This is a genomic window from Psychromonas sp. (genome assembly GCF_047632995.1).
In the GTDB taxonomy this organism is placed as follows: Bacteria; Pseudomonadota; Gammaproteobacteria; order Enterobacterales; family Psychromonadaceae; genus Psychromonas.
On the sequence record NZ_JBLIEK010000001.1, the window covers coordinates 1 to 57,671 of the forward strand.

Genomic DNA, 57,671 nt, shown 5'->3' on the forward strand with positions numbered 1-57,671 from the left:
CTGGCAAAGATTCTCATAAATAAGCGTTTGGCATATTGGGGAAAACACAGAAGTCAACTTAACATCAATGATCTTATTCATATTTCTCTTTTTAAATACAATACAGTGACTTTGAGACATAGGTCACATATTACAAGCAAAAAAAAAGAGATCAAGTAAGATCTCTTTTTTTTTTGCTTTATAAAAATATTTATTTAGGTTCGATCTTGACCAAATATTGTTTGACTGAAATATACGATGCAATAAAACCGAGTAACGTCGCAGCTGCAATTAAAATAGCGGCCTCTTCTATATTCAGCGCTGAAATTTGAAACTGTAGCTGATATAACCCCATTAAACTTACCACACCAGACTGCAACCATTGCACTAACACAAAAGTTAACAGCCAGGCTATAACACCACCTAATAAACCATACCAAGCGCCGGCATATAAAAATGGTCGTTGAATAAAGCTATTAGTTGCACCCACTAATTTAAATACTTCAATTTCCGCCCGTTGGTTTAATATATTTAAGCGGATGGTATTACTCACAATCAATAACACTGACAGCAATAATAAAATCGCAATAGCAATCACAACATCAACAGCAACAGATACAATAGCTTGGAGCTTTTCAATCCAATCAATATCCACTCTAACCAGATCAACCCCCTGCTCCCGCTTAAGTTTAGCAGCCAGTAATTTACTCCCAGCTGTATTCATCGCTTGCGCGACAGGCACAACAATTAACACGTCAGGCAATGGATTATCATCAAGATAATTGAGTGCCTTAGAGAAACCTGACATCTCCTTAAACTCTTCTAAAGCTTGGTGGGATGAGATATGCGTCACTGTTTCAATATCGCTATATAGCGCCAATTTATTGATTAAAACTTTTATGCGCTGCTCGGAAATATCTTTATTCAAAAACAAACTGATTTCCGATGCTTTATCCCACTGTCCGCTTACACGTTCAGTATTCTTATAGAGCACTTGAAAAACACTTGGTAATGATAAAGCGACACCTAAAACCATAATCGTCATAATAGTGGCAAAGGGAGTTTTCCATAATTCAGCGAAACTGCTAAAAATCTGCTGAAAATGTTGTTGGAAAACGGATGCCACGCGCCCAAAAAATGACACTTTAGTAATACGTGGAGAGCCTGATAATAGATTTTTGTCTGTATTTTGCTTAGCCATTGCGTTCTCTCATTAGTCCGTCATTGATCATTAGACCCTCTTTAAGGGTTAATGTGCGATAGCGCATTTTTGCAATCAAACCTAAATCATGCGTTGCAATTAACACTGACATGCCAAATTCATTAAGTGATTCAAATAAACTTAAAATCTCCAATGATAATTTAGGGTCAAGATTACCAGTAGGTTCATCAGCAAGCAGTAAAGGAGGTTGGTTGATAATCGCCCGTGCGATACCAACACGCTGTTGCTCACCACCAGAAAGGTGGATAGGCTCATAATTTTCTTTACCTGACAAACCAACTTTATCGAGCGCCACTAAACTGCGCCGCTTGATTTCATATTGATTATAACCTTCGATCAGCAGCGGCAGCCCAACATTTTCCAATACAGTTCGGTTCATTAATAGGCGGTGATCTTGAAAGATCATGCCAATATGACGACGCATATAAGGGATATCATTACCTTTAATATGGCTTATATCATTACCATTTAAGACAATTCGTCCTGTAGTCGGGCGTTCCATTAAGCTAATTAATCTTAATAACGTACTTTTACCGGATCCTGAATGGCCCGTTAAAAAAGCCATTTCACCTTGTTTTAAGTGAAAATCCACCTCTTTTAATGCGACAAAATCACCAGCATAAATTTTGCTGACCTCTTCAAATAAAATCATTATTCATTTTCACCTTGTTCTGAATCTTCCTCTTTCGAGAAAAGTGCATCAATAAATTCCTTGGCATTAAATTCTCGCAAATCATCAATACCTTCACCTGTCCCAATATAACGAATGGGTAATTTAAATTTATCAGCAATCGAGAAGATGATCCCCCCCTTTGCTGTTCCATCTAATTTGGTCAATGTGATCCCAGTTAAACCAACCGCTTGATCAAATAACTGCACTTGGCTAATGGCATTTTGCCCGGTACTGGCATCAATAGTAAGCATTATCTCGTGGGGTGCCGTAGCATCTTTTTTGCGCATAATGCGCACCACTTTACTTAACTCATTCATTAAATGATCTTTATTTTGCAAACGTCCGGCGGTATCTGCAATCAGAATATCAGCACCACGGGCTTTGGCAGCATCCATAGCATCAAACAACACAGATGCGCTGTCTGCCCCCATTTGCTGTGCAATAACGGGGATATTGTTACGCTCACCCCATACTTGTAATTGCTCGACAGCCGCAGCGCGGAAGGTATCACCCGCGGCCAACATTACAGACTTACCCTGCTGTTGGTACTTTTTAGCTAATTTCCCTATGGTGGTTGTTTTACCGACACCATTAACTCCGACCATTAAGATAATGTATGGAGATTTACTTTCATCAATAATTAAAGGTTGTTCCACCTCATGCAAAATATCAGAGAGATCCGCTTTTAATAAGCCATATAAGGCTTCAGCATCTTTAAGCTGCTTACGATCAGCCTGTTCAGTTAGTTTGTTAATTATTTTTAAGGTCGTATCGACACCGATATCGGCAACAATTAACTGCTCTTCTAACTCTTCAAAAAGCGCATCATCAATTTTTTTCCCTTTAAACAAAGAGAATAAACCACTGCCAATACTTAAACGGGTTTTAGTTAGACTTTGTTTAAAGCGCGCAAAAAAACCTAATGGCTTTACCTCTTTTTTAGATTGTAACTCTTCTGCTTGCTGCGTTTCTGCTGGTAACTTCTCAGATTGTAACTTTTCTGCTTTTAGCTTTGCTGTTTCTAGCTTTTCAGCTTCTAACTTTTCAGCTTCTAATTTTGCAGCTTCTAACTTTTCAGTTTCTAACTTTCCAGCTTCTAATTTTTCAGCTTCTAGCTTTTCCGACTGTAAATCGACATTTGCATCTTGATCATCAAACAGGGTGATTTCAACATCCTGATCTGTATTTTGCTCTGCTTCTTTTTTCAGCGCTTCTAGTAATGCGGCTTTTTCATCCTGCACTGTTTCCTGCGTTGATTTTTTTCCAAACCAGGAAAACTTACCTTTCTTCTTTTCCATTAATTAAAAACCTTACTCACAATCAAGTTGACCTGCTAAAATAGCAATCTCTTTTATAGCAGTATATTACCATCATATCGCCGGACTAAAAATTATATGGGTAGAAATCAGCAAGTTAAATCTCACGAAAAAAGCAGAAAATCGATCCCAAACGGGTTTATTCGCTTAATTTCTGGAAAATGGCGAGGTAAAAAATTGCCAGTTAAGGATAAAGAAGGTTTACGGCCAACAACAGATCGTACCAAAGAGACGTTATTTAATTGGTTAATGCACGATGTTCGTGATGCAAACTGCTTAGATTGCTTTAGCGGAAGTGGCAGTTTAGCCTTTGAAGCCTTATCGCGTTTTGCAAAAAATGCAACATTGTTAGAACGGAACAAACAAGTAGCCAAACAATTACGTGAAAATTTACAACTCTTAAAAGTGGACAATGCAAACGTTGTTGAAACAGATTCAATCAACTATTTACAACAAACGGCAGCACAGCAATTCGATATTGTTTTTATCGATCCGCCCTTTAATAAAGGTTTAGTGCAACCTTGCTGCATAGCGCTAGAGGAAAATAATTATTTGGCACCACAAGCATTAATTTATATCGAGATGGAAGCGCAATTATCCGATCTTCTCCTGCCCCAAAATTGGCAGCTGCTGAAAGAAAAAACTACAGGGCAAGTAGCTTACCAGCTCTATTTAAGAGGTTAATCATGAACTATTTTATAACATTTGCTAAGTTTTTAATGGTTATTATCTGGGCAGGATTACTCAGCAATCTTTTTTTTCCCTTCGTCGGGCAAGCCGCAATTGTATTTTATCTATTACTGGGATTTATCTGTTTTATCCATCTCATTCAGTTACTTGTTATTTATGGTGCATTTGCAGAGAAGCTTAAATTAACTAAATCGGAGGGGCTGCAAATTTTTATCTTTGGGGTGTTTAAACTTTGGCAGATAAGAGAACGTTTCGCATGAAGTTTACGTGGGTAAAGCCAGCCTCTAAAATTAATAACAGCTAAAAAACAACCTATAAATAAGATCTATTTTTAAAACTGCTTGAGTCTGAGTTGCACTTACTTTAAATGAAAAAGGGCGAATGCAATGATGCATTCGCCCTTTTATTAGTCTTAAAATTCATTCCCTTGAGAATTTTCACACCCTTGTGATTCCATGACAATCGCTAATCTAAGCTTTTCCCTTTTTTAATCCTTTAACCTGTCCTTGATCCCTGTTATCAAAAACTATTGAAACCGCTTCTATCCTGAAGGTATCCTTTAGCGCTCCGCGCATCTCCTTTCCAATCCTTTTGGAATTCCATAAGTCCATTTTAACAACCGGTTCTATTGTTCCCTTTCTTCCCAAAGGTTTCCTAATAACAGCTCCTAGCTTCATCCTTTTCCTAATCCTTTTGGAGTCCCTGATTCCTTGCTGCAACTAATTCTATTGCATGCACCTCATCCCGAGGGTATCCGTTTGTTGCGCTTACTTTATCTAAAGCGCATTCCCTGACTGTTTTCCGTAACAGCGCTTGCATCCTTTAACTTGTGAATAAGTATAAAGCCAGAATGCAAATTTGTTTCCTGCTCCCTTTGTTTTTTATTATCGTTATCTTACTTTTTGCGTGGAAATAAAAAACAAACAATAAAAATCAAACGGTTAAAACACACCTAATATTTCACAAGCGTTATCTCTAACAGATAAAACGCAAATTGCGCATCTGAAAATAGCAGATCTCTTACAGGTAATATTATGCTGCTGTATTACTTAACCGCTTTCATACGAGTCGCCATACTTCAGCTTGTAACTTGTAACTTGTAAGTTATTTTTACCTAGTTTAACCCTCATGACGTGGTTTGATGGATTCCCCCACTCGGCACTGCAGTTAAGATAATATACTTAATTGGAGAAATGGGATGACAACAGCAAAGAATTCAAGTTAGATGCAATATCGCTGATAGGCAAGGTTACAATAAAGCTAAAGCAACTCGGTAGCTCTGCATTCCCACGCAGAGCGTAAGCATATAAACCAGATGGGAGCCTGAACAGGAAAACCTTTATTATGTATGCCTTAACAAATTGTACAATCTACACAACACAATCGGTTCTCGCTGATCACTGCGTTGTTATAGAAAATGATAAAATAACGCAGATTAAACCAACCTCAGAATTGTCTACCAATATTAAGCAGATTGATCTCAATGGCGCAAATCTTTGCCCGGGTTTTACCGATCTACAACTAAATGGTTGTGGTGGCGTGATGTTTAATAACAGTATATCTGAGCAAACGCTTGCAATAATGCAAGCTGCCAATCTAAAGTCAGGCTGCACAAGTTACCTGCCGACGCTGATCACCTCATCAGATGAAGATATCAAAACGGCGCTGCAAGTAACTCGAAATTTCATTGATAAAACAGCGAATGAAGTATTAGGTCTGCATTTAGAAGGTCCCTTTTTAAGCTTAGAGAAAAAAGGGATCCACCGGCCTGAATTTATTCGTAAACCGGATCAGAAAATGATAGATCTTATCTGCGCCAATGCAGATATTGTTACCAAAGTGACCCTTGCGCCAGAAAATACGCCAGTCGAAATGATTAAACAACTTTGTGATGCAGCCATTGTCGTATCAATAGGCCATAGCAATGCAACTTATGCACAAGCAAAAATGGCCATTGATAACGGTGCAACTTTTGCGACGCATCTATTTAACGCAATGCGCCCTATTACAGGCAGAGAGCCTGGGATAATAGGTGCAATTTATGATAATGATATCTACGCAGGTATTATTGTTGATGGTTTCCATGTGGCTTATGAAAATGTGCGAATTTCTAAAAAAATCATGGGCGAAAAACTAATATTAGTCACGGATGCGACAGCGCCTGCCGGGGCAAAAATAGATCAATTTAATTTTGTTGGCACAACCGTTTATTACAAAAATGGCAAATGCTGCGACGCTGATGGCACACTGGGTGGCTCTGCAGTAACAATGATCGAGTCTATTAAGCAATGCGTTAAATTCGTCGGCATTGATCTGGCAGAAGCGATTCGTATGGCAACACTTTATCCCGCAAAAGCAATTTCAATGGATCATAAACTGGGCAGCATTGCAGCGGGAAAAATTGCAAACATCGCCATTTTCACAAATGATTATAAAGTAGCTGCAACCGTTGTTAATGGACACTACAAAATCAGCTAATAAATAACAGAAGATACGCGTTTAAATGGAACAAAAGTTCCATCTAAATGGCTTTAAGTTCAGTCTTAAACGAAAACTTAACCAATTACACTGCCTAACTGGAATATAGGTAGGTACATAGCGACGATCAAGCCACCAACCACAATCCCTAGAACCACCATAATCATAGGCTCGAGCAAGCTAGTTAAGGCATCAACAGCATCATCGACCTGCTGCTCGTAAATATCTGCAACCTTACTGAGCATTCCATCAAGATCGCCTGACTCTTCACCGATCATCACCATCTGTGAAACCATATCAGGGAAAACGGTTGTCGTTTTCATGGCCACGTTCATCTGCATCCCAGCCATCACCTCGGTACGGACATTTAAAATAGAGCTGCGGTAAACGTAATTTCCCGATGCCCCAGCTGCTGAGATAAGCGCGTCGACCAAAGGGATACCTGCAGCAAAAGTGGTGGAGAGAGTACGCGCAAAACGCGCTACAGCGGCTTTATCTAAAATAGTACTAATTACCGGGATTTTCAGAACAAATTTATCGGTATTATCGCGCACCTTCTGCGATTTCAAATGCGCCTTTTTAAACAATACAATAGCGGCGATCACCGCAGCAAGAATAATATACCAATAGGCCTGCACAGCATCGGAAATCGCTAATACAAACAGCGTAAATGCGGGGAGCTCGGCACCAAATCCGGCAAATATATCTTGGAACTGCGGGATAACAAACAGCAGTAACAGCATAGTAACCACCCCGGCAACGGCCAATACAGCGGCTGGATAAAACATCGCTTTTTTTATTTTTGATTTTAAGGCTTCCGATTTTTCTTTATAAATCGAGATGCGATCATAAATAGTTTCCAATGCGCCCGACTCTTCACCTGCATCCACCAAATCGCAATAGAGACCATCAAAATATTTAGGGTAACGGCGCAGGGTTTTTGAAAGCGGCGTACCAGTTGCCACTTCATTGGCAATGGCGGTCATAAGATTTCTTAACGGCGCTTTTTCATTACTTTTGGCAATAAGTTGTAAGCTTTGCACTAAGGGTACGCCTGCGCCAAGCATGGTTGCTATCTGCCGTGAAATAATAGCGATATCCATGGGCGAGATTTTATCGCCAAATGAGAACAGTGCTTTTGATTTTTTATTAATACGGGTAACATTAACGCCCTGCTTGCGCAATTCAACTTTTACTGCCGCAAGCGAGTCACCCTGTAACTCTCCAGAAACCTTGCCGCCCTTACGGTTAATACCTTTCCACTTAAAAGTATCAATAACGGTTGCTTTTGCTTTTTTCTTTGCAGCCATGCCTATTCCTTGATTATCCGGCGCGCGCGAGTGGCGGCACTGGGTATTATTTTAATTGTGCTACTTTACCCCCAGCCGGTCGTAAAGGTAACCGGGAGAACAAAAAACTTTGTACTGGCGCACAATGCTTATAAGTAAATGGCGCAGGCAAAATCTGTGCAGGGTGATAAGGCTAAGCGCTTGCATAAGGGAAAGCGAAGCTTACTTTGCAGTAAAAATCAAGTAACGCGCGTCACTTCTTTTAAACTGGTGATACCATCGATCGCTTTTTTAAATGCAGAATGGCGCAGCGTATCCATTCCCTCCGCTTCAGCCACATTGGCTATCTGCATCGCATTGCCCTCATTTAGTATAATATGGCCAATATTATCGGACATCACCATCACTTCATAAATACCGACACGCCCTTTATAGCCATCGGTACATTTATCGCAACCCACCGGCTTATACAAAGTTATTCCATCCGCTATCTGCTGATGATTAAAACCTATGGTATGCAGCTCCTGGTCGGTATAGGGATCAACTTCCTTACATTCATTGCACAGCCGGCGCGCCAGACGCTGCGCAATAATCAGCGACACAGAGGAGGCGATATTAAAGGCAGGCACTCCCATATTGAGCAGACGGGTTAAGGTTTCGGAGGCAGAATTGGTATGTAGAGTGGATAAAACCAAGTGCCCTGTTTGCGCCGCTTTAATGGCAATTTCTGCTGTTTCTAAATCACGAATCTCCCCTACCATCACGATATCGGGATCTTGACGTAAAAAAGAACGTAGTGCAGAAGCGAACGTCAGACCCGCCTTGGTATTGATCTGTACTTGGTTGATGCCGGTCAGATTGATCTCCACCGGATCTTCCGCAGTTGAGATATTGCGCTCAACCGTGTTTAAAATATTTAGCCCGGTATACAGCGAAACTGTTTTACCACTTCCCGTCGGGCCGGTGATTAAAATCATTCCCTGAGGTTTTTCAAGAGCATACAGATATTTTGCTTTCTGCTCTTCAGAATAGCCTAAGCGGTCGATATCCAGGCTGGCAGCTGAGGAGTCTAAAATACGCATCACCACTTTTTCGCCCCACATAGTCGGCAGGGTACTGACGCGCAGGTCAACACTACGTTTATTGGAAATGTTAAGTTTAATACGGCCATCTTGCGGCAAACGGCGCTCGGCAATATCCAGTTTGGACATTACTTTTAAGCGCGCTGAAAAACGGTTGGCTAAATTAACCGGCGGGGTAGCAACCTCATGGAGAATACCATCGACACGAAAACGCACACGGTATTTTTTTTCATAGGGTTCAAAATGGAGATCGGAAGCGCCCTTGCGCACTGCATCAATTAAGATGCTGTTAATATATTTAACAATCGGCGCATCATCATCTTTGCCGCCTTGTGCCTCATCAAGACGAGAATCGCCCTCATCGACCTCAATGTCATCGATATCGCCCATCTCACCTAGAGATGAAACATCATCTTCTAAGAGGGTTTCAATCGCTTTATTAAGGTACTTCTCCTCCACCAATAACGCTTCGGTGTGCATGGAAAAACTAAAACCAAAATCCTCCAGTGCGGAGACATTGGTGGGATCGGACATAGCGATATAGAGGGTTTTTTGCTGCGCATAAACGGGCAGCGCATGATGCTTCTCTATTAGTTTCGGATTGATAAATTTATCGGGAATATTATCCAGATGGAGGGTTTCAGAATCTAATAGAGGAATACCATATTCAGCTTCGCAAAACTGTGCCAGCGCTAAGCTTTCAATAAAATCATGCTCCACAAGGTAACTAACCAAGGACTTTTTTTCATTAGCCGCGGCTGTGGTTATATGTTGGAGTTTAGCTAGGGGAAGTAAACCGCGAGCGGCCAGGCTTGAAGCCAGGCCGCTAATATTATGGGTTGTCATTAGGTATTAACAAAGACCTGCAGCAGTACATGTGCCTGCAGATGAAGCGGCCCAAGTTACTTGTCCACTACTGTAGGTACCACGGAGAATATAAGTATAGTCCGTACTACTGATACCACGCGATTCTGCAGTTATTACCGCTTGAGATGAACTAGTAGAAATTTCAACAGATTTAACATATTGACCTGATTGACCTAGGTCATTAACACCATTATTTCCATCAGTCACACAATTAGTCAATCCTGAATTTATTTGAGCACAAATTTCAACAGCAGACTTCATTGGTGACGTAGCTAAAACTACTTCTGTATACTTCGCTTTTTCTGTATAAGTATTATAAGCAGGCAATGCCACTGCTGCTAGAATACCGATAATCGCGATAACGATTAACAGCTCGATTAATGTAAAACCATTTTGTACTTTTTTCATCTCTTTATTCCTTACTGTCTATTTTAAATTGGCTTAATTTAATACTCTTTCCTTAGAGGATGCGAGTGAAAATGATTAAGCAGTTTATATCATGTAACTTTGTAGTAACTTAAGTATTTTAAGTAATTTAACTTAATCTCACCTAAAGGAGCCCTCGCTCATTTAAGTAACATTAAGTCGAGTGTGAAAGGTCACAGCGCACCTTAAAAACTAACTCCTACTTAGTTTAGCCCATTACAGAACAAAATAATGATCTGCAATAAAGACGTAAACTAAACAAGTGTCTGCTCTTGCGGCGGGTGAAAGCAACCTTGCGTGTCAATATCATCTCAAAAACCCTGCAAGCAAACAAGGTGCTACTAGTAAGTATTTGAGCTGGATCTATATTAGTTATCTATTTATCATGGTTTCATAAAAAAACGGTTGATTATCAGTCGCTTTTTGTACAAACCATTCGCAACTGTAATTTTATTTTTCCACTAAACTGCAGGCGGCAAAAGAAAAATAGCCTATAAAATGGGGTGATCTGCTAGATAATGAGCTAAGTAGAAAAGGGGGGATTAAAAACAAGCGAGATTAAGAGGGGTAATATCCAACAATCACCTACACGAGAGAGAGAGATTATACGTTGTCAAATTGAGATCCCGCCCCCACGCATCGCGCAGGAACGGATAACCTTGTTCCCATAACCTCGTTCCCATGCCCGCGTGGGAATGCTTTTTAAAACAGGGCAGAATTAAGCCACAGATGGGTAAAGATACTAGCGACATAACCGAGCGCAATAACAGGCGTCCATCTGATATGCGCGGCAAAAGTATAAATACCACGCGCCTGGCCCATTAATGCGACCCCCGCTGCCGATCCGATAGACAACATACTGCCGCCGACACCGGCCGTTAATGTCACTAATAACCACTGACCCGTGCTCATATCCGGCTGCATGCTCAGCACTGCAAACATAACCGGAATATTATCGACAATAGCAGACAACAGCCCCACTGTGACATTGGCATAGGTCGGATCCCATTGCGTGTACATCGCTTCTGAAATCATACCAAGATAACCGATGAAACCTAAACCACCGACACAAAGCACCACGCCGTAGAAGAACAGTAATGTATCCCATTCCGCTTTGGCCACTTTAGTAAAGATATCAAACACCGCACCGTCACCTAAATAACGCAGACGTTCGTGCTCAACGGTATCATTGGTATTAGCAATCGCGCCGCTGTAGTAGCTTTTATGCGTTTTACGCAGGAAGAAGGCGAAGAACTGCAATATTCCCAGGCCGGTCATCATACCTAATACCGGAGGCATGCCTAAAACTGAATGACCTAACACAGCAAATGCGATGGTGATTAAAAACAGCATAACAATACGTTTTGCGCCACGCTTCATATGCACCACTTCACCGTCGCTTTGGGCGACCTCTTTGGAGACAAAGAAGCTCATAATAATCGCTGGCACTAAGAAGTTAACTACAGCGGGGATAAATAAGGAGAAGAAAGTGCCAAATTGGACCATCCCTTTTTGCCATACCATTAAGGTGGTGATATCTCCAAATGGGCTAAATGCGCCCCCGGCATTAGCGGCAACAACGATATTGATACAGGCAAGTGCGATAAATTTACTATTTTTGCCGCCCACTTTCATCACAATGGCGCACATCAAAAGCGCAGTTGTTAAGTTATCCGCGATTGGTGAGATAAAGAAAGCAAGGATACCGGTTAACCAGAAAATATAGCGTAGAGTAAACCCTTTATTTACCATCCATGCCCGCAGCGCATTAAATAGCTGACGCTCCTCCATCGCATTAATATAAGTCATTGCGACTAACAAGAAGAAAAATAGCTCAGAGTACTCGAGTAAATTATGACGAAACGCAGCCTCTGCATCGTGACTCATACCGTGCTGAGAATAATAGAAACCTATCATCGCCCAGATAATGCCCGCAGCAACTAAAACGGGTTTAGATTTGCGTAGATGGATAACATCTTCAAGCATTACCAGGCAATAAGCGACAGCGAAAAACATAAGCGCTGCATAACCTATACCATGTGAGGTCAGGTCCATTGTTTCAGCGCTACTTGCAAGCAAACTCGGCGAAAATAAAACGGCGATAAGTGTCAGCAAAACACCTAACGGTTTAGTTTTTTGTAACATCTCATTATTCCTTCAAGAAAATAAACGGGGGTAAATCCGCGCGATTTTAGCATAGAATATTGGTATAAAACAGAATAAAAGAGAGGTCAATCACAAAGCGTGAGAGTGATAACTGACTGTTTTATAGCGGCTCTAACAGCGGTTTGCTTAATATCTCCAGCACTTTGCTGAAATGATTTGCTCAGCAGTCATTTCGCGTAACTATCAGGCGCATTGCTGTGTACAAGTACCATTGATTGAATACCCACGCGAAAGAGCGCTCAAAATATAACAGCAGATAGCTTATACGGCTTTTGGGGATACAAAAAAGCTCCGACAAAATAGCCAGAGCTTTATTTTTTTACTTGTTTAGCTAAGCGTTAAACTTAAACGTTAGCAAAAAGTAAATAATTACAGGTAGATACGTCCGCCGAATGCCCAGACGTTATTGTCTGATGCGTAATCATTACCTAAATCAACCTGGTAAGCCGCGTAAGCAACCACATTTGGTAAGAAGTTATATTCAACTTGCAGCGCTGAAGTGCTAGATAGCGTGCCTTGACCATCATCATCATTTTCAACATTTTCATAGTTAACACTTACGTTTAAACTATTGGCAAAAGCGTAGGCTAATAATAGCTCTGTTGCAGTTGAGTCAGCAGCTGTAGGACCTGTTCCGAAGAAAGAGTTGATATTTTCATTTTCTGCATATACACCAGCTGCGTATAAACCACTGCCGTAACTGCCGTAGCTTAATGATACAAGGCTAGATGTAGTTTCAACATTAGCAACATCACCCGCGCTGTAAGCTGCATTTGCAGAGAAATCCATTACTTTATATGTCAGTGCAGCTTGTCCGCGAGTATCATACTCGTCATGCTCACCCTGCCAAGCTAGACCAAAGCTAAGTGCGCCTGCGTTACCAAGGTCAAAACCATTGCGGTAACTAACCATTTTTTCAGCACGTGCAGTACCTAGATTATAGTGATCTTCATATAAAAAATCATCGGCAAAAGCAAGAGGCATATCTGCAACGCCAGCTGCATCATAGAATGGCGCCCATTGCGTACCCACAACAGCACGACCCAAAGAGTCATGAGTCAGTCCAAGGTAACCCAGACGCGTTGATAATGTGTTTTCACCACCGTCTAAGAAATTTAAACCCCATTCAGCTTTTGCATCAGCAACAAAACCGTTACCAAGATCACGCGTTGCTACAATATTAATACGCGGAGATACAGAATTTACTTCAGTATTACCGTTATCTGATCCAGTTAAACCGGCTGATAGATGGCCACCTAAAGCAAATGTATTTCCTTCAACATTGTATAGTTCAACCGCTGAAGCTGCATTTGCAAGTAATAAAGCGGGAATTGCTGCTGCTAGTAATGTCTTTTTCATAATAATCTTCAATCCTTGTATTAATGATAAATTCAAAATTATTTTGAACTTTAATCGATTTATAATGCCAGTGATTTGACACTAGCAAAAAAAAATTCAGATAGGAATATAAAAAATCAAAATAGTCAGTAAAAATGACATTTTTTACAACAAACACTCTTTTTTATTAACAAAAAATACAAATTACTCACATTCAGTTTACATTTATATTGAGTTTTCACTACTTCAACAAAACAAGTCAAGCTACAAATAATATAAATGTTTAATCGATCTGCTTGACAGCCCAACTAATAAATTCTTTTTGGGTTTCTGCATCTGCTTGCTCCCACCAATGGTGCAGCATTTTCTGAGGGGTGGTTTCCTTGTCATCATCTCTCTTTATCGCTGTTTCCAATAATGCAATAGTTTGCAGGTTATCTTCTTTCTTTTTAATCATGTTTCCCAAAACGCCCCGCGAGTCTATTTTAGCCTGATGCATTGTATAGCTGGCGAGATCGCCCTGTTCATTTTTTACATTGATCTGCGGATCTTTTATAAACGCTTTTGCATCCGATAAACTCTTTATCTTATATCTGCTACTGATTTGGTAATTTTCCCCCTCTTCCGCTACTAAAGAGATAATAATCGGCTCTGATATCACCCGTGTTGAACCGTTACCGATATCATCCCTCACAGTGTTTTTATATAACAGCGCTATTTTATGCGCACCGGGTGCAACTGTTAAACGGGTCTTTTTACTAAACAGTGAGTTTTCAACCTCGTTACCGTTTAGTGCAATAAACTCAAACTCTTTAGGAATTGACAAGGTACCTGCACAAGCACTTATACTAATAAAGAGTGATAATATAACTGTAATACTTTTTTTCATTATTTTGACCTATAGGTATTAATAAATAAATATAAATCCAAGCCACCTCAAGATGCTGAAATCTACATTTTGCAGTAGCTTGGTATAGAAAAAGTGATAGAAAATCACAATAAGATTAAAGCTGCTTAGAAACTGATTGGTTTACGCGGTTTACTTGCTTTTAATCTGTTTTTTGCTTGAAAACCTGCTGCATCCTCTTTTTTTTCAGCCCTTTTCTCAGGTGAGGTTTTTTTAGGTGAAGGGTTTTCAGGCGTAGAATTAATTGCCTTGGCTTGATGGCTGTCAGCCTCTTCGACAAACTCATATTGCTCTGTTTCACCTTTTAAAGCGATTTGAAAGTGCTGCTCGTTAAAACTGACCAGATCGCCCGCATAGATTTTTTTACGCTTACGTGTTTCAATTTCGCCATTAAGGTACACATAACCCTCGCTAATAACCTGTTTCGCTTCGCCACCACCCGATACCAGATTTTCAATCTTTAATATTTTATATAGCTCAATAGGCTCTTGGTTAATCTCTACCAAAGTGGCATAAACAGCCTGCTCTTCTGCAAATTCACTCTCTGACATACACACTCTCACTTTGTATAAACTACTTGCAGGTTAAACTGTGATCCCAATCTTTCCAGACCACTTCATAACCTTGCGCTTTAACTAATTCGGCCATCTCGGCTGGCGAACGCTGATCAGAAATTTCAAACTGCTCCAACGCTTTTTCAGACTCTTGTGCATAACCACCGGGCTGCGTACTTGAACCTGCACTTAAGGAGGTGATCCCTAAGGGTAAAATATGATCTCTAAAATGCGCTGATTCGCGCGTTGAAAGTGACAACTCCACTTCCGGACTAAACAAACGGTAAGCACAGATCAGCTGTACGAGCTGTTTATCATCCATCACCGATTTGATCTCCATCCCTCCCGCACAAGGGCGCAAGCGTGGAAAAGAGATAGTATAACGGCTTTGCCAATATTTTTTCTCTAAATAATTGAGATGGGCGGCGACATAGAAACAATCGGTACGCCACTCTTCCAGGCCGATTAAACAGCCCAACCCCATTTTATGGATGCCCGCTTCACCCAGCCTATCATGGGTGTTTAAACGATAAACAAAGTCAGCCTTTTTGCCCTTAAGATGATGCTGCGCATAGGTAACCGGGTTATAGGTCTCTTGATATACCAATACCGCGTCCACACCATAATCGATAAGTATCTCATATTCACGCTGATCTAAAGGCTGTATCTCAATACTGATATGAGAGAAATGGGTTTTGATAACAGGCAGCGCCTGTTTGAAATATTCAACCCCGACTTTGCGCTCAGACTCGCCGGTCACTAATAAAATATGGTCAAACCCCATCTTTTTTATGGCCAAACATTCATTTTCGATCTGCTGCATATCCAAGGTAGTACGGCGAATCGCATTATGCATTGAAAAGCCGCAATAGGTGCAGATATTACTGCACATATTGGACAGGTACAGAGGGATATAAAACTGCTGGGTTTTACCAAATCGCTGCAGGGTGAGCTGTTGAGATTTCTGCGCCATCTGCTCTAAAAAAGGCTCCGCAGCGGGCGAGATTAACGCTTTAAAATCTTCTAAATCTAAACGTGATTTCGACAATGCGCGTTGTACATCAACGGCGTTTTTAGCATAAATCGAAAGACGAACATCATCCCATTGATAATTTTTTATCTGCTCACTAAAACTCATCTTTTTACTACCCCCCATTTAGGCACGCTCCTGCGTCATTCCGGCCTCTAAAAAGGCGGTCAGCGGACTTGATCCGACCGCGTAATTAGATTGCCCGGCCAGCCCGGCAAGATATGCCTGACGTCCCGCCTGAACAGCCAAGGCAAAAGCCGCGCTCATGGCAACGGGGTTGCCCGCAACCGCTATTGCCGTATTGACCAGCACCGCATCTGCCCCCATCTCCATCGCCAACGCGGCATGAGAAGGACTACCGATACCGGCATCAACAATTACAGGGATATTCGCCTGTTCGATAATAATTTCTAAAAATTGCGCAGTTACAATCCCTTTATTTGAGCCGATTGGCGCGCCCAATGGCATCACCGCAGCGCAACCTGCCGCTTCTAAATGTTTGCATAAAACCGGATCGGCATGCACATAAGGCAGCACCACAAACCCCTCTTTCGCTAAAAATTCAGCGGCTTTTAATGTTTCAATGGGATCCGGCAGCAGATATTTAGGATCGGGATGTATTTCTAATTTAATCCAATTAGTCTGCAGTGCCTCACGGGCGAGTTGCGCCGCAAATATCGCTTCTTTTGCATTGCGCGCACCGGATGTATTGGGCAATAGATTCATGCCATTTTTTATCAGCGGCGCCAGAATATCATCCTCTTTTTTTTGCATATCAATGCGTTTCAACGCCATGGTCACTAGCTGTGATTTAGAGGCCTGTAGTGCCTTGAGCATCGTGCGCTGATCGTTGAATTTCCCGGTTCCGGTAAACAAACGTGATGTGAATATTTTGTCGGCAATCAGCAACTGATCGTGACTTATTATTTCGTTACTTACTGTTTCATTGGATAACATATTTAGCCTCCCGCTATAGCTTGGAAAAGGGAGATTTTATCTCCGTCACAAAGTTTATATTCAGCCCATTGGCTGCGCCTGATAACATTCTGATTGACAGCCAGAGCTGTGCCGTTAAGCGGTTTATCTAAGCTTTTAAGCAAGGCTTCTACCGTACAATTTTGTGCAATTTCAAGCTCGCTATCATTTACTATTACATTCATATTTTTTATCCGCATACGCTGCATTGGGGATCTTTAGTTATCTTAAAGGTTTGCCAGTCAAGGCTTTTACCATCAAAGAGTTTCAATCTATTTTTTATACCAGAGGGCAAACCGACAATATATTTAATAGCTTCAAGTGCCTGCAGTGTGCCAATAGTGCCAACAACAGGACCAATTACACCTGAATTACTGCAGTTTAATGTTTGCTCTTTCTGATCAGGGAATAAACAATGATAACAAGCGGCATCTGGGTGTCCGTGTTCAAAAAACATCAATTGCCCTTCAAAACGGATAGCGGCCCCAACAATAAGGGGAACACGCGCTTGCACGCAGGCGGCGTTAATCATCTGCCGGCTGGCCATATTATCCGTGCAGTCGAGCACCAGATTAACCATCATCAACTCCATCTGCAGTTGCGATGCTTCCATCTCTACATTAATAGTGCGCACCCGAATCTCTGGATTAATCTGTGCTATCCTGTTTTTCATTAACTCAACTTTCGATGCGCCAATGTCGGCAGTTTGGTAACCTATTTGCCGTTGTAAATTGCTTTTTTCGAGAGTGTCAAAATCGGCAATAACTAGCGAGCCAACACCCGCTGCAGCTAAATAGAGAGCAGCAGGCGATCCCAAACCGCCCATGCCGATAATCAGCACTTTGCCATTTTTAAGTTTTTCCTGCCCCGCTTCGCCCACATCATCCAACAACAGATGCGGGCTATAACGTAATATTTCAGATTCAGTTAGCATGGTTCACCTTCATAAAAGTCACTTAATTCCCATTCTACACAGCATGAAAAACAGGTGAAATTATTGCATTATCTGCTTAAACGCCTCAATTACTGCCTCTGGATCATCGCTAAGCGTTATTGCCGTCACCACAGCAATACTGCCGACACCCGTTTGCCACACAGCAGGACCACGCTGCAGGCTAATTCCCCCGATAGCAACGGTGGGAATATCTGTTAGCAACTGCGCGTATTTTGCCAGACGCGTCAATCCCTGCGGATCCGATGGCATCTCTTTGGTTTGTGTTGCAAAAATATGCCCCAGCGCGATATAACTGGGCCTTAACTGCTTGGCGCGCAGCATCTCATAATAACCGTGCGTGCTCAGACCCAAACGCAACCCCGCATCGGCAATCATGGGCAGATCGGCAAGTTCCATATCTTCTTGGCCCAGATGCACGCCGTAGGCCTGATGTTTAATGGCCAGTTGCCAGTAATCATTGATAAATAAACGCGCCTGATATTTTTTACCCAGCGCAATCGCCGCAATAATCTGCGCTTCAACTTGCCCCGGCTGTTTATCTTTAATACGCAGCTGCAGGGTTTTGACGCCCAGCTTAAGCATTTTCTCAATTAACGAAACACTCTCTAAAACAGGGTAAAGCCCAAGCTGTAAGGTGCCGCAAGAGGTAAACCCTTCACCAGCTTCCAATCGGCCGGCAAGATCCAACTCATAGCCTATTTTTGATTCAGGTAAGACCACCTCTGGAAAATCTTCTTTATTGGTCGGCCAACCTAAATGGGCTATTGCCCCTTCCCCGCTGCCAAGCTGCCGCGCAGCTTTTAATCCCTGGTTAAGGTAGGCTTTGGCTATCACTAATGCATCTTCAATCACATAATCAAGCGCCATAGCCGCGCCAATAGCACTAGCTAAGGTGCAACCGCTGCCGTGGCTATGCACATTCACTAAGCGCTCACTGCTCAGTGCTATTTCACGCTGGCCATCAGTCCAGTAATCAAGCGATATTTTATCCACCAGCTCAAAATGCCCCCCTTTAATCAGCACACTTTTACAGCCCATGGCGATCAGTTTTTGCGCAGCGGGCTTTAATGACTCGCCGCTGATTAAAGCATGGCCCGACAACGCCAGTACTTCATTGGCATTGGGTGTTATCAGATCAATATGCGGCAGCAATTTTGCTTTAATAATATCAACAATGCCCACTTCGGCCATATTTTCCCCTGTTGATGCCAGCACAACCGGATCGTAAATAACAAATGGCGGGGTAGGCCAACGCTGTTCAAATTCAGCCAATTTTTCAGCCAGAATGAGCACATGGTCGACGCTGGCGATAAGACCAATTTTAATAACTTTTGCAGGCAGATCTTCCGCTAAACGGTCGATCTGCTCACTGAACATCTTGGCCGACACGCTCTCCACCAAACTCACGGTTAACGAATTTTGTGCTGTTATAGCGCTAATCACACTGCAACCATCTGCGCCTAGCGCTTGAAAGGTATGGAGATCCGCCTGGATCCCCGCACCCGCGCTGCTATCAGAGCCCGCAATTGTCCATATAATATGACTCATATTAAACCTTATCTGCTTTTAAAATGGGCTGGTAAATTTCAGCGCCCGAGGCATTAAATTCTTTGGCTTTAGCGACCATCCCCTGCTCTGCGGTCATCGTGATCGTCTCATCTAAAATCTTAATTGAGATCTCGCCTGAATCTAGTTTTGCAGTAAAATCACGCACATCCTGGGTGATCTTCATTGAACAGAATTTAGGCCCGCACATTGAACAGAAATGCGCAACTTTGCCTGAATCTTGTGGCAGTGTTTCATCGTGATATTCACGCGCAGTGACAGGATCTAACCCGAGATTAAACTGATCATCCCAGCGAAATTCAAAACGTGATTTAGACAGCGCATTATCACGGATTTGCGCGCCGGGATGCCCTTTTGCTAAATCGGCCGCATGCGCCGCAATCTTATAGGTAATTAAACCAACTTTTACATCATCCTTATTGGGCAGCCCTAAATGCTCTTTAGGCGTGACGTAACAAAGCATAGCGCAGCCGTACCAGCCGATTTGCGCTGCGCCAATTCCCGAAGTGATATGATCGTAACCTGGCGCAATATCTGTGGTCAGCGGCCCCAAGGTATAAAAAGGCGCTTCAAAACAGTCGCTAAGCTGCTTATCCATATTATCCTTGATCATCTGCATGGGGATATGACCGGGACCTTCAATAATCACCTGCACATCATATTCCCAGGCAACTTTTGTCAGCTCACCCAAAATCTCCAACTCAGAAAATTGCGCCTGATCGTTCGCATCCGCAATCGAGCCTGGACGCAGCCCGTCACCTAATGAGAGTGCGACATCGTACTGCTGGCAGATTTCACAGATTTCACGGAAGTACTGATAGGCGAAGTTTTCTTTATGGTAAGTCAGACACCATTTCGCCATGATTGATCCGCCGCGGGAAACGATACCCGTTACGCGTTTTGCCGTCATCGGCACAAAACGCAGTAATACGCCGGCATGAATAGTAAAGTAATCCACCCCCTGCTCCGCCTGCTCAATTAAGGTGTCACGGAACAGTTCCCAGGTTAAGTCTTCAACCACACCCTTTACTTTTTCTAATGCCTGGTAAATTGGCACAGTACCGATTGGCACTGGCGAATTACGCAGGATCCATTCACGCGTTTCATGAATATTTCGCCCCGTTGACAGATCCATAACCGTATCGCCGCCCCATAAAGTCGACCAGACCAGTTTTTCAACCTCTTCTTCGATTGACGAGCTCACCGATGAGTTACCAATATTGGAGTTAACTTTTACAAGAAAGTTACGCCCGATAATCATCGGCTCTAATTCAGGGTGGTTAATATTTGAGGGGATGATGGCGCGCCCTGCCGCTACTTCTTGACGGACAAACTCAGGGGTAATTTTCGCCTGCAGATTTGCGCCAAAACTGTTCCCTGCATGCTGGAAATGCAATGCTGCACATTTTACGCGATCCCGGCCCATATTTTCGCGAATCGCGATATATTCCATTTCCGGTGTGATAATACCCTGGCGTGCATAATGCATTTGCGTAACACATTTACCTTTTTTAGCCCGCAGTGGTTTCGGCAGATTAGCAAAGCGCAGTTCATCTAATGAATTATCGGCAAAACGCGCCTTGGCAAAATCAGAACTCAGATCGTCTAATGTTTCCACATCGTCACGTGCATCTATCCATGGCAAACGCAATTTGGCCAGACCCGCATGGACATCTATTTTACTTTTAGGATCGGTATAAGGGCCGGAGGTATCATAAACGGGAATCGGCTCATTTTTTTCAAATACCGGTTTTTCTTCTGTATCACCGATAAAAGTACCTGTTTGGTGAATTTGACGCATCGCAACTTTAATGGGGTGAATTTCACCATCAATAAATATTTTTGTCGAATTGGGGTATGACTCGTTATTCAAGTTTTGAATATAGTCTTGCGCTGCTTGGCGACATTCTTTACGCGATAAGCCGTTACGGCTGGTTGTTTTTAAATTTGAATTAACTTGATTAGACATAGCATTCTTTACCTTAATAGTTATAAGAGTGCTTGCCGAAAAGACTGTGGAAAGTATAAAGATCACTAGATAGAAGTGTCTTCACCTTGTTCCCTTCGCAGGCATTACCCCAATCAGGTTCCACGGATTCCACGTTATTGAGAGATCAATTTCTAAATAACGTAGTCTCAGCCCGAAGGCGCTCCGACAAGATTTAAGCAGTATAGAAGAAAAGAAGGGGAAGTTAAATAGAATATACCCGTTACACATTCAACCCTAGCGTGATATCACTTTTCTGGCTCTTGGATTTGGTAGAGCCTCTGATGTTCAGAGCAGACAGTTTCGCAGTCACAGCTTTTATCTATGCCCACACTTGCCAGCCCACCGCAACTTCCCTGCAGCCCTTTGCGGCCAAAAATAACGCCCACTGCCATCGCAATAATAACCACGACAAAGACAAAAAAGGTAATAATAAATTCCATATTGATTCCTTATAGCTAATCCACTAAATCGATGATCTATTTAGTGGATTTAGTATTATTAATGGCTTGAGCAACAACCCGAGTTTTTCTTTACGCCTTGATCCGGACTGGTTAAGGAGTGCTTTTGCAGGCGCGCTGCAGTTAATAACTCTTGAGAAGAATGGCGTGTATTTCCCTGCTCTACTTTAAATCCCGCATCCAGTAATCTGCCCAGTGTCTTCTCCCCTATTTTTCTAACAATAACCACATCACATGCCATTTTTTGTAATAGATCCACTAATAAGCGTTTAGCGGAGCAGCCAGAAACACCTAATATAGGGTTTTTATAAACAGCGATTACCTCTTGCTGCTCATTATAAAAAGTAAAGATCTCTGCTTTTGAAAAATGATGCGCGAGCTGTTGATCGGTTGTTGCAATTGCATAAATCATTTTTATTCCTTAAAGGTTACTTACCCTAATCGCAACGCATCACCATTGACTAATGCCGATGTTATTTTTTTGCGACCACTTTTTAATATATTGGCAAATGTCTGCCGTGAAACACGCATCTGCTGCGCACTATCTTGTTGAGAGAGTCCCTCAAGATCAGCTAAACGAACCGCTTCAAACTCATCCGATTCTATTTTTATCTGCACCAGCTCAGATGCGGGTACACCATTGGGTTTAAACAGACTGAATTTGGCGCAGTGATCGCTGCAAATATGACGCTTTATTTTAGGACGCATGTGATACTCAATTATAGGTAGGAAAATACTTTAGCTTAATTATTAGCATATGCCAATAACTATTTTGAAATTTAGAGTGATGAACAGTGCAGCGCACTGATCTGTTGCGCAATAAAAAAAGCCCCCACTACTTTCGTAGTGAAGGCTGATAAGCGCTCAAGAGCAGGTGGCTATTTACCTGCGCGGATAAATCCTCCCAGCCCTTTACCGTCTAAGTAGCCAGCAAAAATAGCGCGAATTTCAGCGCCATTATTGGCCCTTAATGCTTGCTCAATGCATTCTGCTAATTCATAACGGGGCAGCGCATTAATAAGGTATTTTATCTTACCCATATTCGTTGCATTCATACTTAAGCGGTTATAACCCATTCCCAATAAAATCAATGCACCAATCGGATCCCCGGCCAGCTCACCACAGATGCTGACTTCTAAATCGCAGCGTCGACAGTTATCCATAATCAGTTTTAAAGCGTGTAAAACGGCGGGGTGATAACTATCAAAAAGAGAAGCAACACGACTATTATTTCTATCCACAGCAAGCAGATATTGAATTAAGTCATTACTGCCAATTGAGATAAAATCAACGATTTCAGATAATTGCGGAATGATGAAAATGGATGCGGGTACCTCAACCATCACGCCAATATCAGGTAGTGGAAATGCTTCTGAGGTTAATCCAGATTCCTGTTTAACCTCTTCCCAAGCCTGAATAATCAGCCGCTTAGCTTCAATAACCTCTTCTATGGCACTAATCATAGGCAGCATAATACGCAGATTATGGTGTTCTAGATTGGCTGTTAACATCGATCTTATCTGTACTAAAAATATTTCCGGATGATCCAATGTTAAGCGAATGCCGCGCCAGCCAAGAAATGGGTTTTCTTCCACAATAGGGAAATAACTCAGTGGCTTGTCACCACCAATATCAAGCGTGCGCATAGTAACTGGAAGTGGCGCATACTGATTTAATAAGGCCTGATATGATTCTGTCTGCTCTTGCTCGGTAGGAAATGAATTGCTGAGCATAAAAGGTAATTCACTGCGGTATAAGCCAATACCCTCAAAATGGCCCGTCACAGCAGCATGTTGATTAGCATTTAAACCGGTGTTGAGCATAATTGATATTTTATGCCCATCAAGGGTAACAGCTTCTTTATACTCTCCCAACTCAACTAATTTTTTAAGTTCGTTCTCTTCATCTAATAACAGCTGATAATGAGTTAATAACCCTTGCTCAGGAAATAAAATAGCCGACCCCGCATAACCATCAATAATTAATGTTTTTTTATCTATATTGTCTAACGGCAGTGGTATCCCCATAACAGCGGGGATCCCGAGTGCACGCGCCAAAATAGCAACGTGAGAGTTTGCCGCGCCACGCACAGATACAATCCCCTGCAAATTATCGGTGGGGATACTTGCCAGCATTGATAGTGTGACTTCTGAGGCCACCAAAATCAGCTTCTCAGGTAACACAATATTTTCCTCTACCTGCTGAGTGAGGTGATATAGCAGACGCTGTGCAACATCTCTTATCTCTACGGCCCGCTCGCTTAAATAACTATCACTCATCGCTTCAAACTGCTTGATATAGGTCTCTGCAACCACTTTTATGGCACTTGAGGCGGTAACCTGGTGATCATTAATTTGTCCGCGAATCGCATTTAAAAATGTTTTATCTTTTAATACATGTGAATAAATATCAAACAGGGCAAACGCATCTTTTGATACTTGCCCTTTTAAGGTTAGTGCCAGATCTGAAAATTCATCACTGCACTTTTTAACAATCATCTCAAACAGTAAAATATCTTTGCAGGTTGAATGACTCTTTTCAATGTGCACTTCCGCTAAGGTTAAAACAGGACGGACAACATAAGCCGTTGCGATAGCAATACCAGAGCTGGCGGGACTGCCTTGCAGGTGAATTGAACGACTTGGCTGCGCTGACTGAGCAAGCTCTAGACGTAATCCTGAATTACCCAGCACGCTGGCTAAATGCATCGCCAATGTCACCAGAAAAGATTCTTCTACTTCACTAAATAAACGCGGTGTTTTTTGCTGAACAACTAATACGCCCAGCACTCGGCGCTTGTGGATAATGGGCGTACCCAAAAAAGAGTTAAAACGCTCTTCTTGAGCGCCATGCAGATATTGATAACGAGGATGCTGACTAATATTAGCAAGATTTAACGGCTCGCCTTTTTCATGAATAAGGCCAACAATACCTTCTCCAAATTTAAGGTGCGTTCTACCAACGGCTCGTTTAGCGAGACCTTTACTGGCGATTAAATTAAGCTGCGCACGAGCCTGATCGGTTATATAAATAGAGCAACAATCCACTTTCATAGTTGCTTGGGTTTGCTGCACCAGCACATTCATCGCAGCCGTTAAACTTTTTGCATCTCCAACCTGCTCTACAATATGACGTAACTGACTTAACATACACAATCCTTGAGTGAGAAAATGCGTTACCTATTTTTATAAAAGGAGGGCCTACGGTTGCGTTTGCTTTTTTTATTGTCTGACTCACTGCTCATTAAAGCAAAAACTATCGCAGAAAATTCTTTTAAAGCTTTACGATAAACCTCACGCTTAAATGACACAACTTGACGCACGGGATACCAATAAGTAACCCAGCGCCAGTCATCAAATTCAGGGTGGCCGCATGCATCAAATTCAATTTGCTTATCGTCAGAGGTTAATTGCAATAAAAACCAGCGTTGCTTCTGCCCAATACACACTGGTGCAGGAGAATCCCAGCGGACTAGTCGTTTAGGTAGTTTATAACGCAGCCAGCTACGGCTAGTGGCTAATATAGTTATATGCTCAGGTTTGAGGCCAACTTCTTCGTACAACTCTCGGAACATTGATTGCTCAGGCGTTTCGCCCTCTTTCATTCCCCCTTGAGGAAATTGCCAGGAATGTTGTCCAAATCGTTTTGCCCATAAAACCTGTCCATTTTTATTACAGATGATGATAGCTACATTTGCGCGGTAACCGTCAGTATCAATCACTAAGGCGCCTTTTAAAGGTTACGATTCATTACAGGGGGTATTTTCCCCTTTATTAAAGTGATGAATACAAATTAAGTCAATAATGCATTCTTTCATAGATTATCCCCGCCATCAAACTGATAACGCTAAAATTGCTGGCTGATTATCAGGATTATTTTTATGGCGGAATTAAGTTCTTCACATATCCACGAAAACTGTGCATAACTTTGTGTATAATAAATACTTTCAAATATAATAGATCTTTTTTATACTATGGGAGATCTTCTACCCGCTGCAGGAAATTTATATTATTACCTAAATAACAGTGGTTTACGATATTTTTATTTTAATACTTTATTTTCATCTGTAATTAGATCCAGTACTATTAATTCACAAATCAATGTGCATATCTCTTTAGTCTAAAAAACAATCATTTGCAATTTCAGCCCTGCATTTAGATTAAAAACTAGACACTGATCTTCTTTTTTAGGTGATTTATTGATAACAATTTCATTTAATAACCGTTGTTCTTTTAAAGATTAACTTATCCACTATAAAAGTGGATAACTCTGTGCAACTTTCTGGATTAAAGTATGCATAACCTTGAATAAGCAAAATAAGAGTAATATGAAAATGGTAAATAGATGAGCCCAAACTCAATAGAAGAACTACTAACCCTCTGTGAAAAGATTGCAGGCCACTCCCTTGCGGAGTTGGCCGCATCAGCCAATATTGCAATGGCCAAAGATCTGCGCAGCAATAAAGGCTGGGTTGGACAATTAATAGAGTGGCATCTAGGCGCAACAGCGGGCAGTAGACCCGAACAAGATTTTAAACATTTGGGAATTGAATTAAAAACCATCCCAATAGATCAGCATGGCAAAGTATTAGAAACGACCTTTGTTTGTTCCGCGCCCATTTTAAATACCAGCAAGTTAACTTGGGAAAATTCTAATGTGCGCAATAAACTCAGTAAAGTTTTATGGGTGCCCGTTCAGGGGGAACGTAATGTCCCGCTAAGTGAACGAGTGGTTGGCAATGGATTTTTATGGTCGGCCAATGCGCAACAAGATTTTTTATTAGCAGCTGATTGGAATGAGATAATGGAAAAAATTGCGCTCGGTAAAATTGAATCGATTAGTGCACGTGACGGTCAGGTTATGCAGCTCAGACCAAAAGCGGCCAACGGACGCTGTCTAACCGATGCATTTGGTGAGGCGGGGGCACTAATAAAAGTTCGTCCGCGCGGTTTTTATCTTAAAAAGCCCTTTACTCAATCAATTATTAATCAGAATTTTGATCTTTAATAAGCAATTAAACAATATTTGCCTAGAATTCAACCTTAATTTACAGTAAATTTATAAGCATTTATAAACATTTTTTAAAGGAGTTGATTATGTCGATAAAAAAGCAATATCTAAAATCTAAACCGCAAGTAAAAGTAACGTTTGAAATTGAAAAACAAGATGCGCAAGATGCACAGTGCATTGTGTTACTTTCCGAGCATAACAACTGGGTTCCCATTGAACTTCAAAAATTCAAAAATGGTAAATTTAAAGTCGTGGAAAATATATCATTAGAAGATCGTGATGGTTTCCAGTTTATCTATAAAGCAACAGCGACAGATGGACATGAATTTACTCTTATTCCTGACGATGCTGATAGTTATGTCGATAATGGTATAACGGATGGCGGTAAAAATGCAGTATTAGCGATTAAACCATAGGCTCTGATTTTAACCGCCAAATAAAAATGCCGTTCACCTTAAATGGACGGCATTACTCATTGACAACATTTTTTAATGATCAAAATAGTTAAATTTCAAGCCCCCTCTTTTACCCTAAACGATAGACATTAAATTATATTATAGACCGTTGAATATACTGTTTTAATTTACAGTTAATGTGGTATTCTTTCTTAAATGATAAAAGTTAACATCCAGAGGGAATAATGAATAATATTGAAATTCGTGGCGCAAGAACCCACAACCTTAAAAATATCGATCTCACTATTCCTCGAGATAAGTTAATTGTTATTACCGGTCTATCGGGATCAGGCAAATCATCTCTGGCTTTCGACACCTTATATGCAGAGGGTCAGCGCCGTTATGTGGAGTCTCTGTCGGCTTACGCGCGGCAATTTTTATCATTAATGGAGAAACCCGATGTTGATCATATCGAAGGGCTCTCTCCTGCCATCTCCATTGAACAAAAATCGACCTCACATAACCCGCGTTCAACGGTCGGTACGATCACCGAGATTTACGATTACTTGCGCCTACTGTTTGCACGTATCGGCGATCCGCGTTGCCCCACTCATAATGTCACTTTGAACGCACAAACCGTTAGCCAGATGGTTGATTCTATTTTAAGTAATCCCATTGGCAGTAAAATGATGCTGCTTGCCCCTATTATCAAAGAACGTAAAGGCGAGCATGTTAAAGCATTTGCAAGTTTAGCCGCGCAAGGTTTTCTGCGTGCCCGTATTGATGGGGAAATTTGTGATTTAAGCGATCCGCCGACATTGGAATTACATAAAAAGCATACGGTTGAAGTGATCGTTGATCGCTTTAAAGTGCGCGATGATCTCAAACAACGTTTAGCTGAATCGGTTGAAACCACACTGAATTTAAGTAATGGCTCTGCCCTACTGGCATTTATGGATGAAGACCAACCGGAACAGCTTTTCTCCGCCAATTTTGCCTGTCCGCATTGTGGTTACAGTATTAGTGAATTAGAGCCGAGAATTTTTTCCTTTAATAATCCGGCAGGTGCTTGTCCTACCTGCGATGGCCTAGGTGTTGAACAATATTTTGATGCTCAGTTAGTGGTAACTGACAAAGCACTGAGCCTAAGTGATGGCGCCATTGATGGATGGAGCAGTAAATCAAATTATTATTTCCAGATGTTGCAGGCGGTCAGTGACCATTGCCAATTTTCGCTTGAGACGCCCTTTCAAAATCTCAGTAAAAAACAGCAAGACGTTGTTCTGTATGGCAGCGGAAATGAGAAAATATCTTTTTCCTACAGTAATGATCGCGGTGATATAGTGTCACGTTTACACGCTTTTGAAGGTGTTATACCTAATCGCAGTCGCCGTTACCGGGAAACAGAATCGGGTGCAATGCGCGAACATCTGGCAAAATATATGAAGCGTCAATCCTGTTCAAGTTGTGGAGGATCACGTCTCAAAGAGGCCTCACGCCATGTTTATATCAATGATGTGAATTTACCCTATATTTCTCAGCTTTCCATTGCCGAAGCAGAAACCTTTTTTAACAACTTAACACTGCAGGGGCAAAAAGCTAAAATCGCCGATAAAATTCTTAAAGAGGTTTTACAGCGTCTAAGCTTTTTGGTTAATGTCGGACTTAATTATCTTAGTTTAGATCGCAGCGCCGACACCCTTTCCGGCGGCGAAGCACAACGCATCCGCTTAGCCAGTCAGATTGGCGCAGGTCTGATGGGGGTTATGTATGTATTAGATGAGCCTTCTATCGGCCTGCATCAGCGCGATAATGCACGCTTACTTAAAACCCTTACTCACCTGCGTGATTTGGGTAATACCGTGATTGTGGTCGAGCATGATGAGGATGCCATTCGCCAGGCCGATCATATTATCGATATTGGCCCGGGTGCCGGTATCCATGGAGGCGAGGTTATCTCACAAGGTGATTACCAAACTATTCTTAAAGCTAAGAATTCATTAACTGCGGATTATCTTAGCGGCCGAAAAAAAATAGCCATTCCCGAGCAACGTACAAAATTAAGCGATAAATGGATTAAATTAAGCGGTGCAAGCGGAAACAATTTAAAATCGGTCAACTTAGCAGTGCCAATTGGCGTATTAACCTGTATTACCGGCGTATCTGGCTCAGGTAAGTCAACCTTGATTAACGATACCCTTTATCCACTTGCACAAAACAAGCTAAATAAGGCCAGCGCCAGCGCCTCTCCCTATAATAAAATCAGCGGGTTAACGCATCTTGATAAAGTGGTCGATATCAATCAAAGCCCTATTGGCCGCACGCCACGTTCAAATCCCGCTACCTATACGGGCATCTTTACCCCTATTCGCGAACTGTTTGCAGCCACACCAGAATCGCGCGCGCGAGGCTATAAACCCGGCCGTTTTAGCTTTAATGTGAAAGGTGGACGCTGTGAGGCCTGCCAAGGTGACGGCGTTATTAAGGTTGAAATGCATTTTTTACCGGATGTTTATGTGCCCTGTGATGTCTGTAAAAGTAAACGTTATAACCGCGAAACGCTATCCGTAAAATACAAAGGGAAGAGTATCCATGAAACACTGGATATGACAGTTGAAGATGCCTTCCGCTTTTTTGAGCCCGTCCCTGTGATTGCGCGTAAATTAAAAACATTAATGGATGTCGGCCTTTCTTATATTCGTTTAGGGCAAGCTGCCACCACACTTTCCGGTGGTGAAGCGCAGCGTGTTAAATTAGCAAAAGAACTCTCAAAACGTGATACAGGTAAAACCCTGTATATTCTTGATGAGCCTACCACCGGTTTACACTTCCACGATATTGCTCAGCTGTTAAAAGTCATACATACTCTGCGCGATCACGGCAATACCATTATTATTATCGAGCATAATTTAGATGTCATTAAAACCGCCGACTGGATTGTTGATTTGGGCCCGGAAGGGGGTAATGGTGGCGGAGAAATTATCGCAGCGGGCACACCTGAAGAGGTGGTGAAGGTCACGGACAGTTATACCGGGCAGTTCCTAAAAGCCATTTTAGAAAAAAATTCTACAAACTAATTCTCATGGAAATTAAAATATCATGGATGTACAGCAAAAATTAACCCGCGCTTTCTTTATCACTTTCGCGCTTTTAATGGGGGTCGGTGCCCATTACTTTCAGCATAACCAAGGCGGCAGTGGTTTAGAATTAGCGCAAAATAATATGGTATGGATCTTTTTCTCCACGTTAATCGGCATAGGTTTGTGGAAAATAAGCGAAGCACAGAAAATATTCTATTCTCGATTGACCATCGTATTTTTAATCGCTTGTGTTCTGTTTTTTATACCCGTTTTTTACCCCAACAATGCCCTAGCAGAGCAAAGTTATACCCGCTTACTGGGACTGTTTGCCGGTCTTCTACTGTTTGTCAGCTTGCAGCAATTCCAGTTTACGCGCAGCCATATAGAAAGGCTGCTGGCACTGATTGTACTCGCGGGATTTTTACAAGCTTGTTACAGCTTAATGCAGGATTATCTGCTGCCCGCCGATAATATCTTTGGCTATGATGTGGGGTTCGGACGCCCTTATGGCATTTTTCAGCAACCCAATGTACTTGCCAGCTTTATGGCAACTACGCTGATTTTAGCGGGGTATTTATTACAGAAAATCAAAAATAAAAAATTACAAAGCTTTTTACTATTAACAGCTCTACTCAATATATGGGTAATCACTGTCACTGTATCCCGGACTGCTTATTTAGGACTCTTAATTGCGCTGTTATTATTTATTCCCTGGGCATGGCAAACTAATAAAAAGAAACTAGGCGTTTTCATTCTGGCCTTATCTCTGGGAGTTGGATTTGCTTTGCTAAAAGGTGATGCATTAGGAGCAAGGAATGTTGATAACCTTAAAGAGGGAGGAGTCCGTCTAGATTTCTATAAACACAGTCTGTTGATGATTAAAGAAAAGCCGTTAATGGGCTACGGTTATGGTGGTTTTTCTCGGAGTTATTTAATCAATACCGCAGAGCAGGTTAAAAATAACACTTCAAAACCTGAAATAGCCTACCTAACCCACCCCCATAATGACATTTTATTCTGGGCGGTTGAAGGTGGTATAGTGCCGATAGTGGCAATCTTGCTGCTGGTTATCTCTTTTCTGCGCTTATTGCGCGCCTTTAAATTAGCGCACGCATTGGCTTTAATGGCGCTGGTTGTCCCGATCGCCCTGCATACCCAAACCGAATACCCGCTCTACCATTCTGCTTTACATTGGCTGGTTTTATTAGTACTGGTGTTTTATGTCGATTATGAATCGCAAACAATGCAAAGTAAACGCTTTGCACCTACCTTTGCACTGCGTGTATTTGCCTTATTAATTCCTATTTTCTGTGCAGCGTTTATGGTCACGAATCTCTATACCATAGCTAAAATAACCCAATATGAGCGCAGTAAACAACCTGATATTAGGTTACTAATGGATATAGTTAATCCATTAGTATTTGCCGATAGGTTTGATTTCCATCTTAACTACTTTCGCTTAACCATGGCGCAACGACTTGATAACCCGGAAGAGATTCAGCAGGTTATAGATTGGACAGAAAAAACCATAGAGAGCACGCCTAGATCGTATTTTTATATTCTCCTCTATCTGGCGTACCGCGATAATAACCAAGCGAAAAAAGCCGAGCAGCTATTAGAGTATGCCCGTTATCTGTATCCGCTTGATAAGCAACTGGCGAATGTGGACAAGGCATTCAAACCGGCAAAATCGACAAGCACAACCGTTCCTACACTCAGCCAAACCTTACCTACAGGTGGTTAAATTGCCAATGAAAAAATGGACTTTTTATAAACTAGCGAGAATAATCCCCTCGCTATTACTGGTTTCACTGCTGAGTAATAGAGTGGCAGCGGATATTTATATGTATATAGATATAAATGGTGATCAGTTTTTTTCACAAACTAAAGTCAATGATGATTACCGTTTATTACTGCGCAGTAAAGGCAATAAAAGCAGTGGCTCATTTAAAAATTGGAAAGAAAAAAGTTACACCAATATAACCATACCCAATAGCAAAGAGCTGCAGAATAGATATCACCCGCTAATCGTTCGGGCAGCCAACAGATACCAATTAGAGCCGGCATTTATTCACGCAGTGATCACGGCAGAGTCGAGTTATCGGCGCACGGCGGTGTCATCTTCGGGCGCAAAAGGTTTAATGCAGTTGATGCCCGTTACCGCCAAACGTTTTGCTGTAAGCGATCCGTTCGATCCCCAGCAAAGCATCGATGCCGGCACAGAATATCTCTATAAATTATTAAAAGAGTTTAAAACTAAAAAACTGGCTTTAGCAGCTTATAACGCGGGAGAGGGCACGGTAAGGCGGTATAACAAACAGATCCCGCCCTATCCTGAAACCCAAGCCTATGTCTCTAAAGTAATGGGGTTTTATCAGTACTACAAAGGTAACTTATAATAATAGCCAAGCTGGGCTTCGTACTCTGATTTTCGGCCTAGCTAACACGGCAATTCCACTGAACATATAGAGGAAAAAATAATCTGCCACGAAAATTAACAGATTAAAATTTGAACAGACTTGCCAATATAGAGATTTGATACGTGAAATTAATCACAAACTGCAAGAAAACTGATTAAATATAGCAATAACATGGTACAAAGAAGCTCATACTACTTTTCCGTCTTCACAGGACGCAATATTTTCTAGTTGATGTTACATTTGAATTTGTGCACCCATTTTATATAATTTTATCGGGATCTTTTTATGAATGATGATGATCTTCTTTTTATAGAAGATGATACTACAAATGCTGAAGAGCCACTTTCTTTACACCTTTGCCCATGGAAGGTGATGATTGTTGATGATGATAAAGAAGTGCATGCAGTCACTAAATTGGTACTTTCCAGCTTTGAATGGGACGATACCCCTTTACATTTTTTAAGCGCGTACTCTGCATATGAAGCAGAGCAGCTGTTTTTAGAACATGATGATATTGCGGTTGCATTAATCGATGTGGTAATGGAAACCGATGACGCAGGATTACGGCTGATTAAAACCATTCGTAATGAACTAAACAACAAATCAACCCGTATCGTGTTACGAACAGGCCAGCCAGGACAAGCACCAGAAAGAAAAATTATCCGCGAATATGATATTTCTGATTACAAAAATAAAACAGAACTTAGTGGCATTAAACTCGATACGCTAATGTGTAGCGCGTTGCGCTCCTACCAAAATATTATTAGTTTGACTAAAAACAAAAAAGGTCTTGAGCTCGTTGTTGAATCCTCGTCGGCCCTTTTTGATGCGATCACATACGAAACGCTTATTGACGAAACGATTAACTATCTGTCAAAACTAGTTGCACAGTGCTCGTTGACCCCCTTATATGCCCTTTCTTCTATCGGCATTTATTGTAATCCAACGGTTTTCCATCTGATAGAAGCGCGTGGTGATTTCGCGCACTTAACCGAACTAAATGATATAGAAAAATTACCCGATAGTGCCTCATTAATGATTAGCCGGAGTATGGCCGAACAACGCCATATTTACACTTCGGATGCATTTGTTATGAATATGCAAAGCAGTTCAAACAGCTGTATTATTCTTTATTTTGAAGGTTTTGCTTCACTCTCAGAGCAAGATATAGCATTGCTGGATTTATTTGCGAGTAATACCAAAACCTCTTTCGATAATGAAGAGCTTCGTCATGAAATTGAAGAGGGTCAACGTGAAATTGTTTACCTCTTGGGCGAAGCAATTGAACGAAAATCCAAAGAAACAGGTAACCATATTCGCCGCGTAGCTGAAATAACGCGAATTCTTGCACTTGAATTAGGCTTCAGCATTGCCGAATCGGAAAAAATAAAATCCGCGTCACCACTGCATGATCTTGGAAAAATAGGTATCCCCGATTATATTCTCCATAAACCGGGCGCACTGGATGCCAATGAATGGAAGATAATGCAGTCTCATGTTGAGATTGGCTATGAGCTGGTACGCTATTCAAGCCAAGATATTTTAAAATATGCCGCTTTAATTAGTTATCAGCATCATGAAAAATGGGATGGCACTGGCTACCCTAATGGCTTAAAAGGTGAAGAGATAGACTTAATCGGGCGACTTGCCGCGCTGGCTGATGTATTTGATGCGCTCGCACATGATCGTTGCTATAAAAAAGCATGGCCAATTGAAGAAGTGCTGCAGTTTATTAATGACCAGTCAGGTTTACATTTTGATCCACTTGTTGTAGCGGCGTTTAACAAACACAAAGGGCAAATCATTGCAGTCAATGAACGCTACCAAGATAGTTTTTAAAATTCCGGCTTGCTGAGCGCTGAATGCGTTTAGCATCACACTGCGCGGCTTAAATAGCCGCGCAGAGTGATCAATCAAAGCACCACACAGCAAGATAATTATCCCACCCGCTTGCCTATTTTTTTTATCGCGTATCTATCACCACGTATCTATCTAAACTATTCTTATCACAATTGTAAGCTTTGCTTTATAATGTCCTTTTATACATATTGTCATTTGGAAATTGCATGTCTTTTGAAGCCCTTGAGCTCGACCAACATCTATTAAACGCCGTTGCTAAAATGGGCCACAAACGCCCAACAAGCATTCAAACTTTAGCCATACCTCCGGCAATGGATGAACGGGACATAATGGCGAGCGCCCCTACCGGAACCGGTAAAACATTGGCATTCTTGTTACCTGCGGTACAACGTTTAATTGACTTCCCGCGTCGAAGAGGCGGTTCTGCTCGTGTTTTAATATTAACTCCAACACGAGAACTGGCGGTACAGATAAGTGAAGTTGCCCAGCAGCTGGTTGCAGGAACGGATTTTGTTGTTGGTAATATCATAGGCGGCATCTCCTACCAAGAGCAAGAACACGTGATCACAGAGACTGTTGATATAGTGATCGCGACGCCGGGCCGTTTAATGGAATATATCGACTCAGAAGCATTTGATTGCCGCGAAGTTGAAACACTTATTCTTGATGAAGCGGACCGTATGCTAGATATGGGCTTTATCCAAGCGATGGACCGCATCACGGGAGAAACACGCTGGCGCAAGCAAACCTCTCTATTTTCAGCGACATTAGAAGGTAAGGGTCTACGCGAATTTTCACGCGAGGTATTAAATAATCCAATACAGCTTAGCGCAGAGGTTTCTCGTCGTGAAAGCGGAAAAATCATGCAATGGGCCCACCTTGCTGATAACCCGGAACATAAATTAGACTTATTAGCGGCTATTTTGCAGCAGGAAGTAAAAGAAGATGAGCAGCAACAAAAAGTGATCGTTTTTGTAAAAACACGTGATCGTTTAGCTGAATTGGTTGCGCAACTTACAGAGCTAAAAATTAGCTGCTGTTATCTGCGTGGCGAGATGGACCAGGAAAAACGCAACCACGCATTAGCACAGTTTAAAGCGGGCAAGATTAATATCTTAATCGCCACAGATGTTGCTGCGCGCGGTATTGATGTGCCTGATGTCACTCATGTCATTAACTATGATATGCCGCGCAGCCCAGATATATACGTGCACCGTATTGGCCGCACCGCACGCGGGGGTAAAAAGGGGACTGCGATTTCATTAATTGAAGCACATGATGTAGATATGCTGGCAAAAGTTGAACGCTATACAGAGCAAACAATCAAACGTCGCGTGATCAAATCATTACGTCCAAGCCATAAAGAAGCACACGTTAGCCAACGTAAACTGAAAAAACCGGTCAGCAAAAAAGGCAAAGAGCGTGCGGATGAGCTAAAAAACCAGCAAAAAGCCAAACGACTGAAGAAAAAAGAAGATATGGGCAAACAGCGCCACCGTAATGTCAAAGCGAAAGGTAAACCAAGCTGGGCAGGTCAAGGTAAAAAAGAAGATTCGGCAGAATAAGAACGCTAATTAAGAGCTGCGAGACTCGCAGCTCTTAACCTCAAACCATTACATTATATTTCATCTCGGTAAAAAACCAGCTCATTCCCCTGCGATTCACTTTCCACAAAATAATAACCATTAGCAGAAAAGTCTTGTAACTGCTCAACCTCTGTTAACTGCTGCTCAATAATATAGCGAGCCATCAAACCGCGCGCTTTTTTCGCATAAAAGCTAATGACCTTATATTGCCCCTTTTTTTGATCTTTAAAAACGGGCGTAATAATGACTCCATTAAACTCTTTTTTATTCACAGCTTTAAAATACTCATTTGATGCTAAATTAATCAGTAAGTTATCACCTTGTGCTTGGAGCGCTTTATTTAAGGCGGGTGTAATCACCTCTCCCCAAAACTGGTATAAATTAGCGCCTCGTTCATTGTCTAATCGTGTGCCCATCTCTAAGCGATAAGCCTGCATCAAATCAAGCGGTCTTAATAGACCATACAAACCGGAAAGAATACGCAAATGGCTCTGCGCATAGTTTAATGTACCAATCGTTAATGTCTGTGCCTGCAACCCGGTATAAACATCGCCTTGGAAGGCAAACAGCGCTTGCTTGGCATTATCTAATGAAAAGGGAGTATGCCATTCGCTAAATCGCGCCACATTCAAACCGGCAATATTATCGCTCACTTTCATTAATGATGCGATCTCCTGCATGGAAAGATTCTGACAACGGCTTATCAGCTGCTGGCTATGCGCCAAGAACTCGGGTTGCGAAAATGCAGATAAATGCGCAGGGGTGGCATAGTCAAGCGTTTTGGCTGGGGAAAGTACAACTAACATGGTGGCTCCTAACAATTATTTTTCGTCAATAAAAAAGCGACGGCTGTCGCTTTTTTTATGAAATACACATTACACGAATATTAAAAACCTAATGTAACACCATCTAATGCGCCCTTGTTTAAGCTTTTTTTACCTTCCGTTGAATTTAATTTAATCATTAAGCGTACATCATTGGCAGAATCTGCATGCGCCAGGGCTTCCGTATAGCCAATAATACCTTTTTCATATAAATTAAAGAGCGCTTGATCAAAGGTCTGCATGCCATGCTCCGCCGAGCCTTTCATAATATCTTTGATAGTATGGAGCTCGCCGGTACGAATGGCTTCCGCCATGGTTGGCGTGTTATACAATATTTCAAAAGCAACCCGGCGGCCTTTACCATCAACGGTGGGTATTAACTGCTGCGCAACAATGGCGCGTAAATTCACAGACAGATCAAATAAGAACTGGCGATGACGCTCTTTCGAGACTAAATGGAGAATTCGATCTAAGGCCTGATTGGCATTATTCGCATGCAGCGTTGCCATACAGAGGTGCCCTGTTTCTGCAAAAGTTAAGGTAAACTCCATCGTTTCTTGAGTACGTATTTCACCGATTAAAATAACATCGGGCGCTTGGCGTAATGAATTTTTCAGCGCATCGTCAAATGATTCAGTATCAATTCCCACTTCTCGTTGAGTTACCACCGAACGCCCATGCTCATGGACAAATTCAATGGGATCTTCGATGGTTAAAATATGACCTGATGAGTTTTGATTGCGGTAACCGACCATTGCAGCCTGCGTTGTCGATTTGCCCGCTCCCGTTGCGCCGACAAATAAAATCAATCCGCGTTGTGCCATACAGATCTCTTTTAACTGTTCGGGCAGGTATAACTCATCAAAACTTGGAATTTTACTTTCAATGCGGCGAATAACCATAGCGGGCTGCTCTTTTTGCATAAATGCGCTAACCCGAAAGCGCCCCGATTCTTCAGAGGTAAGCGCATAATTAGACTCTTTATCAATCTTGAATTTCGCAAAGCGCTCTTCCCCCATCGCCTCTTCACATAAGGCATAAATATCGCTACTGCTTAGCGTCGTTTTAGATAATGACTCCAAACGTCCGTTAAGTTTAATGGTCGGGGGTAAGCCAACTGAAAGAAAAAGATCAGATGCTTTTACTTGATCTGTTTTTTTTAATAATTTATTTAACATAAATTAATCCACCTTAGAATGTTTTAGGATCAGCCGCTTTTTGCGCCGCATCTGCATGAGAAACAGTGCCTTGGGCAACCATATTGCGTAAACATTGATCCAACGTTTGCATACCGTGCACCATCCCGGTTTGAATAACCGAGTACATCTGGGCAACTTTATCTTCACGAATCAGATTACGGATTGCCGGAATCCCCATCATAATTTCATGGGCTGCCACACGCCCTCCGCCATTTTTCTTAAGCAGCGCTTGGGAGATAACTGCGCGCAATGATTCAGAGAGCATAGAGCGAACCATCCCCTTTTCTGCGGCAGGAAACACATCAATTACACGGTCAATGGTTTTTGCCGCAGAGGTAGTATGCAATGTGCCAAAAACTAAATGCCCGGTTTCTGCAGCGGTTAATGCTAAGCGAATCGTTTCTAAATCACGCATTTCGCCGACCATAATAACATCAGGATCCTCACGTAAAGCACTTCGTAAGGCAGCATCAAAACTCAATGTATCCTTAAAAACCTCGCGCTGATTTACCAGTGATTTTTTTGTTTCATGTACAAACTCGATCGGATCCTCAATCGTTAAAATATGCTCATGGCGAGTGTCATTAATATAATCTATCATAGCCGCTAAGGTGGTTGATTTACCCGATCCCGTTGGCCCGGTTACCAGTACCAAACCGCGTGGAAAATCAGATATTTTTTTGAAAATATCTGGCGCGCCTAAATCCGACAGGGTTAACACTTTACTTGGGATTGTCCTAAACACCGCACCAGCGCCGCGTTTCTGATTAAATGCATTAACACGAAAACGCGCTAAATCAGGAATTTCAAATGAAAAATCGGTTTCCAGTTTTTCTTCAAAATCTTTACGCTGCTTATCATTCATTATGTCATAAATGAGACTATGCACCTCTTTATGCTCTAATGCTGGCACATTTATCTTGCGAACTTCACCATCTACCCTGATCATGGGCGGAACTCCAGCGGAAAGGTGTAGATCTGATGCATTATGCTTTACACTAAAAGCCAATAATTCTGTGATATCCATAATTTGAAATCCTATTTATGATTAATAATATTTTTAAACAAATAACCAGCGTTAAACACAAAATAGCTTATGCCGCTCGTCAAGTACACCGTGACAGTGATCAAATTCAATTGCTCGCCGTGAGTAAAACTAAACCGGTTTCTGCAATAAAACAGGCTTATCAAGCTGGTTTACGCCATTTTGGTGAAAATTACGTGCAAGAAAGCATCGAAAAAATTCAACAAATCAAAGCCGATGCTGATTTTGATGAGCCTATTTGTTGGTATTTTATTGGCCCATTACAGTCGAATAAAACACGCCCAGTTGCTGAAAATTTCGACTGGGTACAAAGTGTTGATCGTTTTAAAATTGCACAGCGTTTAAACGATCAACGCCCTAACAACCTGCCCGCACTTAATATTTGTCTGCAGGTTAATATTAGCGAAGAAGCAAGCAAGTCGGGTACTACTTTATCGCAAGTTATTGAACTGGCGTCACAAGTAAATAGTCTAGCGCATTTAAAACTACGCGGCATTATGGCTATTCCTAAAAAAACAGAAAATATCGAGCTACTTGAAAATCAATTCGATACACTCTATAACATCTACCATCAACTGCAATTACTGTATCCGGATATTGATACACTGTCGATGGGAATGAGCGCAGATTTGCACAGCGCCATTCGTTGCGGCAGTACTATGGTACGCATTGGCAGTGATATTTTTGGATCAAGAAACTAATTAAAAAGGGTATAAACATGTTACATAAAAAAATTACTTTTATCGGCGCGGGCAATATGGCAGGCAGCATTATCAGTGGTTTAGTGCAAGGCGGTTACCCAGCCGATTTTATTTGCGCGAGCGATCCCTGTGTAGATAACACAGAAAAACTCACTAAATTACATGCAATTAAAGGATCTCAAGACAATATAGACGCGACAAATTGGTGTGACGTCATTGTCTTAGCCGTTAAACCGCAAATTATGGCGACGGTTTGTCAAACACTTAGCGAGCAAGGTATCGATTTCAGCAATAAACTCGTTATTTCCATTGCTGCGGGCATTTCCGTACAACGCCTACAATCTTTAGTGGGTGTTAATACTGCGGTTATCCGCGCTATGCCCAATATGCCCGCCTTAGTGCAAAAAGGGATGACTGGTTTATTCGCTTCAGAGCAGGTCAGTGAAACGGACAAAACTTTTGCCGGCGAATTGATGTCTGCAGTGGGTGAAATCGTCTGGATTGAAGATGAAGCTATGATCAACGCAGTTACCGCAGCAGCAGGCTCGGCTCCCGCTTATTTCTTTCTGTTTATGGAAGCGATGCAGGCTAAAGCGATGGAGATGGGATTTGATGAGCAACAGGCACGTTTACTGGTTTTACAAACGGCACTGGGCAGCGCTGAAATGGTTAAAGAAAACGCTGATATTAGTATCTCTCAATTGCGTAAAAATGTTACTTCAAAAGGCGGCACAACCGCAGAAGGGTTGCGTACATTTAACGAATTAGGGTTAAGTGATATTGTTGCTAAAGCGATGCAGGCAGTTGCAGACCGCGGTATAGAAATGGAAAAGTCGCTTTAACCCGACTTAACATAAAAAGAGAGATTACTTTATGAATGCAGTTAATTTTCTAATCAATACCCTGTTTGACCTCTATATTATGGTGGTTTTAATACGTGTTTGGTTACAGGTTGCTCGTGCTGATTTTTATAACCCGTTTAGCCAGTTTATTATCAAAGCAACGCAGCCTGTTGTCGGGCCGCTGCGGAGAATAATTCCCAGCTTTGCTGGCTGGGATCTGGCCACCATCTTGTTTGCTTTTGTGGTGGCGGCGCTTAAAATCATCACCTTGAGTCTGCTTGTCGGGGCGGCATTCAACCCGGTTGTGATCCTGGTTTCGGCATTGGTTATATTATTGACTGCTGTCTTCAAACTTATATTTTGGGTGTTGGTTTTACGCGCAATTTTAAGCTGGGTAAGCCGTGGGCAGAATCCCATTGAAGCGGTCATGATTCAGTTAAGTGAACCGCTGCTCGCACCTGTGCGTCGTTTTGTTCCACCTATCGGTGGACTCGATCTGTCGATGATCGTAGTTCTGGTCGGTCTGCAGTTTTTAGAGATGCTAGTCAATGATCTGTTAAGCCGACTGTTTTAGTGTCTGCGGTGTATTTACAACAGGAGGGGCAAGACCTTTTGCTCCGCCTTGTTTTACAACCTAAAGCCAGCCGTGATCAGTTTGTCGGTTTGCTCGGAGATGAACTTAAAATCGCCATTACTGCGCCGCCTATTGACGGCAAAGCCAATGCGCATTTAGTTAAATTTCTCAGTAAACAGTTCAAGGTCCCTAAAAGTGCAGTTACAGTGGAAAAAGGGTTATTAAATCGCCATAAACGGGTACGCATTACTAGCCCAAAACAGATGCCGGCTTTTTTTACTAACACTAATGAAGAATAAGGAATAATGATGGGCAAATTTTATCAAATTCTCTGCGCATCGATACTGCTCTGTGTCAGTCTGCCGACCATTGCTGAGCAATTCCAAGATTTCGGCAATCTACAAGTGCATTATATCGCCCTGCCATCCACTTTTATAACACCGAATATCGCCAAACATTACGGCATTAAACGCAGTAAATACACTGGCGTTATTAATATTACCGTTCTCGATAAAACGGCAAAGCTCAAGGCGGTATCAGCAGAGCTAACAGGTAGTGGAGACAACTTGCTTGGGCAAAGCCAGGTGTTAGAATTTAAAACAATCGTAGAAGGAGATGCAATTTATTATATTGCGACCTACCCCTTCGGCAACGAAGAGATTGTTAACTTTAAAATTAAAATAAACTCGCAGAATAAAACCAATATTCTTAAATTCCAGCATAAATTTTATGTCGATTAAAAGATAGGCGCAAAAAAATGAAAAAAAAATGGGTCTTGGCCACAGGCAATATAGGCAAAGTAAAAGAGATGAGCCAGCTGCTGAACAGCTTTGCCATTGAAATTTTACCGCAAAGTCATTTTAATGTTTCAGAAGTCGCTGAAACAGGTACTACATTTGTTGAAAATGCCATTATTAAAGCACGTCATGCAGCCAAAGTAACCGGTCTGCCTGCGATTGCGGAGGATTCAGGTCTAGAGGTTGATTTTTTAAGTGGCCAACCCGGTATTTACTCCTCCCGTTTTGCGGGTGAAAATGCCAGCGATCAAGATAATATAGATCTGTTACTCAATAAATTAGAAGGCGTGGGCAGCGAACACCGTCGCGCGCGTTTCCAGTGTGTTTTAGTCTATATGCGTCACGATCTCGATCCGACTCCTATTATTTGCCAAGGCACATGGGAAGGTGTGATAAGCGACCGCCAGCAGGGCGCAAACGGTTTTGGTTATGATCCTGTTTTTTGGGTTGAAAGCGATCACTGCTCCTCGGCGCAGCTGAGCAAGCAGCGTAAAAATGAGCTAAGCCATCGCGGCCAAGCATTAGCCCAATTAGTTGAACGGTTAAAAGAACAGTTAAATTAACAGCCCTCCCAATTATTCCCATGGTCGCCATGGGTTATTCCCGCTCTCAAAATAGGTTTTTTCATGCTTTTGTTGCCACCGCTTAGCCTTTATATCCATATCCCCTGGTGCATTGAAAAATGCCCCTACTGTGATTTTAATTCACATAAACTGCGCGGCGAGATCCCCGAACAAGATTACCTGCAGGCGCTATTAGAAGATCTGAGCAATGATCTGGTTTATGTCCAAGGGCGACGATTAGAGACCATTTTTATTGGCGGCGGTACCCCCAGTTTACTCTCCGCGCAAGGTATCGGCTGGTTTCTGCGTGAGATAGAAAAAAAGATCCCCTTTAAAGAAGAGATCGAAATCACCCTTGAAGCTAATCCGGGCGCCATTGAAAACCAAAAAATCAGCGACTTTAAACAGGCAGGTATCAGTCGACTTTCCTTTGGCGTGCAGAGTTTTCAGCAGCAGAAACTGACCAAACTGGGCCGTATTCATGGGCCGCAGGAGGCAAAAAACGCTGCTAAACAAGCCGTTGCTGTGGGCATGAAAACCTTTAATCTGGATCTCATGCATGGATTGCCGGATCAAAGTCTCAATGATGCGTTGGAGGATCTGCAAACGGCAATCGCTTTACAGCCAACCCATCTGTCTTGGTATCAGTTAACCATTGAGCCCAATACCCAATATTTTTCACATCCCCCGATATTGCCAGAAGATGATCTGTTATGGGATATCCAAGAAGCAGGACAAAAACTATTGGCGGACAATGGCTATCTGCAGTATGAAATTTCCGCTTATAGCAAACCCGGTTTTAACTGTCAGCATAACCTTAATTACTGGCGTTTTGGCGACTACTTAGGTATCGGCTGCGGCGCGCACGGCAAGTTGACCCTACCACTGCAGAACAAAATAATTCGCTGCAGTAAAATCAAACATCCAAAAGGCTATCTGGACAGTTCTCAGCCATTTCTGGATGAATCAAATAGCGTCGCAAGCGATGAGTTAGCCTTTGAATATATGCTCAATCGCCTGCGTCTATTTGAACCTATCCCCTTTTCTGAATTTGAAGACTATACCGGACTGAGTATAGACACCATCAATCAGCCCATTGAAAAAGCGATCGCCAGAAAGCTGCTCAGCAAAGATACCAGCAGCTGGCAGGTAAGCGCATTAGGGCGAAGATATTTAAATGATTTATTGGCGCTATTTATAGATTAACCGTCATTACTGAATATGATAAATAACCAAAATTGATACCAGCACAGCAGATCTGTACGCGCTATGCTGGTTTTTAAACTGTTATTTTTTCACATAAACCCGATAACCGAACGCTTCTATTGTTTCACTCGATTGCGCCTCAAAAATAGCTTCAGATTGGCTAAACAGCTCTTGATAGCAGCCATATTGAATATCAGAAGCAAAATTTACGCATTGCGTTTTATCTGAAAAATTTAAAACCACAAATACTTTATCTTGCCCTTTCTGGCGTACAAATGAGAACACAGTATCGCTTTTGTCGTTGATAACAGGGATCATTTTACCGCCCCAATCACCATTCCAGAGCGCTTGATTATTATGTTTTAAGGTAAAGAGTTGCTGATAGATTGTTCCTATCTCATGCTCTTGCCAGACTATCTGATCCTTATCGAAAAAAGCTAACTCCCGGTCGAGTCCCGCCTCCTGACCGCTATAAATAAGCGGCATCCCCTCAACCGTTGCGGTTAAAACAATACAGCTGTGCAGATATTTACCAAAACGGGTAAACATGCATTTATCCCAAGAATTTTTATCGTGGTTATCGACAAAGTTCATCAGAATCGCATTATCAGGCCATGAATTTAAGATATGCGCAAAATGCATAAAAATTGCCGACGCATCTTTTTTACCCATCGCCACCTCATGCATCACCTCATGCAGTGACCAGGCATAAGTCATATCGAATGCACTTTTATGAAGATCGCGCGCATCCCATTCCGCCAGCATAAATACAGGTTTAATCTGATCGAGTTCACGGCGGGCATTATCCCAAAAATCGGTCGGCACAAAACCTGCCACATCCGCGCGGTAGCCGTCTATGTCGGCCTCTTTTACCCAGTATTTCAGTGCGTCTGTCATATATTCGCGCATCTGCGGGTTTGAATAATCAAAATCGATAATATCCGACCAGTCCCACCAGGGGGTAGGCTGGAAATTGCCGTTATGATCTTTGCTATACCACTCTGGATTCGTTTTAGTGAGGTGATTGTCCCAAGCGGAATGATTGGCTACCCAGTCTAAAATAACGTACATCCCCATGCTGTGTGCTTTGCTCACTAACGCCTTTAAATCAGCTAACGTGCCGTAATCGGGATTAACCGCTGTATAGTCTTTTACCGAATAGGCGCTGCCTTTCTCCCCCTTGCGATTTTTTTCACCAATGGGATGGATAGGCATCAACCACAAAATATCCACACCTAATTGCTGCAGACGCGTAAGGTGCTCAGCAAACGCTTTAAATGTCCCCTCTTGGGTATATTGGCGGATATTGACTTCGTAAATGGTGGCATTTTTACACCACTGCGGATGGTTAAGTTCAACAAATGGTTTAGGTTGATACTGTTTCTTAGTTGCGGCTGACGCTTGCTGAGACGTGGCGATAGGCTGTGCAGATTTTGGCATCTTAGATGCTCCACTTATAAATTTTACAAAGAAACATTATTACGCAATAAAAAAAAGAAACAACCAAGAAACACTTTCTTTTTTATAACAAAGAGTTAGTTCAAAACTTTTAAACTAACTCTTTAAACTCAAGCCTGTACTTGCCTAGCCCTGCATATTCAATTTCCGTATCCAGATCAAAATTGAGTTCAATAATGCCCGCATAGGAGCCGGTGATAATCGCCTGACCGGCTTTAAAGTCGGTACCGCGTTTGCTCATAAAATTGATTAGCCAATAGAGAGGATTTTGCGGCCATTGATTCGGGTGCTTACCCGAAAAAGTTTGCTTTTTTTCATCCTGTTCAATCTTAATGGTGATGGTGCTGGCTTTATAGGCGAGCCGTTTATCTATCTCCGGGCCAATAAACAGACCTTGATTAACCAGGCAATCGGCCAGTTTTTCATAAAACAAAGCGCCGCTATTTTCAACAAAACGATCCTGCATCAGCTCCAGAGCCATATAACAGCCGGCCAACGCATCATCAATTTCAGCCAGACTATAATCGCTCTGTTGCGCAGGCAGATCTTTACCTAAAATAAAAGCAATTTCCGGTTCAATACGCGCCATTTTATTATCGGCAAATAATTTACACACAGCGCCGCGATGAATTGTATCGGCAAAAATGGGCGCGACTACCAGCTGATCTTCCGCTGGCGGTAAAAGGCATTTCCAGCCGCCAATACCATCCTGACGTTGCGCACTCATCTCATCTTGAATCGCCAAAGCGTCTTCAATTGAATGAGGGCAAATTTTTTCATCTAATCGTTGCGCTTTTGTTCCGCTCACCCGTCGTTTTAATAGTTGTGTTGCTGCTTGTGAGAATCTACTGTTATTGGTCATCTTATGGAATCCGGTTATTTCAAAGTCGTAATAGTAAGGCATTATATCGCCAAAATATTTCTATCTGCTCATTATTTATAGTGAGAAATTTATCTCGTGACTTATCTCATATTGAACAAGCCGAGTTATTGACCTCTATAAGTGTTGTCTGTATCTTTTATAGTTAATGAAGAATTGACCAAATTTAGGCTTATTACTAGCACTAATCATGCGATACTTGCAATGGAACCGATAACTTCGATTGGGTAGCCAATAACCGCCAATATGCACTATAACGACCAATGAGAGAAAAATAATGTCCACATCTTTGTTAATTGTTGATGATTCAACTTTTTCCCGAAATATGATTAAACGCGCACTCCCCTCGCAATGGGATGTAGATGTGATGGAAGTGATCTGCGGAGAAGAAGCATTGGAAGTGTGCGAACTTAAACAGTTTGATGTCATCTTTTTAGATCTGACGATGCCTGATATAGATGGCCTGGATGTGTTGCAGACACTCAATGAACGCGGCTATCATAGTAAGGTATTTATCATTTCAGCAGATGTTCAAGAGAGTTCCAGAAAGATAGCCAAAGAACGCGGTGCCGTTGACTTTTTTCCCAAACCTATCGAAAGCGAAACATTGCTTTCCATGCTAAAACATCATGGAGTGATTTAATGACTACTATCAATAAATTTACGCCTTACCAGATAGACGCACTAAAAGAGTTGGCCAATATAGGCATGGGTCGGGCCGGCGCTAAATTGTCTGAGGTTTTTGAGCATAGGGTGACGCTAAATGTGCCCAATGTTGCGATGGTAGATGCAGATAAGCTGGATGCTTGGGCTTCAAAAGCAGAATTGAGCAGCCCAATAGTCAATATTATCCAGCAATATTTTATTGGTGATATTGAGGGACGTTCAACCTTTATTATCGGTGGTCACAACTTTACTGATTTAGTGAAGATCCTTGGCTATGAAGAGAGTGATGCTGCTGACGAAAAACGCCAACAAGAGATGCTGCTCGATGTCTCCAATGCGGTTAACAGCGCCTGTCTGTCGGGATTGGCGGAGCAACTTGCGTTGGATATTGAACTCACTAATCCATCCATTATCGCTTTTAATAAACCAAATTCTGAGTTAAAGAATTTTGTTTTTAAACAAAAACATCAAGAAACTCACCAAACACTATTATTTGAAATTAAGTTTTTTATTAAAGATATTGATTTACGCTGTGACAATATAATATCGCTGAAAATAAACAGTTTAGATAACTTGCACAACGCGCTGCAAAGGTTGCTTTAATGGGAGAACCGCAATTTACTGAGTTCTCAAAACTACTGCAGGAGCTATCCAGTATCGGTTTTATTATCCTAGACAGGCGTATGAATGTTATATTCTGGAACCGTTTTATGGAACTTCACAGCCGCATTAAATCGGAAGAGATTATTCACCGCAAACTGACCGGTTTTTTTCCCGATGTAAATGAAGCTTGGTTAAATAAAAAAATAAAAACGACATTAGTACTTAACAATCAAGCTGTTACGTCTTGGGAACAAAGACCCTATCTATTAAAACTTCCCAGTACTCAATCTTCTATCGACGATGTCGATTTTATGTATCAGAACTGCTCTTACTTCCCCGTTAAAAATAGTGATAACGTCACTATCGCTGTGGGTGTGGCTATTTATGATGTAACTGAAATCGCAGTTGCGCAAAAACTGCTCGAAAATGTGACTGAGCAGGCATTAGATTTGCAGGAAATCAGCACCCATGATCATTTAACGGGACTGTTCAACCGCAAGTTTTTTGCCGATCAGTTAGTGCAGGATGCCTCTCGTTGCCGTCGTTTAAACTGGGGACTCGGTTTGGCTATGATTGATGCAGATAAGTTTAAATTTATTAATGATACTTACGGGCACCAAGTCGGTGATGAAGTATTAAAAGAACTGGCCGTCCGTTTACAAGGCACTCTGCGCACCTTCGATAGCTTATGTAGATATGGCGGCGAAGAGTTTGTGTTGATTTTACCAAATGTCGATCAGCAGCAAACGCGGCTTATTTGCGAGCGCCTTCGTAAGAGCGTGAGCAACACTCCGATCCTTTGTGGAGAGCATGAGATCAATATGACGGTCAGTATCGGCACTTCCTGCTTCGATAAAGAAAAATCGTTAGAAGATATAATTGCAGAGGCTGATGGCGCGCTTTACCTTGCCAAGAATAATGGCCGCAACCGCGTGGAGCAGCATCAGGAAAAAGAGAACACCTAAATTTCCTTTAGCCGCCTTATCCACTACTGTTTAAGGCTTACTCTTTATTCATCACCCATCACTCATTACTACTCACTCTTTACTCATCACCCATCACTCTTTACTCATCACTCATCACCCATCACTCATCACCCATCACTGTTTACCTTACCTAACTCTTTTTCTAATTGCGCCTCAACAAAACCGGGTGAATGGCTGCGGCCTGAAATCAGCCGGTACATTGCCGGGATCACCATCAGCGTTACCAAGGTCGCAAATCCCATACCAAAAAACACCACAGTGCCTACGGCAATACGACTTTCAGAGCCCGCGCCACTGGATAAGATAAGCGGAATTGCCCCCGCGATAGTGGTAAAGGCGGTCATTAATATAGGACGCAAGCGCCTTGCAGAAGCGTCAATAATCGCCTGCTCAAACGCGATACCACGATCGCGTAGCTGGTTGGCAAATTCCACAATCAAAATACCATTTTTGGTGACCATACCAATCAGCATGATCATCCCTATCTGACTGTAAATATTTAAACCTTGATCCATAAAATAGAGACCTAAAAATCCACCCAGTACGCCCATCGGTACCGTAAACATCACCACCAGCGGGTTAATAAAGCTTTCAAATTGCGCAGCCAGCACCAGATACGCCACCAGCAAGGCTAAAGAAAATACAATTAACACACTGCTTTGGTTCTCTTTAAACTCTTTCGACTCGCCGGAGTAAGCAACAGAAATATCACTGGGCAGCAACTCAATCGACTTAGCATCCAAGAAATCCAGCACTGCACCTAAAGTGTACCCTGCCGCAACACCGCCGCTTAAGGTGATCGATTTCTGTTTGTTATTATGTGAAAGCCGATGCGCAGAGGCCACCTCTTCAATATGGGTAATGGTATCGAGTGTTATCAGCTCTCCCGTTTGTGAGCGCATATATATCTGACTTAAGTCAGAGACATTATTAAAGCTGCGTTCATCACCGCGCAGATAAACATCATATTCTTCACCGCGATCAATATAAGTTGTTTCACTGCGCCCGCCGAGCATGATCTCCAGCGTGGTGGAAACATCTGAGACGCTAATCCCTAATTCAGCTGCTCTTTTTTGATCAATGGTCACCAGAAGTTCGGGTGTTTTTTCAGAATAATCAAGTTCGCTCGCCACTAGCACGCCAGCCGCCTGCGCCTCTTTTTGCAGTAACTGCGCCCATTTTTGCAGTTCACTATAATCCGATCCGCCCAGTACAAATTGCAAAGGATCGCCTGAGCCGCCTCTAAACCCGGGCATCAAGGGGCGCACCATCACATCGGGAATATCCTTTAACGCCTCAGCAATCAAAGCCAAAGCCTGCTTTGCATTAACACTGCGCTTATCCCAATCTTCGAGCACCATAATCACAAATCCCGTTTGATCCCCCGCATTACCGCCAAAAGCAGGCGCCTGTGTGCTAAATGATTTAATCACTCCCTCTCCCAGCAGAGGTAAAATACGCTGTTCAACAATATCCATATTGACGTTCATACGATTATAACTGGTCCCTTCTGCGCCTTTAATAAATGCAAACAGCACTCCCCTATCCTCTTGCGGGGCAAGCTGCGAGGGCACCTGCTGCATAAGCAAAAAACTCGCGCCGATACAGGCTAAAATAATCACAGGAGCCAGCAGCCGCAATTTCATCACCTTAGCAAGGGCTTGACGGTAAAATGCCTCTAAACGAGTAAACAGTGATTCCGTTATTTTATTAAAGCGCGTCGCCTTCGCATTGCCTGTTAATATTTTACTGGCGAGCACAGGTGCCAGTGTTAACGCAATCAGTGAAGAAAAGATAACCGACATAGCAAGCAATACCGAAAACTCAGTAAACAGCAAACCAACCATCCCCTCCATAAAGGAGATAGGTAAAAAGACCATCACCAGCACTAACGTTGTGGCAATAACCGCAAATCCCACCTCGCGAGTGCCTTTATAAGCCGCAACTAATGGGCTTTCGCCCTGCTCAATATGATGAAAGATATTCTCGACCACCACAATCGCATCATCGACCACCAGACCAATCGATAAAATCAGCGCCATCAGGGTGATTAAATTAATTGAAAAGCCAAAATAATAAGCGCCAATAAACGACGAGATCAGTGATACCGGCACAGTGATTGCAGGAATGATAGTCGCGCGAACCTGGCCAATAAAAAGGTAAAGCACCAAAATAACCAGACCGGCGGTGATAAACAGCGTGCGATAAACTTCCTTAATAGATTGGGCGATAAATACTGTCGAGTCATAATCAACATTTAAACGCGCCCCATCAGGCAGGAACTTTTGAATTTTTTGCACCTCTTGACGGACCGCATCGGCAACCTCTAATGGGTTCGCATCCGATTGCGGGATAACAGCTAAACTGATATTAACCACGCCGTCACTTTTAAACGATGAGCTTTCATTCTCGGCGCCGACATATACCTGCGCGACATCTTTTAAATACACAGGAGAGCCATCACTGGCAGTGCGCACCACTAAATAATCAAAATCCTGTGGTTGGGAGTAGAGACGCGCCGTTCTGACCGACATCACAGTGGTATCATTACGTACTTCACCCGCTGGATTTTCAACATTTTCCGCTTTCAGCGCCGCGACAATATCACTGCTGGTCACGCCTCGGCCGGCCATTAAATCAGGGGAAAGTTTGACATACATGACCTGGTACAAACCGCCGGAGAGATCCACCGAACTGACACCCGAAATAAGGCTGAATCTATCTTGTAATACGCGCCGCGCATAATCGGTTAACTGGGTCCTGTCCATTTTTGAGGAGTTTAAATTAATATACAGCGAGGCTTCACCCGAGCCGCTGTTTTTAGCCACAATAGGATCGTCAGCCTGATCCGGCAGCCCGCGCTGCGCTTTGGCGACCGCATCGCGCACATCGCTCACCCCTTCGGTTAGATCCCAGCCTAAATCAAACCTAATGGTTATCCGTGACATGCCATTACGGGTCACCGAGGTGATCTCATCAATGCCGCTAACGCCCGTTATTTGATCTTCTAACACAGAGGTCACCTGGCTTTCCATAATACTGGCGGCAGCGCCCCCGTAACGGGTCATCACGGTAACAACAGGGCTTTCTATATCGGGCATCTCCCTGACCGATAACTTACTGAACGCAACAGTGCCAAAAACACAAAGCAGTAAACTGACTACGACAGCCACAACCGGACGTTTAACTGCGGTATCGGAAATCCACATTTAATTGCTCTCCTGCAGATCTGCAACATTGGCCAGATCTTTCACTTTCAACCCGTCTTTCATATTGACCAACCCCTGCACGACTATTTTATCGCCAACACTAACCCCTTTTTCAATCAACACCTGATCGCCAATGCGCGCGCCTAAAATCACTTCGCTGCGTTGCGTTATACCCCGTTCATTGACAATATAAACAAAGCGTTTGCTGCCGGAATACTCGAGCGCCTGCACCGGAATTATCGCTTCATTAACAGCAGGAAAGCCGAGTGTTGCCGACATCATCATGCCCGGTTTCAATCTGTTCTGTGGATTATTGAATTTAACGCGTACACGCAGATTTAAGGTTTCGGGGTTAATTCGAGAATCGATGGCCGTTACTTGTCCGTCAAAAACAATATTTTCCCAAGCCCGACTTTTGGCTGTGATTTTCATCCCCGTGGATAACAGCGACAGATAACGCTCTGGCACTTGTAAATCCAGCTGCATCACGGAGAGATCATCTAAGGTTAATAATTCGCTGCCACTCGCCACTATTTTACCCAGGCTGAAATCAATTAAGCCGATAGTGCCTGAAAATGGCGCGCGTAAATTATGCTCCTGCCGTTGTGCTGTGGCGGACATTAATCTTGCCTGAGCGATTTCAACCACTGCAGACTGCCCATCGAGCTGGGTTTTAGTGATCGCATTTTTTTTAACTAACGTGGCATACTCTTTTAACTTGCGCTGCTCATCCTTTAAATAAGCCGTTGCTTCTGATAACAGAGCTTGCACTTTGCTGTCATCGAGCTGTACCAGCAGCTGCCCGGCTTTTACTTTCTGGTTGGCGATAACATTGATTTTTTTTACTTTACCCGTCACCTGCGGCGCAATACTGACAAACTGATCGGATTGCAGTTTTCCGATAACAGCAAGGGTTTGTGATATTTCCTGGTAACGCACTGTATCTGTGTATACTGTTACAACACGCTGTGCTTTTTTTTCTTGTGCCGCAGCTTTCTCTTTGGCCGCAGCGCTTGGCGCGTAACTTGCTGAAGCTGTAATCAGCGTTAAAAATAGCAGCAGAAATTGGCCTTTACTCATTATTTTTATTCCAAATGTGATAGCAAATCCATTGAATAAGCGTGCTTGCCAGTGGCGAACACAGCGCACTCGCCGCTTAAAAATAAAACGCTTATAGAATAGCTATGATTAGTGTTGTCAGTCATATTCATTATATTAAAACTGCGTAGAGCTTATAAGACTAGCTAACTAAATAGAAGTAAAGATAAATATAAGCAAAGAAACGCTAATTTAGGAGAAAAATAGAATGGCAATTGCAACAGCAACCTTTGCAGGCGGATGTTTTTGGTGTATCGAAGCGGCGTTTAATGCGGTGCACGGCGTTCATAGTGCTATTTCGGGTTATACCGGCGGCGACACACAATCGCCCACTTATCAGGATATTTGTACAGGATTAAGCGGCCATGCTGAAGCGGTGCAGATCCAATTTGATGACACGCAGATCAGTTACCAGACCCTGCTAACCCTCTTTTTCAGCTTACATGATGCCACCCAGTTAAACCGCCAAGGTCATGATATCGGCAGTCAATATCGCTCTGCTATTTTTTATCACACCCCGCAACAAAAATCACAGGCAGAAGCGTTTATCCAAAGTCTGTGTGATGCGCATGTTTATCAGGAGTCGATTAAAACTACTGTGGTTGAATTGACCTCTTTCTATCCAGCCGAGGATTACCATCAAGGCTACTATCTAAAAAATCAAAATCAAGGCTACTGCGCTATGGTAGTAACCCCTAAATTCCTTAAATTTAAACAAAAGTACCACGACCAGTTAAAAGCATAAAATGGCTACTTGCCCGTATAAATAATAAAACGGATAGGCACGAATAAAAGCCCGTAATGCAGTAACCGTTAATAATCAGTGCAGTGTTCCGAAGCGCATTGACGGGAAAACTCTTTAGTTTCTATCTGTATGGTAGTGTGAAATATCTTGTATTGATCATGAATATCTTTATTAACACTGGTTAATAAAGATGAATTCTCAATGCTCTCATCCTCTTTTACTAAATGTACACTGAGCGAGTTTTCCGTGGTTGAAATGGCCCATATATGCAGGTCATGAAAGCGGTAGATATGAGGATGATTATTAAAGTAGTTTATTATCGAACGGGTGTTGATATCGACAGGAACGCCATCAAATAAAAGATGCAGTGATTTAATGAATAATGACCAGGTGCCAATTACCACAACAGCCGCGACAAGCAAACTCATAACAGGATCCAGCCACTGCCATTGCCATTGCAGATAGAGTGCAGCAGAAATAACAACCGCCAGAGAAACCAAGGCATCGGCAGCCATATGTAAAAAGGCGCCACGTATATTCAGATCCTCTTTGCTTCCCTTGATAAACAGCCAGGCAGTTAATGCGTTAATCAAAACACCAACACCCGCTACCCAGATAATAGTGCTAGCCTGCGTTGGTGAATCCTGACCGAGTCGGGAAATCGCCTCCCAAGCAAGCGCCCCCATCGCTGTCAGTAATATTGTTGCGTTTACAAAACTCGCAAAAATAGACGCTTTTTTCCAGCCAAAGGTATGTTTTCTGTTCGGCAGTATTTTACCTGCCGCTAAGGCAGCCCATGCTAACAGTAACCCGGCAACATCACCGAGATTGTGACCGGCATCAGCGAGTAAGGCTAATGATTCGATACGCCAGCCATAAAAGGCTTCGATTGCCACATAACTGATATTTAACGCGATACCGATTGCAAACAGCTTTCCGTATTCTTGCGGACTATGGCTATGATCGTGACTCATTTTGTTAACCTCCATAAAGCATCAGTTTACCGGACAGACAATGACGCTGCATTTTTGCTGCCGTCAATGTTTCTGCAGTTAGCAGCAGCCCCCTGTATCTGCAGGCGAACAACAGCTGCCTGTCGCGCTATCTTCAATGGCATCAGGCGATCCTATAACAGGAAACCTTTTTGCAACCCAGCGTTTTAGGCCGAATTTCATATTCGCCACATGGCTATAACCTTGAAACATCAAATAATAAGTCGCCTTTAAACTACGCGAACCATCTAAGCAGGCAACAATGACGGGCATCTCTTGAGGCACTTCTGCGAATCGATCCTCTAACTGGGAAAGGGGAATATTTAAATAATTGGGCACATCAAAGCGAAGCTGCTCAACCTCCTGCGTTTCCCGAACATCGAGCAGCAGGATCTCTTCGCTGTTAATTTTATTCCAAGAAGTTGTCGGGCAATATTGTGTTGCTTCCGGCAATGCTTCAGGGGCTGTTGCGCTCATAACTTACTCCTTGATCCAGGATTCAATCTGTTCTCGTGATGGCATGCTACCTTTGTGAACAACCTGCTCATTAACCACAACCGCAGGCGTGCTCATCACGCCATAGGCCATAATTTGCGGAAGATCTTCTATCTTCTCCAGATTAATCTGCACGCCAAGCTGCTCTGCAACCTGATTAATAAGTGTGATTGTGTTTTTGCATTTTGCACAGCCTGTACCTAGTACTTTAATGTTTTTCATCTGTTATTCCTCATAATAAAGGGGTGAAAATGTTAAAAATCCACCCAACTAATGTAAAAGCAACTAATAATATGGCAAATAAAATAGCCAATAGTCGCCATTGCATAACCTGTTTAAGTAAAATAAATTCTGGGAAACTCGCCGCCACTGTGCTCATACAAAATGCCAGGGTGGTGCCTACTGGTAAGCCATTGTCGAGCAGACTTTCCATAACCGGGATGATCCCAGTCGCGTTAGAGTATAGCGGGATACCTAATAAAACTGCCGCAGGTACAGACCACCATTGCCCCTCACCTAAATGTGCTGCAATCCAGCCGTCGGGGACAAACCCGTGTAGAGCCGCACCGAGCCCAACCCCGATAATAACCCATTTCCAGACCCGGCCGAATATTTCCAAGGCTTCCGCTTTTGCAAATTGATGGCGACTGCTGAAGGAGAGGGACTTTTCCGCTTGAACTCCCGAAGCACCCTCTGCATCCATTTGCAGCTGTCCGCGTTTTAGCGCCTCTGCTGCAAACGACTGTAACCAGCGTTCGGCTTTGATTAGATCGAGAAACAATCCGCCTAACATGCCGACAGTCATTCCGACAAGTACATATAAAACTGTAAATTTCCAGCCCAGTAAGCTCATCAACAGCAGTATTGCGACTTCATTGATCAGTGGTGAGGTGATTAAAAATGACATGGTAATGCCAACGGGAATACCCGCGGAGGTAAACCCGAGAAAGACGGGGATACTTGAACAGGAACAAAACGGGGTAATGGCACCAAAACTTGACCCCATCAGATAACCGATGCCACGATGTTTACCAGACAGATAATCACGTACTTTTTCAACATTGAGGGAGGCGCGCAGGAGAGCGATCACGTAGATCATCACAATCAGCAGGACAAAAATCTTACTGGTGTCTTCGATAAAAAAGTGCAGCGCATCGGCAAGCTTACTACCAGTAGTGAGCTGTAATAGGTCGTAAGTTAGCCAGTCGGCTAAATCGGTAAAAATTTCAAACATTAAGCTTCTCCAAACCAGTGACTGGTTGTATTGGCAAAATAAACTAAAGACAACATAACAGGGACTTCGACCAACACGCCAACAACCGTTGCCAATGCTGCGCCTTTAGTGCAAAGCAAACAAAGAAGTCGCAGCTTCATTGATTGCAACAGCGTTGCAATCGCTCAGGGCGACCTTTCATCTGAGACAGCCTTTGTCTGCTTTCTATTAGATAGTCTCTATTGTTATCTGTAGTTTCTGTTAGAACACGTTTTGCCCAATCGGTTAAATCCGGATTGATTTGATAGAACACCCACTGCCCTTGCTTGTTGTCGATCAGCAACCCACATTTTCTCAGTTGCGCCAGATGACGGGAAATTTTCGGTTGAATCTCCTGCAGCGCTTCCATCAGCTCACAGACACAAAGTTCATGCTCAATAGTGATCAGTAAGAGGCAACGCAGGCGAGTATCGTCGGCTAAGCATTTGTAAAACTGGACAGGATCCATAGAGCACCTTTATTACTTAGTGTGCACGAGCAAAAACAGGTTACTTCGCTCATTAAATTCTTTTTATGTTTCATTAATACACATATGAATTATCGTATATATGATTTATAGAATATACCCTAAAGACTCGATGTCAATTTTATTCGCTAAAAAAAGGAAAGAATTCACTATTTGATAATGCATGGTGCTGGGGCTTCACCTGTCGGTATTTTTTTCATTATAAGTTTAGAGGATCTCTGAAAATCTGGGGTGGATCTGTTAAAAGGCGTTCTGAACCGTACCGTAAAGGGTCTGATATACCCCCTCGGTTTTGACTAAATCACTGTGTATTCCTGACTGGGTTATCTGCCCGTCTTCGAGAACATAAATAAGATCGGCTTGCTTTACCGCCGACAAGCGGTGCGCCACAATCAAGGTAGTGCGTCCGGCCAAAAAGGTATTAAGCGCATTATGCAGCGCGCTTTCGGTGGCGGTATCGAGCGCTGACGTGGCTTCGTCTAAAATAACAAACTTAGGATCGGTTAATACCATCCGCGCGATCGCAACCCGCTGACGCTGTCCGCCAGAGAGACGAATTCCCTGACGCCCTAGTTGGGTATCTAAACCATCGCTAAGCTGCGCCATCACATCATCAAGCTGTGCAACCTGCAGCGCCTTCCATAACTGCGCATCAGTGTAAGTAACGCCCAGAGAGAGGTTATGGCGCAATGTATCGTTAAAGAGAACTGGCTGCTGCAGTACCACTGAGATATTAT

56 protein-coding genes, 1 pseudogene and 1 riboswitch (1 of these 58 running past the window's edge) are annotated in these 57,671 nt (G+C 42.5%); of the genes and pseudogenes, 21 read left to right on the forward strand and 36 right to left on the reverse strand.

The window, feature by feature from the left end; genetic code table 11:
- Window positions 1–190: 190 nt before the first annotated feature.
- The 3 genes from ftsX to ftsY are packed head-to-tail and all read right to left on the reverse strand — an operon-like array spanning window position 191 to window position 3,172.
- A complete protein-coding gene (gene ftsX / locus ACJAT7_RS00005; protein WP_415224741.1) occupies window positions 191–1,180 on the reverse strand; it encodes a permease-like cell division protein FtsX in 990 nt (329 codons plus the stop codon).
- Window positions 1,173–1,853: a cell division ATP-binding protein FtsE gene (gene ftsE, locus ACJAT7_RS00010; protein WP_415224742.1), complete on the reverse strand. Its 681-nt coding sequence runs from the start codon at window positions 1,851–1,853 to the stop codon at window positions 1,173–1,175. The genes ftsX and ftsE overlap by 8 nt, the downstream gene beginning before the upstream one ends.
- Complete coding sequence (gene ftsY / locus ACJAT7_RS00015) at window positions 1,853–3,172, reverse strand: signal recognition particle-docking protein FtsY (protein ID WP_415224743.1); 1,320 nt, start codon at window positions 3,170–3,172, stop codon at window positions 1,853–1,855. Before ftsY ends, ftsE begins: the two co-directional genes overlap by 1 nt.
- A gap of 96 nt (window positions 3,173–3,268) precedes the next feature.
- On the opposite strand from ftsY, the gene rsmD reads away from it, so the two are divergent.
- Both rsmD and ACJAT7_RS00025 read left to right on the forward strand, forming a co-directional pair.
- On the forward strand, window positions 3,269–3,874 hold the full coding sequence (gene rsmD / locus ACJAT7_RS00020; protein WP_415224744.1) for a 16S rRNA (guanine(966)-N(2))-methyltransferase RsmD: 606 nt from the start codon (window positions 3,269–3,271) through the stop codon (window positions 3,872–3,874).
- Between the two features lie 2 nt (window positions 3,875–3,876).
- Window positions 3,877–4,140, forward strand: coding sequence for a DUF1145 domain-containing protein (locus ACJAT7_RS00025; RefSeq protein ID WP_415224745.1), 264 nt, complete (start codon window positions 3,877–3,879; stop codon window positions 4,138–4,140).
- Between the two features lie 210 nt (window positions 4,141–4,350).
- Here ACJAT7_RS00025 and ACJAT7_RS00030 read toward each other — a convergent pair whose 3' ends face one another.
- The gene (locus ACJAT7_RS00030) at window positions 4,351–4,557 is read right to left on the reverse strand and encodes a hypothetical protein (RefSeq protein WP_415224746.1); all 207 of its coding nucleotides are present in this window, start codon (window positions 4,555–4,557) and stop codon (window positions 4,351–4,353) included.
- A gap of 667 nt (window positions 4,558–5,224) precedes the next feature.
- On the opposite strand from ACJAT7_RS00030, the gene nagA reads away from it, so the two are divergent.
- Window positions 5,225–6,358, forward strand: a complete 1,134-nt coding sequence (gene nagA / locus ACJAT7_RS00035; protein WP_415224747.1) for an N-acetylglucosamine-6-phosphate deacetylase — start codon at window positions 5,225–5,227, stop codon at window positions 6,356–6,358.
- A 77-nt stretch (window positions 6,359–6,435) separates the two neighbouring features.
- Here the strand turns inward: nagA and ACJAT7_RS00040 are convergent, their stop codons facing one another.
- From ACJAT7_RS00040 to rppH, 18 genes are all read right to left on the reverse strand, one after another.
- Window positions 6,436–7,668 carry a type II secretion system F family protein gene (locus ACJAT7_RS00040; RefSeq protein WP_415224748.1) on the reverse strand — a complete coding sequence of 411 codons (1,233 nt, stop codon included), beginning with the start codon at window positions 7,666–7,668 and terminating at the stop codon, window positions 6,436–6,438.
- A gap of 218 nt (window positions 7,669–7,886) precedes the next feature.
- Window positions 7,887–9,575 (reverse strand): type IV-A pilus assembly ATPase PilB, encoded by a 1,689-nt coding sequence (gene pilB / locus ACJAT7_RS00045; RefSeq protein WP_415224749.1) that lies wholly within the window; start codon window positions 9,573–9,575, stop codon window positions 7,887–7,889.
- Window positions 9,576–9,581: 6 nt separating this feature from the next.
- Entirely contained in the window at window positions 9,582–10,004 is a 423-nt protein-coding gene (locus ACJAT7_RS00050) for a pilin (RefSeq protein ID WP_415224750.1), read from the reverse strand.
- A gap of 720 nt (window positions 10,005–10,724) precedes the next feature.
- Complete coding sequence (gene nhaD, locus ACJAT7_RS00055; protein WP_415224751.1) at window positions 10,725–12,167, reverse strand: sodium:proton antiporter NhaD; 1,443 nt, start codon at window positions 12,165–12,167, stop codon at window positions 10,725–10,727.
- Window positions 12,168–12,557: 390 nt separating this feature from the next.
- Window positions 12,558–13,547, reverse strand: a complete 990-nt coding sequence (locus ACJAT7_RS00060) for a porin (protein ID WP_415224752.1) — start codon at window positions 13,545–13,547, stop codon at window positions 12,558–12,560.
- Window positions 13,548–13,809: 262 nt separating this feature from the next.
- Window positions 13,810–14,415, reverse strand: a complete 606-nt coding sequence (locus tag ACJAT7_RS00065) for a DUF2057 family protein (RefSeq protein ID WP_415224753.1) — start codon at window positions 14,413–14,415, stop codon at window positions 13,810–13,812.
- A 125-nt stretch (window positions 14,416–14,540) separates the two neighbouring features.
- Entirely contained in the window at window positions 14,541–14,984 is a 444-nt protein-coding gene (locus tag ACJAT7_RS00070) for an RNA-binding S4 domain-containing protein (RefSeq protein WP_415224754.1), read from the reverse strand.
- A gap of 22 nt (window positions 14,985–15,006) precedes the next feature.
- A complete protein-coding gene (gene thiH / locus ACJAT7_RS00075) occupies window positions 15,007–16,125 on the reverse strand; it encodes a 2-iminoacetate synthase ThiH (protein ID WP_415224863.1) in 1,119 nt (372 codons plus the stop codon).
- A gap of 18 nt (window positions 16,126–16,143) precedes the next feature.
- Window positions 16,144–16,974, reverse strand: coding sequence for a thiazole synthase (locus ACJAT7_RS00080; protein ID WP_415224755.1), 831 nt, complete (start codon window positions 16,972–16,974; stop codon window positions 16,144–16,146).
- A gap of 2 nt (window positions 16,975–16,976) precedes the next feature.
- Window positions 16,977–17,177: a sulfur carrier protein ThiS gene (thiS, locus tag ACJAT7_RS00085; RefSeq protein ID WP_415224756.1), complete on the reverse strand. Its 201-nt coding sequence runs from the start codon at window positions 17,175–17,177 to the stop codon at window positions 16,977–16,979.
- 5 nt (window positions 17,178–17,182) lie between these two features.
- A complete protein-coding gene (locus ACJAT7_RS00090; protein WP_415224757.1) occupies window positions 17,183–17,926 on the reverse strand; it encodes a HesA/MoeB/ThiF family protein in 744 nt (247 codons plus the stop codon).
- 60 nt (window positions 17,927–17,986) lie between these two features.
- Window positions 17,987–19,495, reverse strand: a complete 1,509-nt coding sequence (thiE, locus tag ACJAT7_RS00095) for a thiamine phosphate synthase (RefSeq protein WP_415224758.1) — start codon at window positions 19,493–19,495, stop codon at window positions 17,987–17,989.
- A gap of 1 nt (window position 19,496) precedes the next feature.
- Window positions 19,497–21,482, reverse strand: coding sequence for a phosphomethylpyrimidine synthase ThiC (gene thiC / locus ACJAT7_RS00100; RefSeq protein ID WP_415224759.1), 1,986 nt, complete (start codon window positions 21,480–21,482; stop codon window positions 19,497–19,499).
- A gap of 73 nt (window positions 21,483–21,555) precedes the next feature.
- Window positions 21,556–21,678, reverse strand: a riboswitch (TPP riboswitch).
- 70 nt (window positions 21,679–21,748) lie between these two features.
- On the reverse strand, window positions 21,749–21,943 hold the full coding sequence (nqrM, locus tag ACJAT7_RS00105) for a (Na+)-NQR maturation NqrM (protein ID WP_415224760.1): 195 nt from the start codon (window positions 21,941–21,943) through the stop codon (window positions 21,749–21,751).
- Between the two features lie 58 nt (window positions 21,944–22,001).
- Window positions 22,002–22,373: a NifB/NifX family molybdenum-iron cluster-binding protein gene (locus ACJAT7_RS00110; RefSeq protein WP_415224761.1), complete on the reverse strand. Its 372-nt coding sequence runs from the start codon at window positions 22,371–22,373 to the stop codon at window positions 22,002–22,004.
- 20 nt (window positions 22,374–22,393) lie between these two features.
- Window positions 22,394–22,669 (reverse strand): DUF134 domain-containing protein, encoded by a 276-nt coding sequence (locus tag ACJAT7_RS00115; RefSeq protein ID WP_415224762.1) that lies wholly within the window; start codon window positions 22,667–22,669, stop codon window positions 22,394–22,396.
- A gap of 170 nt (window positions 22,670–22,839) precedes the next feature.
- A complete protein-coding gene (gene ptsP, locus ACJAT7_RS00120) occupies window positions 22,840–25,110 on the reverse strand; it encodes a phosphoenolpyruvate--protein phosphotransferase (protein ID WP_415224763.1) in 2,271 nt (756 codons plus the stop codon).
- Between the two features lie 26 nt (window positions 25,111–25,136).
- Window positions 25,137–25,682, reverse strand: coding sequence for an RNA pyrophosphohydrolase (gene rppH / locus ACJAT7_RS00125; protein ID WP_415224764.1), 546 nt, complete (start codon window positions 25,680–25,682; stop codon window positions 25,137–25,139).
- A 623-nt stretch (window positions 25,683–26,305) separates the two neighbouring features.
- On the opposite strand from rppH, the gene mutH reads away from it, so the two are divergent.
- The 7 genes from mutH to srmB all read left to right on the forward strand — a co-directional run bounded on the left by mutH (window position 26,306) and on the right by srmB (window position 36,291).
- Complete coding sequence (gene mutH / locus ACJAT7_RS00130) at window positions 26,306–26,968, forward strand: DNA mismatch repair endonuclease MutH (RefSeq protein ID WP_415224765.1); 663 nt, start codon at window positions 26,306–26,308, stop codon at window positions 26,966–26,968.
- Window positions 26,969–27,057: 89 nt separating this feature from the next.
- Window positions 27,058–27,387 (forward strand): hypothetical protein, encoded by a 330-nt coding sequence (locus ACJAT7_RS00135; RefSeq protein ID WP_415224766.1) that lies wholly within the window; start codon window positions 27,058–27,060, stop codon window positions 27,385–27,387.
- Window positions 27,388–27,611: 224 nt separating this feature from the next.
- Window positions 27,612–30,443 (forward strand): excinuclease ABC subunit UvrA, encoded by a 2,832-nt coding sequence (gene uvrA, locus ACJAT7_RS00140; protein ID WP_415224767.1) that lies wholly within the window; start codon window positions 27,612–27,614, stop codon window positions 30,441–30,443.
- 22 nt (window positions 30,444–30,465) lie between these two features.
- Window positions 30,466–32,190 (forward strand): PglL family O-oligosaccharyltransferase, encoded by a 1,725-nt coding sequence (locus ACJAT7_RS00145; RefSeq protein ID WP_415224768.1) that lies wholly within the window; start codon window positions 30,466–30,468, stop codon window positions 32,188–32,190.
- 7 nt (window positions 32,191–32,197) lie between these two features.
- Window positions 32,198–32,845, forward strand: a complete 648-nt coding sequence (locus tag ACJAT7_RS00150) for a lytic transglycosylase domain-containing protein (RefSeq protein ID WP_415224769.1) — start codon at window positions 32,198–32,200, stop codon at window positions 32,843–32,845.
- A 306-nt stretch (window positions 32,846–33,151) separates the two neighbouring features.
- Window positions 33,152–34,705: a DUF3369 domain-containing protein gene (locus tag ACJAT7_RS00155; RefSeq protein ID WP_415224770.1), complete on the forward strand. Its 1,554-nt coding sequence runs from the start codon at window positions 33,152–33,154 to the stop codon at window positions 34,703–34,705.
- 227 nt (window positions 34,706–34,932) lie between these two features.
- Window positions 34,933–36,291: an ATP-dependent RNA helicase SrmB gene (srmB, locus tag ACJAT7_RS00160; protein ID WP_415224771.1), complete on the forward strand. Its 1,359-nt coding sequence runs from the start codon at window positions 34,933–34,935 to the stop codon at window positions 36,289–36,291.
- 53 nt (window positions 36,292–36,344) lie between these two features.
- On the opposite strand, the gene yaaA is transcribed toward srmB, so the two are convergent.
- From yaaA to ACJAT7_RS00175, 3 genes are all read right to left on the reverse strand, one after another.
- Complete coding sequence (yaaA, locus tag ACJAT7_RS00165) at window positions 36,345–37,118, reverse strand: peroxide stress protein YaaA (protein WP_415224772.1); 774 nt, start codon at window positions 37,116–37,118, stop codon at window positions 36,345–36,347.
- An 80-nt stretch (window positions 37,119–37,198) separates the two neighbouring features.
- Window positions 37,199–38,314, reverse strand: a complete 1,116-nt coding sequence (locus ACJAT7_RS00170; RefSeq protein WP_415224773.1) for a PilT/PilU family type 4a pilus ATPase — start codon at window positions 38,312–38,314, stop codon at window positions 37,199–37,201.
- Between the two features lie 13 nt (window positions 38,315–38,327).
- Window positions 38,328–39,362, reverse strand: coding sequence for a type IV pilus twitching motility protein PilT (locus tag ACJAT7_RS00175; RefSeq protein ID WP_415224774.1), 1,035 nt, complete (start codon window positions 39,360–39,362; stop codon window positions 38,328–38,330).
- A 17-nt stretch (window positions 39,363–39,379) separates the two neighbouring features.
- Between ACJAT7_RS00175 and ACJAT7_RS00180 the strand changes: the two genes are divergently transcribed.
- From ACJAT7_RS00180 to hemW, 7 genes are all read left to right on the forward strand, one after another.
- Entirely contained in the window at window positions 39,380–40,081 is a 702-nt protein-coding gene (locus tag ACJAT7_RS00180; RefSeq protein ID WP_415224775.1) for a YggS family pyridoxal phosphate-dependent enzyme, read from the forward strand.
- A gap of 17 nt (window positions 40,082–40,098) precedes the next feature.
- Window positions 40,099–40,923 (forward strand): pyrroline-5-carboxylate reductase, encoded by an 825-nt coding sequence (proC, locus tag ACJAT7_RS00185; protein WP_415224776.1) that lies wholly within the window; start codon window positions 40,099–40,101, stop codon window positions 40,921–40,923.
- A 31-nt stretch (window positions 40,924–40,954) separates the two neighbouring features.
- On the forward strand, window positions 40,955–41,497 hold the full coding sequence (locus tag ACJAT7_RS00190; protein WP_415224777.1) for a YggT family protein: 543 nt from the start codon (window positions 40,955–40,957) through the stop codon (window positions 41,495–41,497).
- Window positions 41,497–41,796 carry a DUF167 family protein YggU gene (gene yggU, locus ACJAT7_RS00195; RefSeq protein WP_415224778.1) on the forward strand — a complete coding sequence of 100 codons (300 nt, stop codon included), beginning with the start codon at window positions 41,497–41,499 and terminating at the stop codon, window positions 41,794–41,796. Before ACJAT7_RS00190 ends, yggU begins: the two co-directional genes overlap by 1 nt.
- Before the next feature lie 9 nt (window positions 41,797–41,805).
- The gene (locus ACJAT7_RS00200; protein ID WP_415224779.1) at window positions 41,806–42,237 is read left to right on the forward strand and encodes a DUF4426 domain-containing protein; all 432 of its coding nucleotides are present in this window, start codon (window positions 41,806–41,808) and stop codon (window positions 42,235–42,237) included.
- Between the two features lie 17 nt (window positions 42,238–42,254).
- A complete protein-coding gene (rdgB, locus tag ACJAT7_RS00205) occupies window positions 42,255–42,857 on the forward strand; it encodes an RdgB/HAM1 family non-canonical purine NTP pyrophosphatase (protein WP_415224780.1) in 603 nt (200 codons plus the stop codon).
- Window positions 42,858–42,920: 63 nt separating this feature from the next.
- Complete coding sequence (gene hemW, locus ACJAT7_RS00210; protein ID WP_415224781.1) at window positions 42,921–44,063, forward strand: radical SAM family heme chaperone HemW; 1,143 nt, start codon at window positions 42,921–42,923, stop codon at window positions 44,061–44,063.
- 81 nt (window positions 44,064–44,144) lie between these two features.
- Here hemW and ACJAT7_RS00215 read toward each other — a convergent pair whose 3' ends face one another.
- Both ACJAT7_RS00215 and ACJAT7_RS00220 read right to left on the reverse strand, forming a co-directional pair.
- Window positions 44,145–45,503, reverse strand: coding sequence for an alpha-amylase family glycosyl hydrolase (locus tag ACJAT7_RS00215; protein ID WP_415224782.1), 1,359 nt, complete (start codon window positions 45,501–45,503; stop codon window positions 44,145–44,147).
- Window positions 45,504–45,612: 109 nt separating this feature from the next.
- The gene (locus ACJAT7_RS00220) at window positions 45,613–46,425 is read right to left on the reverse strand and encodes a hydratase (RefSeq protein ID WP_415224783.1); all 813 of its coding nucleotides are present in this window, start codon (window positions 46,423–46,425) and stop codon (window positions 45,613–45,615) included.
- Between the two features lie 253 nt (window positions 46,426–46,678).
- Here ACJAT7_RS00220 and ACJAT7_RS00225 point away from each other — a divergent pair, with 253 nt between their 5' ends.
- From ACJAT7_RS00225 to ACJAT7_RS00235, 3 genes are read left to right on the forward strand one after another with little or no spacing between them, the layout of a single operon-like run.
- Entirely contained in the window at window positions 46,679–47,044 is a 366-nt protein-coding gene (locus ACJAT7_RS00225) for a response regulator (RefSeq protein ID WP_415224784.1), read from the forward strand.
- Window positions 47,044–47,670, forward strand: a complete 627-nt coding sequence (locus tag ACJAT7_RS00230) for a chemotaxis protein CheC (RefSeq protein ID WP_415224785.1) — start codon at window positions 47,044–47,046, stop codon at window positions 47,668–47,670. The genes ACJAT7_RS00225 and ACJAT7_RS00230 overlap by 1 nt, the downstream gene beginning before the upstream one ends.
- A complete protein-coding gene (locus ACJAT7_RS00235) occupies window positions 47,670–48,635 on the forward strand; it encodes a diguanylate cyclase (protein WP_415224786.1) in 966 nt (321 codons plus the stop codon). The genes ACJAT7_RS00230 and ACJAT7_RS00235 overlap by 1 nt, the downstream gene beginning before the upstream one ends.
- 128 nt (window positions 48,636–48,763) lie before the next feature.
- Here the strand turns inward: ACJAT7_RS00235 and ACJAT7_RS00240 are convergent, their stop codons facing one another.
- Entirely contained in the window at window positions 48,764–51,865 is a 3,102-nt protein-coding gene (locus ACJAT7_RS00240) for a multidrug efflux RND transporter permease subunit (RefSeq protein ID WP_415224787.1), read from the reverse strand.
- Window positions 51,866–52,945, reverse strand: coding sequence for an efflux RND transporter periplasmic adaptor subunit (locus ACJAT7_RS00245; protein ID WP_415224788.1), 1,080 nt, complete (start codon window positions 52,943–52,945; stop codon window positions 51,866–51,868).
- Window positions 52,946–53,171: 226 nt separating this feature from the next.
- Here ACJAT7_RS00245 and msrA point away from each other — a divergent pair, with 226 nt between their 5' ends.
- Complete coding sequence (gene msrA / locus ACJAT7_RS00250; RefSeq protein WP_415224789.1) at window positions 53,172–53,708, forward strand: peptide-methionine (S)-S-oxide reductase MsrA; 537 nt, start codon at window positions 53,172–53,174, stop codon at window positions 53,706–53,708.
- A 68-nt stretch (window positions 53,709–53,776) separates the two neighbouring features.
- Here the strand turns inward: msrA and ACJAT7_RS00255 are convergent, their stop codons facing one another.
- The 7 genes and pseudogenes from ACJAT7_RS00255 to ACJAT7_RS00285 all read right to left on the reverse strand — a co-directional run.
- Entirely contained in the window at window positions 53,777–54,682 is a 906-nt protein-coding gene (locus ACJAT7_RS00255; protein WP_415224790.1) for a cation diffusion facilitator family transporter, read from the reverse strand.
- Between the two features lie 78 nt (window positions 54,683–54,760).
- Entirely contained in the window at window positions 54,761–55,177 is a 417-nt protein-coding gene (locus ACJAT7_RS00260; protein ID WP_415224791.1) for a rhodanese-like domain-containing protein, read from the reverse strand.
- A gap of 3 nt (window positions 55,178–55,180) precedes the next feature.
- Window positions 55,181–55,417 (reverse strand): thioredoxin family protein, encoded by a 237-nt coding sequence (locus ACJAT7_RS00265; RefSeq protein ID WP_415224792.1) that lies wholly within the window; start codon window positions 55,415–55,417, stop codon window positions 55,181–55,183.
- A gap of 10 nt (window positions 55,418–55,427) precedes the next feature.
- The gene (locus ACJAT7_RS00270) at window positions 55,428–56,429 is read right to left on the reverse strand and encodes a permease (RefSeq protein ID WP_415224793.1); all 1,002 of its coding nucleotides are present in this window, start codon (window positions 56,427–56,429) and stop codon (window positions 55,428–55,430) included.
- Window positions 56,429–56,561, reverse strand: a pseudogene (locus ACJAT7_RS00275) (arsenical-resistance protein); the annotation flags it as partial. The pseudogene ACJAT7_RS00275 and the gene ACJAT7_RS00270, both read right to left, overlap by 1 nt.
- A gap of 4 nt (window positions 56,562–56,565) precedes the next feature.
- Window positions 56,566–56,916: a metalloregulator ArsR/SmtB family transcription factor gene (locus ACJAT7_RS00280; RefSeq protein WP_415224794.1), complete on the reverse strand. Its 351-nt coding sequence runs from the start codon at window positions 56,914–56,916 to the stop codon at window positions 56,566–56,568.
- Window positions 56,917–57,174: 258 nt separating this feature from the next.
- Window positions 57,175–57,671: the end of an ABC transporter ATP-binding protein gene (locus tag ACJAT7_RS00285; RefSeq protein WP_415224795.1), read on the reverse strand. Its footprint extends 1,303 nt past the window's final position; 497 of the gene's 1,800 nt are visible here — the last part of the coding sequence; its start codon lies beyond the right edge, outside the window; its stop codon occupies window positions 57,175–57,177.

What these genes read in the sequence shown, in the direction of transcription:
- thiE (WP_415224758.1), bottom strand. Translation starts at nt 19,495, where the DNA reads ATGAGTCATATTATATGGACAATTGCGGGCTCTGATAGCAGCGCGGGT.
- ACJAT7_RS00150 (WP_415224769.1), top strand. Translation starts at nt 32,198, where the DNA reads ATGAAAAAATGGACTTTTTATAAACTAGCGAGAATAATCCCCTCGCTA.
- ACJAT7_RS00110 (WP_415224761.1), bottom strand. Translation starts at nt 22,373, where the DNA reads ATGATTTATGCAATTGCAACAACCGATCAACAGCTCGCGCATCATTTT.
- pilB (WP_415224749.1), bottom strand. Translation starts at nt 9,575, where the DNA reads ATGACAACCCATAATATTAGCGGCCTGGCTTCAAGCCTGGCCGCTCGC.
- ACJAT7_RS00245 (WP_415224788.1), bottom strand. Translation starts at nt 52,945, where the DNA reads ATGAGTAAAGGCCAATTTCTGCTGCTATTTTTAACGCTGATTACAGCT.
- ACJAT7_RS00060 (WP_415224752.1), bottom strand. Translation starts at nt 13,547, where the DNA reads ATGAAAAAGACATTACTAGCAGCAGCAATTCCCGCTTTATTACTTGCA.
- ACJAT7_RS00135 (WP_415224766.1), top strand. Translation starts at nt 27,058, where the DNA reads ATGTCGATAAAAAAGCAATATCTAAAATCTAAACCGCAAGTAAAAGTA.
- ACJAT7_RS00190 (WP_415224777.1), top strand. Translation starts at nt 40,955, where the DNA reads ATGAATGCAGTTAATTTTCTAATCAATACCCTGTTTGACCTCTATATT.
- ACJAT7_RS00115 (WP_415224762.1), bottom strand. Translation starts at nt 22,669, where the DNA reads ATGCGTCCTAAAATAAAGCGTCATATTTGCAGCGATCACTGCGCCAAA.
- ACJAT7_RS00025 (WP_415224745.1), top strand. Translation starts at nt 3,877, where the DNA reads ATGAACTATTTTATAACATTTGCTAAGTTTTTAATGGTTATTATCTGG.
- thiS (WP_415224756.1), bottom strand. Translation starts at nt 17,177, where the DNA reads ATGAATGTAATAGTAAATGATAGCGAGCTTGAAATTGCACAAAATTGT.
- uvrA (WP_415224767.1), top strand. Translation starts at nt 27,612, where the DNA reads ATGAATAATATTGAAATTCGTGGCGCAAGAACCCACAACCTTAAAAAT.
- proC (WP_415224776.1), top strand. Translation starts at nt 40,099, where the DNA reads ATGTTACATAAAAAAATTACTTTTATCGGCGCGGGCAATATGGCAGGC.
- thiC (WP_415224759.1), bottom strand. Translation starts at nt 21,482, where the DNA reads ATGTCTAATCAAGTTAATTCAAATTTAAAAACAACCAGCCGTAACGGC.
- ACJAT7_RS00090 (WP_415224757.1), bottom strand. Translation starts at nt 17,926, where the DNA reads ATGCTAACTGAATCTGAAATATTACGTTATAGCCCGCATCTGTTGTTG.
- ACJAT7_RS00170 (WP_415224773.1), bottom strand. Translation starts at nt 38,314, where the DNA reads ATGTTAAATAAATTATTAAAAAAAACAGATCAAGTAAAAGCATCTGAT.
- nhaD (WP_415224751.1), bottom strand. Translation starts at nt 12,167, where the DNA reads ATGTTACAAAAAACTAAACCGTTAGGTGTTTTGCTGACACTTATCGCC.
- ACJAT7_RS00270 (WP_415224793.1), bottom strand. Translation starts at nt 56,429, where the DNA reads ATGTTTGAAATTTTTACCGATTTAGCCGACTGGCTAACTTACGACCTA.
- ACJAT7_RS00240 (WP_415224787.1), bottom strand. Translation starts at nt 51,865, where the DNA reads ATGTGGATTTCCGATACCGCAGTTAAACGTCCGGTTGTGGCTGTCGTA.
- ACJAT7_RS00230 (WP_415224785.1), top strand. Translation starts at nt 47,044, where the DNA reads ATGACTACTATCAATAAATTTACGCCTTACCAGATAGACGCACTAAAA.
- ptsP (WP_415224763.1), bottom strand. Translation starts at nt 25,110, where the DNA reads ATGTTAAGTCAGTTACGTCATATTGTAGAGCAGGTTGGAGATGCAAAA.
- ACJAT7_RS00065 (WP_415224753.1), bottom strand. Translation starts at nt 14,415, where the DNA reads ATGAAAAAAAGTATTACAGTTATATTATCACTCTTTATTAGTATAAGT.
- yaaA (WP_415224772.1), bottom strand. Translation starts at nt 37,118, where the DNA reads ATGTTAGTTGTACTTTCCCCAGCCAAAACGCTTGACTATGCCACCCCT.
- rsmD (WP_415224744.1), top strand. Translation starts at nt 3,269, where the DNA reads ATGGGTAGAAATCAGCAAGTTAAATCTCACGAAAAAAGCAGAAAATCG.
- ACJAT7_RS00080 (WP_415224755.1), bottom strand. Translation starts at nt 16,974, where the DNA reads ATGTTATCCAATGAAACAGTAAGTAACGAAATAATAAGTCACGATCAG.
- ACJAT7_RS00040 (WP_415224748.1), bottom strand. Translation starts at nt 7,668, where the DNA reads ATGGCTGCAAAGAAAAAAGCAAAAGCAACCGTTATTGATACTTTTAAG.
- thiH (WP_415224863.1), bottom strand. Translation starts at nt 16,125, where the DNA reads ATGAGTTTTAGTGAGCAGATAAAAAATTATCAATGGGATGATGTTCGT.
- ACJAT7_RS00215 (WP_415224782.1), bottom strand. Translation starts at nt 45,503, where the DNA reads ATGCCAAAATCTGCACAGCCTATCGCCACGTCTCAGCAAGCGTCAGCC.
- ACJAT7_RS00175 (WP_415224774.1), bottom strand. Translation starts at nt 39,362, where the DNA reads ATGGATATCACAGAATTATTGGCTTTTAGTGTAAAGCATAATGCATCA.
- nqrM (WP_415224760.1), bottom strand. Translation starts at nt 21,943, where the DNA reads ATGGAATTTATTATTACCTTTTTTGTCTTTGTCGTGGTTATTATTGCG.
- ACJAT7_RS00220 (WP_415224783.1), bottom strand. Translation starts at nt 46,425, where the DNA reads ATGCCTTACTATTACGACTTTGAAATAACCGGATTCCATAAGATGACC.
- ftsX (WP_415224741.1), bottom strand. Translation starts at nt 1,180, where the DNA reads ATGGCTAAGCAAAATACAGACAAAAATCTATTATCAGGCTCTCCACGT.
- hemW (WP_415224781.1), top strand. Translation starts at nt 42,921, where the DNA reads ATGCTTTTGTTGCCACCGCTTAGCCTTTATATCCATATCCCCTGGTGC.
- ftsE (WP_415224742.1), bottom strand. Translation starts at nt 1,853, where the DNA reads ATGATTTTATTTGAAGAGGTCAGCAAAATTTATGCTGGTGATTTTGTC.
- srmB (WP_415224771.1), top strand. Translation starts at nt 34,933, where the DNA reads ATGTCTTTTGAAGCCCTTGAGCTCGACCAACATCTATTAAACGCCGTT.
- ACJAT7_RS00070 (WP_415224754.1), bottom strand. Translation starts at nt 14,984, where the DNA reads ATGTCAGAGAGTGAATTTGCAGAAGAGCAGGCTGTTTATGCCACTTTG.
- ACJAT7_RS00155 (WP_415224770.1), top strand. Translation starts at nt 33,152, where the DNA reads ATGAATGATGATGATCTTCTTTTTATAGAAGATGATACTACAAATGCT.
- ACJAT7_RS00260 (WP_415224791.1), bottom strand. Translation starts at nt 55,177, where the DNA reads ATGAGCGCAACAGCCCCTGAAGCATTGCCGGAAGCAACACAATATTGC.
- ACJAT7_RS00145 (WP_415224768.1), top strand. Translation starts at nt 30,466, where the DNA reads ATGGATGTACAGCAAAAATTAACCCGCGCTTTCTTTATCACTTTCGCG.
- ACJAT7_RS00235 (WP_415224786.1), top strand. Translation starts at nt 47,670, where the DNA reads ATGGGAGAACCGCAATTTACTGAGTTCTCAAAACTACTGCAGGAGCTA.
- ACJAT7_RS00050 (WP_415224750.1), bottom strand. Translation starts at nt 10,004, where the DNA reads ATGAAAAAAGTACAAAATGGTTTTACATTAATCGAGCTGTTAATCGTT.
- ACJAT7_RS00255 (WP_415224790.1), bottom strand. Translation starts at nt 54,682, where the DNA reads ATGAGTCACGATCATAGCCATAGTCCGCAAGAATACGGAAAGCTGTTT.
- ACJAT7_RS00180 (WP_415224775.1), top strand. Translation starts at nt 39,380, where the DNA reads ATGATTAATAATATTTTTAAACAAATAACCAGCGTTAAACACAAAATA.
- ACJAT7_RS00265 (WP_415224792.1), bottom strand. Translation starts at nt 55,417, where the DNA reads ATGAAAAACATTAAAGTACTAGGTACAGGCTGTGCAAAATGCAAAAAC.
- ACJAT7_RS00200 (WP_415224779.1), top strand. Translation starts at nt 41,806, where the DNA reads ATGGGCAAATTTTATCAAATTCTCTGCGCATCGATACTGCTCTGTGTC.
- rdgB (WP_415224780.1), top strand. Translation starts at nt 42,255, where the DNA reads ATGAAAAAAAAATGGGTCTTGGCCACAGGCAATATAGGCAAAGTAAAA.
- nagA (WP_415224747.1), top strand. Translation starts at nt 5,225, where the DNA reads ATGTATGCCTTAACAAATTGTACAATCTACACAACACAATCGGTTCTC.
- mutH (WP_415224765.1), top strand. Translation starts at nt 26,306, where the DNA reads ATGAGCCCAAACTCAATAGAAGAACTACTAACCCTCTGTGAAAAGATT.
- ftsY (WP_415224743.1), bottom strand. Translation starts at nt 3,172, where the DNA reads ATGGAAAAGAAGAAAGGTAAGTTTTCCTGGTTTGGAAAAAAATCAACG.
- ACJAT7_RS00225 (WP_415224784.1), top strand. Translation starts at nt 46,679, where the DNA reads ATGTCCACATCTTTGTTAATTGTTGATGATTCAACTTTTTCCCGAAAT.
- ACJAT7_RS00280 (WP_415224794.1), bottom strand. Translation starts at nt 56,916, where the DNA reads ATGGATCCTGTCCAGTTTTACAAATGCTTAGCCGACGATACTCGCCTG.
- ACJAT7_RS00030 (WP_415224746.1), bottom strand. Translation starts at nt 4,557, where the DNA reads ATGAAGCTAGGAGCTGTTATTAGGAAACCTTTGGGAAGAAAGGGAACA.
- msrA (WP_415224789.1), top strand. Translation starts at nt 53,172, where the DNA reads ATGGCAATTGCAACAGCAACCTTTGCAGGCGGATGTTTTTGGTGTATC.